The following is a 57,671-nucleotide window of genomic DNA, read 5'->3' as shown; positions in this document are numbered from 1 at the left end:
TCATAAAAATGAGAGCTAATGCTGAAATGAAGGGAATTATTATGAATATGAGCAATAGTAACGTTAGTGGCATATGAAATTCCTTTACAAAATTTCTCTCTGAAACTTATATTCTTTCTCAACAAGGCAGATGCGCAGGTGGAAGTTTTCATACCATTGCTCACGGCCTCTTTTTTTCGCTTCTTTATGTAAGGTGTTCTTTTTCCAATTTTCAATTGCTTCAAGTGACTCCCAATAAGAAATGGTAATTCCGAGTCCCGAATTACCACGTGCGCTTTCGACACCTAAAAATCCAGGTTGCTGCTTTGCAAGGTCCTCCATTTTTTCGGCAACGTTACTATAATCTGTCGTATCATTTGATAGATTTGAAGTGAATATAACTGCATAATAATGATTCGTTTTTTGTGGAGCATTTTCCATATAATTTCCCCCTTTAATAAGTATTTTAGCACGTAATAAAAAGAAAAGAAGCATGGGCTTCTTTTCTTTTTAGGTTGTAAATTTTAATCCAACACACTTGTGTTTCCTTCTGTTGATTATTACATTCCCTCATTGTTGTTTGTATATTTTTGTAAACTTGTTCTTCTTGCGGAAGAATCAGTATAAGGATCGGATAATGTTATTAATGTGTAAACGGTATATGTTGAGTAAATAGCCTTTGCTAGATTATACAGAGTGGATAAATGAAGGAAAGGTATAATGACAGAATGAAGAATGATTGAATTATCTGAAAAACAAAAATAACAAGACGACTATAAAAATCTCCCAATTATGTTAATATAGTATATGAATAGAGTGTTTTTTAAATTGAGTGTAAGGAGGTGGAGGCGTTGAGTCACAATAGGGTAAAAAATAAAAAAATAATAAAATTAATTGTAGTATGGATGAGTATATTTTTAATACTATCGCCATTGCATTTTTTTAGTATACCAGAGAATGTAAAAGCAGAGATTACTGAAGATGAAGGCTTTAATGAGCCAACCTATCAATCTATACATAAAGGTGATATGTATTCTACCGGTAATGTGAATTTAGGTATTAAAGCCACTGAAGATCAGAAGAAAACGGCATTGTATTCGGATATAACTTATACTTCGGGTACAGCACCTAATGGCTATACACGTGAACTAATTGATGTAGATGACGATCCAACGACTACAAATTCATCTAAAGCATATATCCCTGTTCCAGAAGGTGCTGAAGTTGAATGGGCAGGATTATATTGGAGTTCGACGCGTTATGAATTAACGCTCCCACAATATAGAGAATCAGTTAAGTTTACTACTCCGTCAGGAATAAGTTTTCCAGTATCACCAAGTTATACGTATTACGGAAGTGGTTTATTTTATGGTTTCGGTATTAATGGCACTTATTATTCTAACTATGCAGATGTTACAGAGCTTTTGAAGTCTTCTAATTCAAAAGGAGGGAGCTATACTGTAGCAAATATTCCTTACCCGAATACTAATCTTGCATATAGTTCTGGATATTATTCTTTTGCTGGATGGTACATGTTAGTAATCACGAAAGATAAGTCAAAAACAAGAAAAGCATTTACTGTTTATGATGGTGGATTGAAAAGGGCTAGTGGATCTGGTGAAAAAGAGTTTACTGTGAAAAACTTTCTTGCATCAAAAGCTGGAGATTTAGATCCGAAAGTGTCCATTTTTGCTGTACAAGGAGATAGATATTGGCAGGGTGATAAACTTTCTGTATATGTTGATAAAGCATGGAAAGAAATTACTGATAAATTGAACCCGACTGGTAATATATTTAATTCGACTATTTCTGAATATGAGGAGCATATGCGAGATAAGTATCCAGGTACTTTTGCTCCGGATTATAAAAATAATTTAGGAATCGATGCAGATTTAATTAGGCTACCAGCAGGATATATTAAACCAGAACAAAAAGAAATACGATTAAAAGCTGCTACATCCGGAGATGATTACGTATTAAATACACTGGCTTTCGCAGTAAATGCTACGGCACCTGAGCTTGTCATTAATAAGGAAGTATTAAATCCGAAAGAAAAGTACGAACCGGATGATGAGGTCATATATCGCTTACGTGTGAAAAATGTTGAGCCGAATTCAACTTCAGTTGATACAAAAATTGAAGATGTTTTAGACCGTCATTTACAGTTTATACCTGGATCAGTGAAGATTATTTCTGGCCCGAACGCGGGGGATCAAACAGATTTAGTGATGGATGATCAAGTTGATTATGATGTAAAGACAAGAAAATTAACAATAAGAATTGGTGAAGGTGCTAATGCCACGAAAGGCGGAATTTATACTGATAAAACGCCTGAAACAATTGTTGAATTTAAGGCGAAATTAAAAGGAAGAAAGATAGAAAGTGAAATTCCTAATACCGCTGTTGTTCAAGGAATTGATGAGTTAACAGGAAGTCGTATTGAAGCGAATGCTTCTAATAAAGTAGTCGTGAAAGTAAAACCAGAACGAAAACCTGATATAGATCAAAAAGGCAAATTGGAAGTAGAAAAATTAGCTAGGGATATAAATGGTGGAACTCTTAAAGTAGGAGAGAAACTAGAGTATACTGTTAAAGCTAAAAACAGTGTGCAAAATTCTATCTTACAATCTGTGAAAATTACAGATAAACTTCCTGAAGGTGTAGAATATGTTCCGAATACGATCAAGGTAGACGGAAAGGAACAAACGGATGTAGAAGATGATGATCAGGCACATATAAAAGATGGAACGATATTTGCTCATTTCGGTGACCTTAAAGGTGAAGAAGAAAAGGTTATTACGTTTGAAGTAGTTATAAAACAGGAAATGGCAAATAAGAAAATAAAAAATATAGCAGTAGTAGAGTCTATTAGTGTACCAGATTCAGAGAAACCAGAAGTAGAAACGTCAGTTGATCCGTTGTATGGACAACTAGATTCGAAGAAAGAAGTAACTGGTGGAGTAGATGGAAAAGTACACGTAGATGATGAGCTTGAGTATAAAATTAAACTTCAAAATAAAGTTGAAAATGGACTCATAAAAGATGTTCGCATTGTTGATAAGCTTCCTAGCGGAGTGGAGTATATAGCAGGTAGTTTGAAAATGAACGGTAATTTATTGACTGATGATGTGGATGAAGATGCAGGATCATATGAGGACAATACAGTTAAAGTAAACTTTGGTGATGTACTTGATACAGAAGAAAGAATTGTAACTTTCAAGGTGAAAGTTACAAAGGAATCGCTAAAAACAAAAGAAATAGAAAATATAGCGATTGTGGAAGGGAAAACACCAGATGATAAAGATTTACCACCAGAAAAGCCAACATTGCAAAGTGAGAATGAAGAGTTTACATGGCGTGTAAACTATAATTTTGGAAATGACGTAATAAATCTTGAAAAAATAGTATTACAAGATGATTTAGAAGATATTTTAAAAATAGTACAAGTAAGACTTGTAAATGCAGATGGTGAAGAGATACAAGTTATACCAGAAATCGATGAGCAGTCGAAAAAGGTGAAAATCGAATTGCCGAAGCGAGAAGGCAGTTACGAGTATCTAGTTGATCAAGCATATACGATGCACATCAAATCAAAGTTGGATGTAAGTAAAGGTATGGAAGCTTATACTGCAAAGGGTAGTATACGAAATAAAGCGGAGTTACTATTTGATCAAAAGAAAATTGTTTCGAATGAAGCATTTATCATACCACCATCTTTTGGGAAAATTGAGATTGAGAAAGTAGATGCGAAGGATGAAAATCTCAAATTAGAAGGTGCAGTATTTCAAATAATTGATAAAGAAGGAAAAGTAGTTTCTGAATTAACAACAGATAAAAATGGCATAGCGATTTCTAATCCAGTGTTAGTTGGGAAATATACGTTAAAAGAAGTACAAGCACCAAACGGGTACATGCTTTTGAAAGAGCCAATTGAAATTAATGTGACCAACGATGTATCTACACAAAAGATAAAAATAGAAAATAATAAAAATGAGTGGATTATCCCGGAAACGGGTGGTATAGGAACAATTATTTTTTATGTAATTGGTGGAATATTGATGTTCATTACATCTTTCTTCTTCTTTAGAAAAAGAAAGATTATGAAATAGATTAGTAGTTTGCAAAAAAGGTAGACACAATAGGGGAGTGGAATTTGATGAAAAAGATTTTCAGCACATTTTTAATATGTATTTTAGCTTTTTCAACACTATTTAATATGACGGTTAATGCGGAATCAAAAAGTATAGGTACTTTAACAATTCATAAATATGAGCAGGGTAAAGATGCGAAGCCTGGTGTAGAGGGTAATGGGAAAGAAGGACAAAGTATTCCAGAGGGAGCAAAGCCTTTAGAAGGTGTAACGTTTGAAATTAAACGTATAGCATCATTTGAACAAACTTCTGCTGGGAATGTAGTAAAAGAAAATATTAATAAAGTAACGGATAGTGCTATTACAAAAGTAACAAATGCTAAGGGAGAAGCAGTTTTTCAAAATCTTCCTTTAGGACGTTATGAAGTAAAAGCTGTTAAAGGTCCAGACCGTATTGAATTAGATCAGAGTACTTTTATTGTTGATATTCCAATGACAAGTGCAGATGGTAAAGATTTAAACTACGATGTTCATATTTATCCAAAGAATGAAACGAAACATGGTTCAGTAGAATTAATAAAAAAAGGTGAAGAGGACAGGGTGTTACCAGGTGCTGAATTCCATTTATTTAAGAAAAATGAAGACGGCACAAACACACAAGTAAAAACACCGCATCCACTAGTAACAGGATCAGATGGTAAAATTCGTGTAGATTCCTTAGAGTATGGAAACTATTATTTTATAGAAGAGAAGGCTCCAAAAGGTTATTTAACAAGTAAAGAAGAATATCCTTTTTCTATTAAAGAAACTGGTAAACTAGTTAAGTTAGAAAAAGATGTAAAGAACTATAAAGAACCTACAATTGAAAAAACGATTAATGATAGCTCAGAAAATGCGGGAATAAATCGTGAAACAGAGTATACGTATGACATTAAAACATTGCTTCCTGAGGATATTCAAACGTATAAAAATTATGTTGTTACCGATGTTTTAGATGACCGTTTAGAGGTTGTTGGGACACCGATTGTAAAGATTGATAATAAAAAGATTGATGAGAGTATTGTAAACGTAATTGTAGCTGGACAAAAGGTTATTGCTTCAATAGAAGATTTTTCGAAAGTAACAGGTAAAGAATTACATTTGCAAATTACTGCAAAGATTAAAGGCGATGTTCAATCTGGAGTGAAAATTCCGAACAAAGCAGTACTTGATTTTGTAAACAAAGACGATGTTTTATCAGAAAAAGATGGAAAACCATCTAATGAAGTAGTGGTTACACCAACAATGGGGAATATTAAAATTGAAAAAGTCGATGGTAAGGATAACAACCTGAAGTTAAAAGGTGCAAGGTTTGAATTACGAGATAGTAAAGGTAAAGTTGTAACAGTAAAAGAGAAAAAAATGGATGATAAGACTGATGCAGATGGTATTATTACATGGAATGAAATCCCGTACGGTGAATATCAAATTGTTGAAACAGAAGCACCGAAGTATATAGATGAAGACGGTGCAGTAGAACAATATCAAAAGTTAAGAGATCCGATTGATATTAAAATTGATAAAGATCATAAAGTAGTTGAGCTAAAAGTTGAGAACAATAAGAGCGGATGGATTATTCCAGCAACAGGTGGTATAGGAACAATTTTCTTCACAGTGGTTGGTCTGTTATTAATGGTGACAGCAGTGTTTATTTTCTTTAGAAAGAAACCTGTGAAGAATTCCTAATTGATATTTTTATAATAATTGAGTGTGGAAAAGAGGAAAGGCATATTGCTTTCCTCTTTTCCACATTTTATCTGTAGTGAAAGAGGATGTTATGAAACGAAATATTATTTTTGGAAGTATATTTTTGTTAGGCTTAAGTATATTTTTATATCCGATGGTAAGTAATTGGTTTGCAACGAGAACGCACTATTCGGAAGTAAGTATGTACGATGAAGCAGTAAGTAATTTACAAAAAGAAGAAATTGAACGTAAGGAAAAAGAAGCGCGGGAATATAATGAAAAAGTTCAAAGTACGATGCAAACATTTTCGGACCCATTTCGTGAAAATAGCGATGAGAACAAGAGTTCTTATGTAGATATGTTAAATATCGGTGATGTTATGGGATATGTAGAAATCCCTAAAATTGATGTGAATCTTCCGATTTATCAAGGAACGACTGAAGATGTGCTGAGCCGCGGGATTGGACAACTGAACGAATCTTCATTACCAGTAGGGGGGAAAAATACGCATACAGTTTTAACGGGGCATCGTGGCTTACCGTCAGCACTAATGTTTACTCATTTAGATAAAGTTGAAAAGAACGATATATTTTATATTCATTCATTAGATAAAGTACTTGCCTATAAGGTAGATCAAATAAAAGTTGTATTACCAAATGAAACAGAAGATTTATTAGTTGTACAAGGTCAAGATTATGCAACATTAATTACATGTACCCCTTATGGAGTGAACACGCACAGGTTACTAGTGAGAGGACACCGGGTTCCATATGATGCTGGAGAAAAAGAAATGATTACAAAACCTTTCATTTTAGAAGATTGGATGATTGTTTTTCCTATTGTTATCATTTGTATCGTCCTTCTAATGATTTATTTGAAAAAACGAAAATAGTATGTATTGAGTGGTGAGTATGTGAGAAGGGGATTTATAAGTTTAGTATTGTTCCTTGCAGGTTTATCTCTATTTCTATATCCATTGGTGGCTAATTATATAAACAATTATGTATATAAAACAAGAGTAATACGTTATGAAAAAATGGTTGATGATTTAAAAGTAGAAGATGTGAATGAGAAGTTTCGGAAGATGGAAACATATAATAATTCGTTAGGAAAAACTACTTTCAAAATGAGTGACCCATTTGTTAGGGATGCTGAAGTAAATAAGGAACCGTTAAATTTCATAAACAAAGATGAGATATTTGGCACGATTTCTATTCCAAAAATAAATGAGGAGTTGCCAATTTACTTAGGTGCAAGTCAAGAAAACTTAAGTAGAGGGGTAGGACAAATTGAAGGGACTTCTTTACCAATTGGTGGGAAAGATACACATACTGTATTGGCAGGACATCGTGGGTATCACGGAGCGACGATGTTTCGCCACCTTGATCGATTAAGTGATGGTGACATATTTTACGTAAATGTGCTTGGAAAGCAGCAAGTGTATAAAGTAATTGGCCGTGAGATTATTAATCCAAATCAAGTAGATAAATTAAATGTAATAAAAGGAAAAGACAAAGTTACATTGCTTACATGTGAACCATATACATCAAGTAAATATCGTTTGTTAATATATGGAGAGCGAGTAGAAACGGAGCGAAATGTAATTGAACGACAAAATAAAAGTATAGGAGACGTTAGAAGTCATGAAACAAGAGAATTATTCAAAAAACTGGCATTTGTCGCAGTGGGTCTCATTGTAATTTTCATTGGTTTGTATGGCTTATTAAAAAGGGGAAACTAGATATAAAAAAAAGAAAAATGCCACTTCAGAAGGTTGAAGTGGCATTGCTTATATTTCCTCTAAGCTATTAACTGGAACTGTTAATTCGCGTCTTGGATTTGTTACTTCATATATGCGGGCGGTTTCGTTGTTTTCGTCAACGTGTTGAATCATAACAGGCATGCCTTGAAAACTGACATTGGCTTCTTCTGATGACTCTGAAAGCTCTTTTGCGCGTTGTATATTCATTTATATTCCTCCCATTATTATTATCTTTGCTAAAAAGGAGGAATAATATACCATTTCGAGACATTCTTAAAGTTTTTGTATTATTTGTAATGTTTCTTTAATAAAAGAAGAAAAGATGGAATCCGGATAGCTATCTATCGCTTGAACTGCTTCTTTTGCTTCTTTCAGGGCAGATTTTTTATCTTGAAGTTCTATATAGCAAAGGGCACGATAAGATCCAGCTGTTAATAACCATGATTGATCAAGTGGATGGCTCATATAATCTGGTATGATAGCACGTTGTAATGTTTCCAAAGCTTCTTCGTAACGTTTTAAACCATACAAAGATTTTCCTTTTTCAAGATAATATAATCCATCGTCTTGAAAAATTGGTTCATCTTTTAGTTTTTCTCGAAATTGTTCTAAATGTTCTAATGCGATTGTATATTCATTCGTAATTGTATTGTAGTAATAAGCTTTTAATATATCTATATTTGCAGCGGATAAAGTATCTTCTGTAAAAATGGCAAATTGCTCAGATTTTTTTATGTAATATAAATATCTTTCTTTATCCGCCGTAATGATTTTTTGATAAGATAAAATACGATAAAAATCATCTGTTTTATAATACACTTGATGTTTTTTGGAAAAGGCAAGTGCATCTAAGATGACTCTTTCACATTTTTCATAATTGCCATATGCGAGTAAAATAATTGCTTCTTTTAAGTATAACTGTATATGTGTAATAAGATCCATTTCTAAATTCTTCGTTTTATATTCATCACGAATAATGGTAATCATCTGTAAACATTCTTTATATTTTTTACGTTTGAAGAGCATATAGTAAAACAGTAGTTTCGTTTCAGTGCTTTCTCGATATAAAGTATATTTTTCAAATATAGAAATAGCGGTTTCGACGTAATATTCAATATTATAATCGTTCATAATAGCTGCTCCAGTTATGAACTGTTTATATATACGAGCCGTATTTAAAGTAGAAGGTAGCTCTTTTTGAACGATAGGTAGTAAAGTATCATATACTTCATCGCATTTATTTGTCTTTATTAGTTCCTCCATTTTTTGAATGAGTTCTACAATTTCTCCATCATCTTCTTCTAATAAAAAACTCGTTTCACATTCAAGTTTTTCGGCAATATATTGTAATGTTTTCATAGAAGGTGTAGCTTTTCCATTTTCAATTTGACTAAGCATACTTTTTGTCAGTTCCGAACCTGCTAGTTCGGTTTGCGTAAGCTTTTTTTCTTTTCGTAACGCCTTAATTTTTTCGCCGAGAGTTGCCATAACATTGCTCCTTTATAATTGAAAAGTTAAATGTAATTTAACTTTTTGTTGTAAAAATTGGAAAGTTGATTATATAATAAGTTTAACACAATTTAACTTTTAAGGGGAGAGTGTCATAATGGAAGATGTAAGTATAGGTCAAAATGATTGGAAAATGAAGATTGCAACGAGGAATATTATTTTAATGATGATTGGAAAGATGACGTCCTTGCTAGGAGCAGGTATTTATACGTTCGCAATGGGGTTATACGTATTAAAGACAACTGGTTCAGGAATGGGGTTTGCAACTACGCTTATTTGCGGATCACTTCCAAGGATGATCTGTGGCCCGATTGCAGGTGCTGTAGCTGACCGTGTTAATCGAAAATGGCTTGTCATTGGCACTGATTTATTAAGTAGCTTAACGATGCTTATTATGTTTATTCTTACAATAATGCTTGGACCATCACTTCTTTTTATTTATGTATCAGCAGCATTATTATCAATTTGCGCAAGTTTTTATTCTGTTGCGTTTACTTCATCTATTCCTAATTTAGTTGATGAAGGGCGTATTCAAAAAGCGAGTGCTTTGAACCAGACGGCAGCTTCTTTATCAAATATTTTAGCGCCGATTATTGGCGGAGTTGTATTTGGTTTCTTTTCAATTAAGTCGTTCTTTCTGTTAAATAGCATTACATTCTTTTTAGCAGTTATTGTGCAATTATTTATCGTATTTGATTTATATAAAAAAGAAGTGGCTGAGAGTAAAGAGCATTTCTTGACGAGTATAAAAGAAGGTTTTTCATATATAAAACGACAGCATGAAATATATGGTTTAATGAAAATTGCGCTATGGGTAAACTTTTTTGCGTGTGGGCTAACCGTTACACTTCCATACATTATCGTCCAAACATTGCATTTATCTTCAAAGCAACTCGGTACTGTAGAGGGAATGCTAGCAGTCGGGATGCTAATTGGTGCGATTGCTTTATCAGTGCGTAAAGAAGTGAATAATCCGTTTCGTTCTATTTATATTGGGCTGTTTTTATTTGCGGGTTTGAGTTTATGTACAGTCTTCCCGTTGTTAGTTACCATTCCGAAAGTAGCAAGTTTTATTTACTATATGGTTTTTATGATGTTAACTGGTATGTCAATGATGATCGTAAATATCCCGATGCAAGTACATATGCAAAAGACGACAGATCCAAGCTATTTAGGGCGTGTATTCGGCCTACTTGAAACTATTGCTACTGCAATCGCGCCGCTCGGTATGATTGTATATGGATTATTATTAGATATGTTGCCAACTAGCATTGTTATGATGACATTAGGTGGAGGATTATTGTTAGTTGTATTAGTTGGAGTAAAGCAGCATATGGCGAAAAAACAAGTGGATGTATCGGCTTAAAAGAAAATTTTAACAATATAAAAATGACCAAATTAGTATTTTAGTTTTTGAAACTCCTTTTCATGTATGTTACAGTAAAGTGAGCAGGCAAAGAAAAGGAGAAAACATCATGAAAAAATTAAGTTTTGTTATGCTTTTTCTGTTAGTCGTAATGACTGGATGTAGTAATTATGACACGTATATTGAAACAGGTATGCAATCATTGAAAAATGAAAAATATAGTGATGCGATTATGTGGTTTGAAAAAGCGGAAAAAGAAAAATCAGGAAATGAAGCGAAGGCATATAAAGAAGTCGCTCAGTTACTAGATCACGGTGCGACAGCATTAAAAGACGGTAAGTATTCAGAAACGAAAGATATTGCAAATGAAGTATTACAAAAGAAAAAAGATGATGCACTTGAAAAGGCTGTGAAATCAAATGCAGAAAATATGCTTCAAAAAGCAAAAGACGTTGAAGAGAAAGTAAATGAAAGAGTAGCGAAACGAAAAAAAGTAAATGAAGAAGGAATCGATAAATTAATTAAAGCTGTCGATAGTATAGATGATGTAAAAGAAAAAGAGAAGAAAGTCTCAGAAACATTAGATAAGGTTGAAGAGGCGCAAGCAAAAATTGAGGAAAAGAAAAATAAATAGAGATATAGTTTAAAAGGCTGTCGTTATAAACGACAGCCTTTTAAACTATATCTGCTGATACGAACATATCATTATTTTGAAGATTTTTAGAGCGTAAACTATAAGCAACTATCTTCTTTTTATGTTGTTTGATAACATCAACATGCTCTTCATGACTATAAATATAAAATGTAAAATCCTTTTTACCACGTTTTGCATTGATAATTAAAGGAGTTCCCTCATTTTGTGGTGGTGCATAATAACGATCTAAAAATAGACCTTCGTTAAAATCAGTAATAATTTGAGATTTCTTATCGCCTTCTAAGCTATTTCCATTGATCGTTACAGTAACATTCTCTTCATCAAGTTGCGGATGTGTTTCATATCGGCTAATAATTGATTCAATAACGGAGTTTGGAAGACTAGAAACGATAATTTTAAATGCCCCAAATACAACTAACAGTACAATAAACCAAGTCGTCATATTGTATCATCCCCTTTACACTATTAAATAATATAACCCATATGGTAATAGTACATATGGTGAAGTTTTGTATATTTTGTGAAAAATTTTCCTTTTTCGAACGTTTTTTAACAAATGAAGATGTTTAAAGAATATAAGGTGATATTTGGTAGGATAAAAATATAAAGTTTTTTTATTTATTTGTTAGAAAAATCAATTTTGTTACAAAAAGTTGAAATCGAAGTATTTTAAAAGAAAAAGGTTTATAATAAAAACATAACTAATTACAAGGAAGTGTAACTATGAGTACTGTAGCTATCGTGTATGGTATTATTCTTTCCACAATTATTATTTTATTTTTCGTTGGGGTTTCACGTTATATTCATAAATGGAAAGAAGGCGTTGCGAAATTAAATCACATTGAAGAAGAACTCAGTGATTTAATGTTACATCATGGTAAGTAAAAAGTTTATTTTTTAACTAAATAATGTGAAAAAAATCACAAAACATGCTCTCATAATGAAAGCATGTTTTTTTGTTGTTTAAGAAAAGAAACGTTTTTGTATAAATACTCTAATTCTTACTTAAAAAGGGAAATTTATTTAGTATAATATATAATATGTTTATTTTAGGGGGAGTATTATGAGAGGGTTAAAAGTTGTTGGAATTATAGCTGGAATTACTATAGTAGGTTGTATAGCTTTCTTTTCAGTGAAGGAATATGTCAATTCAAAAGAAGATCCTAGTTATGTGCTAAATTATATAAAAGAACATAAGGATGATAAAACAGCTTCTTTAATCGTTAAAAGAAATGGTGAGATATTAACATCACTAAATGAAAATGAAAAATTACCACTAGCAAGTATGTCGAAAATCGTTATAGCAATTGAATATGCTAAGCAAGTGGCCGAAGGAAAGGTAAGAAAAGACGAGCAGATTTCATTGAAAGAATTAGAAAAATACTACGTGAAGAATACTGATGGTGGTGCACACCCTGTATGGCTAGATGATGTAAAAGCTAGAGGGTTAGTGAACAATGGGCAAACTTCTTTAGAGGAAGTAGTTAAAGGAATGATTCAATATAGTTCGAATGCGAACGCATCATATTTATTGGACAAGCTTGGAACAGCACGTGTGAATGAAAGTTTGAAAGAGTTAGGCTTAAATAGTCACGAGGAATTTTATCCGGCGTATACAGCGGCATTGTATATGAGGGGGTATGTTGAAAAAGAAATGCATATTCCTCAAAATAAAGCATTGGACAAGCTACGTAATATGTCTAATGATGAATATGTTAAGCATGTATGGCAAATACATGAATGGATGAAAGACGAGAAAGAATGGGGAAAACGGGAGATATCGTTAAAAGCCGATATGGACTCCCAACGTATTTGGTCAGATCGGTTAGTAGGTGCAAATGCGAAAGATTACATGAGTTTAATGGAAAAGATAAATAACAGAAACTATTTTACACAACAAATGCAAGGTGAGATTGAAAATATATTTAAAGGAACAGTAGGGGGTGGAATGTTTGAATATGCAGGACAGAAAGGTGGTTCTACGGCATTTGTATTAACAAATAGTTTCTATGGTACTGATAAAAAGGGGAATAAGATTGAGATTGTCTTTATGATGAACAATTTAAGGGAGAAAGAATTTGAAAAACTTCTAAGTAATATGGATTACTTTATTCGAGATATCGTCATAAGCGAAGAATTTAGAAATAAATTATAATGAAATAATTTTATTATGTAAACAAAAGAGCACTTTTTAAAAAGTGCTCTTTTCTATAAATGATACAGGATTTCCTAATTACTTCATTGAATATAGATTGAAAATAAGAAAGGAAGTTGAATAATGACTACAATATATTTCGTTCGCCATGCCCACTCTACATATACAAAAGAAGAAAGGGAACGTCCTTTATCTGAAAAGGGGTACTTGGATGCAGAGAATGTAACACATTTATTAAAAGATGAACATATTGATGTTGTGATTTCAAGTCCTTATAAAAGAGCGATTCAAACTGTGCAAGGAATTGCGAATACATATAATGTATCGATACAAATAGAAGAAGCTTTACGAGAAAGGTTATTAAGTAAAGGGCCAGTAACAGATTTTAATGATGCAATCCAGAAGGTGTGGAAAGATTGGAGTTTTGCATACGAAGGCGGGGAATCAAATGATGTAGCGCAAAGGCGTGCTGTATTATGTATGCAAAATATATTGGGAAAATATAAAGGGAAGAATATTGTAATAGGCACTCATGGGAATATTATGGTTTTACTTATGAATTATTTTGATTCGAAATATGATTTTCAGTTTTGGAAAACACTTCACATGCCCGATGTGTACAAATTAACTTTTAACAGTGATAGGCTAGTTTCTGCTGAAAGAATAGAGATTATTAGCCTTCACCAATCGGGCTTTTACGGGCAGTCCGACTCCCACCTAACTTCCTCGTATTCGCCGAAGTTTGAGGTTGGAGTTTCACTGTCCGCAAATAGCGGGAGAAATATTTTGTAAAAGTTTATCAAAAAAAGAGGAAAGAGAGAAGGTATTGTAGAAGTATGACTTTGTAACATAAAAAATATTGGTTAAAGGAGGCTGTTTACATGTTTGAGAAAGAGAAAGAAGGGCTTATTGAAGTTCACAACGTATATGAAATCGCACCAGCAGATGGAGCAATTATAGGTATGGCAACGGAAGAAGAAATGGAGATTGCTGCTGAACTAGAGTTACAGTACTATGCCCATTCTCGTTTATTAGAAGCAAATATTCAGTTAGACGGTTCCTCCTATAAAGAGTTACTTCAGGAGTTCCAGGAGTACGAAAGAAAATCAATGAATTTTTGGAGAGCAATACATAAACGTTTAGCTGTGCCATGGGCATGGGTACTACGTATTGATGTTGCGAATGGTCCTATATATGTAAGCAATGGGAGTTCGTATTATGAAGAAGTTGATGATGACGAAGAAGACTATGAATAGATAAGTAAGGAAGCAGCGTTAGTTGCTTCCTTTTTTTGTGTGTAAAGATTGAATGACTTGAATGATAATATCTGGTCGATCATTTTCTATTCCGTGACCAACATCTTCAGCCAAAATGTATTGGCTGTTTATTGAGAGATTTAATTGTTCACGAATAAGTTCTTGCCACATATCTTCAAGTTGTGTAGCTTCTTCTTTTGGCATACCGCCCTCAATCAATTGAGCAATAGAATATTGAGGATCTCTACCGATAACGATTAATGGTATTTCTAATGTTTTATGTTGTTTTTTTATTGAGCGAGCACAATATTTCCACTCGGACAGTTCAGAAGCTGTCGCTTTATATAATGAAGGAGATGTAGAAAAATTGATATGCTGTTTTGTTGTATTGACGAGCATAGGTTTTAGTTCAGTATAAAGCGCGTCTGCATCCATGTTGGAGTAAGTATGATATTTTTGTAGCCAAATATCGTCAGAATCAGTTTGATCAGAAACCGGTAAATGAAGCTCATCTAATCGGTGTAAGTTCATGGAAGTAGAATCAACTAAAATAAGTGCTTTAATTTGGTCCTCATGTAATATCGCAAAATGTTGTGCGCATAAACCTCCATAGGAATGACCGATTAAAATGATTGGCTCGTAAATAGCTAGTTCATGTAGTAACATATGTAGTTCTTTTACAACTTGCATTGTTGTACGTGGATTAGTTCCTAGCTCACTTTCTCCGTAACCTGGGCGATGATATGAAATGACTGTAAAGTTTTGTGAAAGCTTTTCTATAATAGGAAGCCAATCATAAAATGAGCATCCCATTCCTGTTTGAATGACTACAGTTTGTTTACTACTACCTCTCATATATACTTCTACATTTTGTCCAAATATCTCTACTGATCTATTAATAGTAATTCCCCCTAAGCTTGAAATACTTTTTGGCAAGTAAAGACGATACACCAGGCACATATGCCAAAGAGTATAGATGTACTAAGTGAAAAGGAGTTCTTTAAACCGATATAAACAATACATAATAGTAGTGCAGATGCAGGAAATCCATATAATACGCCTAAAGCGAATTGACTTAACTCTTGTTTACTCCCACCTTCGAAAGAAATCCAAAATAAACTAAGTAAACTAATAAGAGGAAGAGCTGCGATAAAGCCACCAAGTGTACTATAGTATTTAGCAAATTCGGTTACACCCCCAATAATGAGGGCGGAGACGATGACCTTAACGAGGAAATGCATATTTTGCCTCCTTAGCTAATAACGAAAAGGCTTTTGCTATTAGTTGTTGCTCTTCTTTTGATAACTGTGATTCTAATATTTGTATCTTTTCTTTATCTAGCAAAGTATGCTTTTCTAATGCTTCAATTCCTTCTGCCGTTAATGTAAGGTTCACAACTCTTTCATCTTGTTTATTTCTTTCTTTAATGATAAATCCTTTTTGAATAAGGCGTTTCACGTGTTCAGACGCTGTGTTATGAGATAAACCGAGTTCAGAAGCAACTTTTCCAATTGTTATGTCATTCTCACGAGAAATGATTTGTAAAATGCGAATTGCTTGGTGAGAAAGATTGTCTTCATACTCATATCGTAAGTGGTAGTAAATTGTCTCCCAATGTGGATTAATATCTTTCATATTATAAATCCCCCTAACTTTTATATCGTATTATAAGATATATTCGCTTGATAAGAATTAAAATCCTGTTATTTTCATAATAAATGTTGAAAAAGTTTATTTTTATTGAAATATAAGGTAATCTATGTGTAAAGGTATACATTTAGCAAGAGAGAGGATGATAGCTGTGAATACATTTAAATGGATTAGTCATGAAAAGATGTATGTAGATCAAATACATGTTGAAAAATGTGGTCCTCTTTCAGTCGGCGTATATGGAGGAAATCAAGAGAGTGATGCATATGAAAGAGGAGATGCAGTGCTAGCTTGGTGGGATCCGAAATTAGAATTTGAATTTGTTATGATTTTTGATACACATCATAAAACAAAAAATATACATTATATAATAGAAGCGATTTCAGAAAGAGAAGAACAACTAAAAGAATTATTTTCATATCCAATCCATTTAGCTTTTCATCATACACATATGTATTTATTAGCGTTATTTACAGATGAGCTATTTATCGAGAAATGTGACCAAGATGATGAGGAACTTGCATGTTTAATTTGTTTACGGAAAGGCGAGTTCTTATATTGGCTATCAGTTGGTGATTGCTTCGCGTATTTATTCCATTCGGAGCAAACGGAAAATGGAAAAGGTAGGCTAAATAAGCGTAAGAACTATGAATATATAGGAAGAAAAAATGTTTTTGCAGCGAATACCCCTTGTTTTACATCAGGGATAAGGGGATTAGAAAAAGGTCAGAATCACATTGTAATGGCAACAGATGGTATTTTAGAATGTGATAAACGAAAGTTTGATGATGATCAATCTTTAGTAGAAATATTACACGACGGAACTTGTTTACAGATTGAGCCTGTATTAACAAATGTACTTCAGTGGAGAGGTAGAGATTGTGCCACTATTATTGGATGGTCCATCGATACTGAAGATAGACAATGTGCCAATTAATAAATGAAAGGGAGTTCAAGGGTTTTTGTCCTTGAACTCTTTTTTGTTAAGCGATATGAATATGATACGTTTTTAACCATTCATTTACTTGTAGCATATACTCCATAGCACTTCTTGCTTCAAAATTGTTAACCACGTTATTACTTTGATCAGCAATTGCAAGTAATATGGAATGGTTAATAAGTGAGAAAACAGGATTGTTTTTATTGCTGCACATATCAAGTGTTAAATTACGGATTGTTTGTAAATAATGTGGATCTTGTGAAGTAGGATAAGCGCTTTTTCTTCTATTTCGCACATCATCAGGTAAAGCAGGTTTCAGTGCTCTACGTAAAATACCTTTTTCAATATTATCAATACTTTTTATGTTGAAAGGAACGTTCCATAAATATTCAACTAATCTAAAATCGCAAAATGGTACACGAACTTCAAACCCTACAGCCATACTCATACGGTCTTTACGGTCAAGTAAGAACGGGAGAAATCTCGTTAAAAATAAATAAAACATTTGGCGTTGTTTCGCGGATTTTTTACTTTCTCCTTCAAGAGTAGGTACTTCAAGAACAGCTTCATGGAATCGTTTATTAATATAATGCTCAGGATTACATTGAGTTGTTACGTCGCTTAATAATAGAGAAGATGTGTTTTTCCAGTTTGTTAACCACGGAAACTTATCTACATATAATAGTTCTTCTTGATGAAACCAAGGATATCCCCCGAATACTTCATCAGCAGATTCTCCAGATAAAGCTACGGTTGCATCTTTTTTCATTTCGCAAAATAGTAAATATAGTGAAGTTTCCATTTCGCCAGCACTTGGTAAATCTTTTGCACGGAGGGGAACGAATAAGTGATTTGCTAATTCTTCAGCATTCACGATAATATCATGATGCGATGTCCCTACATGTTCAGAAACACGTTTTACCCAAGGAGCGTCTAAATCAGTGCGAGCAAATGTCAGCTCGAAATCTTTTGCGCTATTTACAAAGTCAACGGAATACGTATGAAGTGTTTTATTTTCCGCTGCAAATTCTTTCCCCGCTAGTGCAGTAATACCGCTAGAATCTAATCCGCCTGATAACATACAAACAAGAGGAACATCGGCAATTAATTGTCTTTTTACTGTATCTTGTAAGATAGATAAAATATGTGAAGATGTGTCTTCGATAGATTCTTTATGGACCTTACTTTCTAAATTCCAATACTTCTTAACTACCTTTTTATCACGTGTAAAAGATATAAAATGTCCAGCACGTACTTCTTGAATATGTTTAAAGACGCCACATCCTGGAGTTCGAAATAATCCTAATCCAAATATTTCATTTATGCCATCCGCATCAATTTCAGCAGGAACAGAGGGGTGAGCTAATAATGCTTTTATTTCAGAGCCGAAAATAATACTGTCATTTCTTTCTGTATAAAAAAGTGGTTTTACCCCTAAATGATCTCGTGCTAAAAACAATTGTTGCTTCTGATCATCCCATATTGCGAAAGCGAAAATTCCATTTAAACGTTGCACGCAGTCTTCTTTCCATTCTAAATAAGCGTGTAGTAACACTTCTGTATCCGAGTGAGTTTCAAAGGCATGCCCACATTTTTGAAGTTGTTCTCTCAGTTCACGAAAATTATAAATTTCTCCATTATAAGTAAGAGCATACGTATAATCACCAGCACGGAATGTCTTCGGCTGTGTCCCGCCTTCTGGGTCAATAACAATTAAACGCCGGTGTGCAAAAGCCGCGTGAGGTGAAAACCAAAATCCTTCAGCATCCGGACCGCGATGCTGAATACTATTTGCCATCTTTTCTAAAATAACATGTTCATTGGAAAGATCCTTTTTCCAATCTATCCAGCCTGTAATTCCACACATACACATCTCATCTCCTAATTTTAAATAGTAGATTAACGAAATAAAATGTACACCAAGTTAAAGAATGGTTATGTAAATAGTGTACTACATTAATTAAATTGTAGACTTGAGAAAATTTTCTTCAAATTCAAAGTTATATGAGACAATAGGTAAGGAAAAGTATTCCATTACATACAAAAAATAATAAAAAAGATGAGAGAAAACTTTTTTCTGGACGTTATATAGAGTGTAAAAGCTTTTACAAAAAAATAAGGGGAATCGCTACATGAAATCAAATGAGAAAAATTTTATAAAAAGATTACAGCGACAAAAAGAAGATGCGCTAGAATTTGTTGTCGATACATACTTACCACTCATAAAGGGGATTACGCATAAAGTTCTTCTTCCAGTTCAAAATGATGGACTGATAGAGGAATGTGTAAATGATATATTTCTTTCCATTTGGAATAACGCAAATAAGTTTCATGGAGAGCCGAGTGATTTTAAAAAATGGATTGCAGCGATTGCAAAGTTTAAAGCAATTGATTATTACCGGAAAGCAACTAAAAAAGTAGAAATCATTTCAGATGAGTTTCATATAAGTACGGAAAAATCGGCAGAAGACGAATTAATTGTTATGGAAGATAGGGAAGAATTATTGAAGCTTATTAATCAATTAGAACCGTTAGATCAAAAAGTGTTCATTATGAAATATCTACTCGGTATGAAGACAGAAGAAATAGGTGACAAGTTAGGATTAACTCGAGCGGCGATAGATAATCGTGTGTATCGCGGGAAAAAGAAGCTACAACAAAATGCTACGAATATTAGTTTTGGAGGTAGTGTAATATGAAAGATATTTATGAATTATTAAATGATATTGATATAGATGAAAAAGAACTTGAGGAAATTGAGGCTTCTGAAATTGAAAAAGAAAAAGTGAAGTGTAATTTAAAACAATCTATACGTACGAAGAAAAAGGTGAAAACTTGGAAAAAAGGTGTCGCTGCTGCATCTATTTTAGTTGGATTATCAGTTGCGACACTGGGTATCGGATTTCCTACATATGCTGGGGGATTGCCAATTGTAGGTGACATATTCCGATTTTTAGATAATGGTAGAACAGGGTTATATCAAAATTATAAAGAGTTTTCGACTGAATTGAATATGACGAGAGAGAGTAATGGGGTTAAGGTTACAATTAATGATGTAATTTCTGATGGCAGAACATTATCTATAACGTATTCACTGGAAAGTGAGCAAGACTTAGGGGATGATCCTATCATATTAGGCGGATTGGATATAATGGACGCTCATGGTAGTTCAGGAAGTGGTAAAATGACTAAAGTTACTGAAAAAAAGTATGTAGGTATGGTAACAACGACACACCATGATAGTAATAAAAAGGACAAAGTAAACTTTAGATGGAATATAGAGAGAATAGAGATGCCGGATAGGAAAAAATCAATACAAGGTAATTGGAATTTCGCGTTAACTGTAAAATCAGTGGATAGTAAAGAGAGAACAATTGGTGGGAGTTCGGAAAAAGAAGGTATAAAAGCAAATATGGAAAAGGTCGCAATATCGCCGGTTTCATTTATTCTTTATTACAATCAAGAAGTTTCTAAGGGTGCGAGGAAAGAATGGGATAGTGTAGATGTTGAATTGACGGTTAAGGATGATTTAGGGAATGATTATTCGGGTGAAGGAAATGGGGGAAGTGGCAACGATCCTTACAATATTCGTTGGAGTGCTACCTTCCAAAAATTGAACGAAAATGCTACAAAACTTATTGTCACACCTCACGTGCACTTGCAAGTTCATACACCTGAAAATCATGGTGGAGTGGAGTATGTGAATGGGAAAGAGAAGAAAATAGAAGTGCCGAAAAAAGAAGCGAAGAGTAAAGATATTGTGTTAGATGATATTGTCATTGATTTAAAGAAATAAAAGAAAGACTGCCTGAAACCATTAGGCAGTCTTTTTTTCGTTAAGAACTAGTAACGAGTAACGCATGCGGATGCTGCGTTTTATATTCACCTTTCCAAGGAATATGTAGTTGTTCCCACGATTCGCCGCTATCATTGGATTGAAACATGCCATTGTTATTTAAAGTGTAAAATGTGTGAGGTTCTGCCGGATTTGTCGCAAACATCGAAATGACTGTACCAATTGCAGAAGGTAGTCCTTGCTGTACTTGCTCGAAAGGAGTATCTTTCGTTTTTCGATAAATATAAGATTCATAAGGAATACGGTGATGAGCGAGATCAGCACTCGGTGCGGCAGAAACGAGAATTGTATTACAATCAGCTGGATCGATAGCCATGCTGTATAAATAATAATGTTCAAGTCCTTCACTACATGAGATCCAGCTGTTTCCACTGTTATAACTTTCAAGATAGGCACGATCAGGTCCGCCCATAAACCCATCACCACATGATGCATAAAGGCGATTTGGGGCTTCAGGGTGCATGAGTAATTGATGAGCATCGATAGGGGCACCGAATTTTTTATCAATCCATGTATGCCCTTTATCGTTACTTTGAATAACAGCACCAGCTTCGATTGAAACGTGGATTGTATTTGGATTGTTTGGATCAATTGTAATCCAGCGTACGTGATGGGTAAAAGGTCTAGGCGGGAAAGCCCACGTATAAGAAGATAATAATGATTTCATATTTTTAAGTTCAGTCCACGTTTCACCACCATTTTCTGAACGGAATAAAGCACTAGGTTCTGTTCCTACATAAACGACGCCATATCCGTTAACTTGTTCATTAGGGCTTATCGTAATGGAAGTGATCGAAGAGTGTAAAATCCCATCTTCTTTCGGGAAATCAAAGTAACGATATGAATCTCCAATTGGTTTCCACGAATCTCCGCCATCGTCACTTAGCCATAAACCTCGTCCAAATGTGCCGCAATATACACGATTCTTTTGGAATGGATCAACTGCGATACAAGTAGGTTGCATATTTTGTAAGTGATATGCGGTTTCATAGTTACCATATCGTTCTTTTACAACAATAAGTTCACGTTCCATACAGAGAAATAGTCGTTTCAATTCAATAACCCCCTTCAAATTTCTTTCATTAGTAAACAATATGAAGCTGAAAAAGAAGTAGTCTTATTTTTTGTTGAGAAAAAGGACTTGTTTGAAAAAAAGCGAAGTGTGTATACAGAGGAAGCGGGATAAAGTGAAACTTTAATCAGTGGGGTATTGTTCATCTTCTACAGATTAGTAGCATTCACTATCGGGCGTTAATGGGGGATAAAGATAGGGAATGTGTTTCATACTAACATACAGAAATTGCACTTAAAGGAGCATTTGTATGGGACACTCACATGATCACGGTCATTCAAAAAATAAAAAAGCGTTATTAATTGCCTTCTTATTAACAACAAGCTTTATGATTGCTGAAGTTATTGGGGGATTTGTAACAAATAGCTTAGCACTATTATCTGACGCGGGGCATATGTTAAGTGATGCAGTATCTCTCGCTTTAAGCTTACTTGCCTTCAAGCTTGGAGAGAAAACGGCAACGGCTGCAAAAACATACGGGTATAAGCGTGTCGAAATGTTAGCGGCATTATGTAACGGTGTCGTTCTTATTGTTATTTCGATATATATTTTTATTGAAGCAATTCGTCGTTTTAAAGAGCCAGTGGAGATTGCTAGTAATGGGATGCTCATTATTGCTGTACTTGGTTTGCTTATTAATATTGTATCAGCTTGGATATTAATGAGAGGCGGAGATGTGAAAGGGAATTTGAATTTAAGAAGTGCTTTCTTACACGTACTAGGCGATTTATTAGGTTCAGTCGGAGCAATTATTGCTGCGTTGCTTATTAAATTTTTTGATTGGAATGCCGCAGATGCGGTTGCTAGTATTCTTGTGTCTATTTTAGTCATTATAAGTGGATGGCGTGTAACACGTGATACAGTTCATATACTAATGGAAGGCGCACCACAGCATATAGATGCTGAAGAGGTGAAAAATACATTATTAAATATTACTATTGTAAAAGAAGTTCATGATTTACATATATGGTCTGTAACATCAGATTTTCAAGTATTAACTTGCCATCTTATTATTAAAGGTAATGAAACGCAAAGTGTATTGAAAGAAGCAACGGATGTATTAAAGGAAAAATTTCATGTAGAACATGTCACCATTCAAGTTGAAATAGAAGGTGAATTTAACCATAGTGAGACAACTTGCAAAGTATGAAAGAAAAAGGATTATAAAAAGTGTCATAACATTTTTCGCACAGCATACATATATATAATGTGGCCACAAATACTTTGTAAGGTAAATATTTCATAAGATTACTTTACTTATTAAGAATCATCTTTTATAATCAAAAGTGGTAATTGATAAAGATTATCATTTTCAATGATCGTAGAAAGGAGTTTTTTAAAAGATGAGTAGTCAACTCCGTTTTGCTGTTGAAAATCGTAAGAGGCATTTAATTGATGAGTTAATTGGAGCAGGTGTGTTTAAGATTCGCGAACGACAATTATACGAGCTGTCTTTAGAGGAATTGGAAAAAGAGTATGAAGATAGGGAAGATTACGCAGATATTCAGGCATAGCATATAGATTATGAAAGAAGGCGCTGGTTACACTTTTGTGTAACCAGCTTTATTATTTTATAGAAATTATTTTTTGTATTTCTTTCATGGGACGGAGCTAGTTTTGAGACATTATTTGTTCCATTCGTTTTTCATTTTGCTTTTGGAGTGCTTACTTTCCAATAATTGAGTGACGACCAGCCATCGTCTCATAAATGATAGATATGTCTTCTACTTTAATAGGAGCAATTTTCGTTTTTTGCCAGGTACCATTTCCACTAGACTAGAAAGCTCTAAAATTTGTAAAGCCTCTCTAACTGGCGTTCTGCTTACTCCAAGTGCTTCTGCCAATTCCCTATCATTAATTTTTTCATCAGGCTGTAATACACCTTCTATAATCCAATCTTGTATAAGTATTATTTGATATTTGATAACACCTAAAAGTGTGTTTATGGTCAGGTTTCCACATATTAATAAGATATGGGGGACAAATGGGCTCATGCGAGATAGGTATCTGTGAATACAATGCCTAGAAAGAGGTATGAGGAAAACGCTTTTCAAAATGTTTATGGGGGTAAACGATGAAAAAAATGAGATGGATGATTCTATTGGTAATGATGATGGCGAATAAAAAAGAAAAGATCGTGCTCACGAAATAACAAGCAATCTTTCAGTTGAGATATTCGTTATTTCAATGATATGAGATGAACGGTGATAGGGTTTCAAGAAATTTTGTTTGTATCATTTTGATAGAACCTATTCACTTGAAAAAGTTGGTTGAACGTAGTTTTGGTTTATGTGATTAGTGTATATAGAGGAGGAAAAGAATGAAACGTTATATAGGGATTTCACTTCTAACGATTGCGACGGTTTTTGGAATGGCAGCTTGTGGAAGTCAAGAAAAAGAGAAAGTCATGAAAGAATCGAAGCAGGAAGAAACGAAAAAAACAGATGGAGTAAAAGAACAAAGTGAGAAAGTAAAAGAAGTGAAACCAAACGTTACATATGCAAAAGCTCCATTAGAAATCCAAAAACAAGAACAACTTTTATATGAAAATGAAAGTGGAGCGATTCGGTATTTAGGGTATGCAAAAGATAAAGCAACAGGGTATACACTATTAGCATTACGATATGAAGGGGAAATGGCTCATTTAGATGAGGATAATATGGCAGTTACTGTTATTGCCGAAGATAGTACAAGTGATGTATTTGTAGATAGAATGAAAATAGAAACACGTGTTACTGAAGAAGGAGAAGTGCATTTATATAAACTGGATAAGGATTTTAGTGGTAAAAAGCTTGTTCGTATGGATGCGGTATTCGAAAGAAAAGCAGATGGTCGTTATGAGGAAAAAGATAAAAAAACAATCCAATTAAAACCATCAAGTGGAACATTGGACATTCCAGGTATTGAAGCAATTGATACACCATCATATAGTGGTCTATCCATGAAAAAAGAAGGGAAAGACATGGATGTGGAAGTAAAAGCAATTGAATTGTCGCCAAATTATAAAGAGATAAAAATTGCAGGTATTTTAGATTTGAAAAAAGATATACAAGACCGCCCTGAAATTTCTTTCTATCAGCCTGTTACACGTTATGTAAGTTCAACAAAGGTAGGGATTAAATCTGAAACAAGTTCTTTATTTGCGGGAACAAAAATCCCATTTGAATCTACAATTAGTTTGAAAGAGACAATGGGTAAAAAAGATGGTGTCATTTATTTCTCTGTTGAAAGCACACTGTATGCCTTTAATTTAGCAACAGGAAAAGAATTGGATGAAGTATCATTGACTGGATTCCCCGCGATAGAAACAAATCGGAGTAATAAATCCCCTTCTATTTATGGATTTAAAGATGTGAGTGGAAAATCGCATTATGATGCTGTGAAAGTAGTTGGTGCCGATTTTGATTTAGGAAGTGATACAAATAGATATGGAATTTATCAATATCAAATTGCGAGTGATTTCAAAACTGTAACATTCAATATGGGGGCTGGAGAGGGACAAAGTGTTCATACAGGTGATTATATTGTTCGTGTATATGGGGACGATTATAAAGTGGATAAGGTAACGAAACAAATTGTAGGAACACCAATTTTCGAAAAGAAAATCAACAAAAATAGTCCGATGGAACCAGTTGCAGTAGATGTAGAAGGAATAAAAGTTCTTACCATTCATTATGATACGAATGTAAAAAGGCCCCAAGGGGAAAGTTCCTATATTCCAATGATTATTTCTGATGTGACCTTGAAAAAATAAAGTTCATCGGATTGAATATTCCTATGTAACAAACTATGTAAATGAAAAAATGTTGAAATTATATGGAATTGGAATGTGATTTCCAAAAGGTTATAGTGATAAGTTTGCAGAAATACTTAAAAATAAAGAAGAAATACAAAATATGTATAGATAATAGTGGAGTACGCATCATGGTAATGATGTGTGCTTTTTTTATGGGGAAATATAGCACTTCTTATAAGGGGAGGATCATAATAAAAAGTTTTGTTAAGACAAATATTAAAAAAGTTATTATTAGGAGATTTTTACTTGCTACAAATAGCGTGATAAATAAAATACAACATTTTTTATATTTTTCATTGCGAAAAGCGCAATCTACTTTTACAATAGAAAGGGTTGTGAATATATTATACTGGAAAAATAAATCGAAATAATATGAAAATTTTGTTTTGTCTTCGCTAATTGTATACTACATACACGTAAGACTACATACATCATGTTATCGACTTGTAAGGAGAGAAAAAAATGAAAAGTGTAAGATTACCCTCGATGCTAGAAATCATCATTCTTTTATTCCTATTTCTTGCTGTCGTCTTTTCCTTCCAAACGTTTTTTAATCTCCCAATTCAATTAGCGCTATTTATTTCATGGTTTTTAGTTATTGCGCTTGGATTAAGGTTAGGATTTCGTTATCAAGAATTGCAAGATGCAATTACGAAAGGGATTTCTAATGGATTAGAAGCAATTCTTATTTTAGTTGCAGTTGGAGCTTTAATTGGAACATGGATTGCTGGTGGGGTTGTACCTACATTAATTTATTATGGATTAGAATTCATTCACCCTAGCATATTCTTATTGGCAACTTTAATTATTTGTTCAATAACTTCTATCGCGACAGGAACATCATGGGGAACAGTTGGAACAGCTGGTATTGCTATGATGGCGATTGGGGAAGGGCTTGGATTACCACTTCCGCTTGTTGCAGGTGCAGTTCTTTCAGGAGCGTATTTTGGAGACAAATTATCACCACTTTCTGATAGCACAGTTCTTGCAGCTTCTATGGCAAAAGTAGATGTTATTGCTCACGTTCGAGCTATGCTCGTATTAGACGTTCCAGCTTTTATTATTACCAGCATTATGTTTACTGTTGCTGGATGGATGTATGGCGGGGATAATGTAGATTTAAATAGAGTAGAGTTTTTAAAAGAAGCTTTATTAAAGCAATTTGATATTAAAATATGGATGCTTGTTCCGGCTGTAATCGTTATTGTGCTATTGGCGCTGAAGAAACCTTCTATGCCAACAATTGCTATGGGAGCTTTAATTGGTGCAATTTGGGCAACTCTTTTCCAAGGGATGCACTTTGGAGAGGCAATTGGAACAGCATATAACGGATTCTCAATTCAATCTGGTGTCGAGTTTGTTGATAAGTTATTAAACCGTGGTGGAATTAACGGTATGCTTAGTTCAGTAGCCGTTATTATTTTCGGCTTAGGTTTTGGTGGACTACTTGAAAAGCTAGGTGTTCTAAAAGTAATCGTATCAAAATTTGAGAAGAAATTAAATTCTGCAGGTAATGTAACATTGTCTACATTAATCGTGGCATTCTTAGCTAATATATTTGGTTGTGCGATGTATGTATCACTTATTTTAACACCGAAAATTATGGAAGATAGCTATGATAAATTAAAAATAGACCGCCGTGTATTAGCGCGTAACTCAGAAGTAGGTGGAACGTTAACTTCTGGTATGGTTCCGTGGTCGGATAATGGTATTTTTATGGCTGGTATTTTAGGTGTAGCAACGTTCTCATACGTTCCGTTTATGTGGTTAAGCTTCGTTTCATTAATTTTGGCGGTTATTTACGGATATACAGGGAAATTTATTTGGTATGTAGATGACGTTGAAAAAGGGAAGCAAGCATCATAAAAAAATACCTTCTGCCACCGCAGAAGGTATTTTTTTTATACATACGAGTGAGAATTCTTATCATTTGTATGGAAGTCTGTTAAAATGAGAAATGTAGGTATTTTATTTTCAAGGGGATGAAAAAATGGAGTACAGAATTGAAAGAGATACATTAGGAGAAATGAAAGTTCCAGCTGATAAATTATGGGCAGCACAAACACAGCGTAGTAAGGAAAATTTTCCGATTGGAACAGAGCATATGCCGCTTGAAATTGTAAAAGCATTTGCGATTTTAAAGAAGAGTGCAGCGATTAGCAATCAAAAATTAGGGAAGTTATCAGAAGAAAAAGCACAAGCAATTGCGGAAGCTGCTGATGAAGTTATCGCAGAAAAATGGAATGAACATTTTCCACTTGTCGTATGGCAAACAGGTAGTGGTACACAATCGAATATGAATGTAAATGAAGTAATTGCAAACCGCGGTAATCAAATTTTGAAAGAAAAGGGATCTGACGTACATATTCATCCGAATGATGATGTGAACATGTCTCAAAGTTCAAATGATACGTTCCCAACAGCACTTCATGTAGCGTGTGTAATTGCGGTAGAAAATCATGTATTACCAGCTATTACGAAATTAAAAGAAACATTAGCAGAAAAAGTAACTGCATTTGAACATATTATTAAAATCGGTCGTACGCATTTACAAGATGCAACCCCTTTAACGTTAGGGCAAGAAATTAGCGGATGGCACCGTATGCTTGAAAAAACAGAGCGTATGATTGCAGATAGCAATACATATATGAAAGAATTAGCAATTGGTGGTACTGCGGTTGGAACTGGAATTAATGCGCACCCTAAATTTGGTGAGATGGTAGCAGAAGAAATTAGTCTGTTTACAGGTAAACAATTTGTTTCTGCACCAAATAAATTCCATGCGTTAACGAGCCATGATGAAGTTGTATTTGCACACGGAGCATTAAAAGCATTAGCTGCTGATTTAATGAAGATAGCTAACGATGTGCGCTGGCTTGCAAGTGGTCCACGAAGTGGTCTTGGGGAAATTATTATTCCTGCAAATGAACCAGGAAGCTCTATTATGCCAGGGAAAGTAAATCCAACGCAAAGCGAAGCGCTAACAATGGTTGTAGCACAAGTTATGGGGAATGACACAACAATTGGATTTGCTGCGAGCCAAGGTAATTTTGAGCTAAACGTATTCAAACCCGTTATTGCTTACAACTTCCTGCAATCTGCTCACTTATTAGCTGATGCAACAGTTTCATTTAATGATAAATGTGCAGTTGGTATTGAAGCAGATGAAGAAGTAATTAATGAAAATGTAAATCGTTCATTAATGCTTGTAACAGCACTAAACCCACATATCGGGTATGAAAATGCCGCGAAAATTGCGAAGCATGCCCATAAAGATGGATTAACTTTAAAAGAAGCAGCACTGCAATCGGGATTACTAACAGAAGAGCAATTTGATGAAATTGTAGACCCGAAAAAAATGATCGCTCCGAAAGAATAATAGAAGAGGCCAAGGTTCTTAATTTAGAATCTTGGCTTTTTTATCCCGCATTAACGGGCAGTAAAACCTCCACCTCAAAATTCGGCTGGAGCAAAGAAGTTAGGTGGGAGATCAACTGCCCGTAAACGCCCGATTGGTTCAACTAATAATCAGTGGGGGATGAACAAAACCCCCACTGATTAAAGTTTCACTTTATCGCATATTAATTTTTAATTCCTTGTGGAAAAGTAAATACGCATAAAGGGTCATATTTTTTACTAATTTTTCTTAATTTGTTCGCGTGTGTTCCGTAATAAGCGTCCATATAATCTTTCAAATCGCTGTATGGGAAATTGACGAATGAGCCTTCTGTTATGGATTCTATATAGTCAAATCGTTTTTCTAACCATTGGGAGTTATCCTTTTTAAAGATTGGATCTTCCCATATAGATTGAATGCCGATAATATAATGTGCATCACGGTAATAAAAAGCGGTCGCATCTTGATCTACATCCTGAACTTTTCCTCCAAGTGGATAGAGGCTTAAAGCTGCAAAAATACTGCCGGAAGCTCTATCTTCAATAAGACTAATAATTTTTTCGATTTCTTCCTCGTTATATTGTTTATGAACGAACCGGCCTGTAGATTTAAATTGTTCATACGGTGGATATGAAGATTGTACAATGTCCATTGCTTCAAGAAAGCTGATATATTGTAAATTCACCTTCACCCCGTTTATATTGACTAAATCTTGTAAAATGAATGCTGCATCTTCAGGGGTACCATAATATAAACCTCGTCCATATATTGCAAGTCCTTCCGCAGCAGAGTTGTATATGCTCGCACCAATTGTCATTTTACTATTTAAATTTACTAGCCAGCTTTGCCATGTGTGAAGAAATTCCTTTTGGATGTCTACTGAAGCGTTAGGCCAATATAGTTCAACGAAAGTAACTTTATCAACTATTGGAGGGAGCTTAAAAGTTAACGAAACAACGATGCCAAAATTTCCGCCACCTGCCCCGCGACAAGCCCAAAATAAGTCTTTATGGTAAGTTTCATTAGCTGTAATTACTTTACCTTTATAGTCGATTAATTCTAACTCTATTAAATTGTCACAACCAAGGCCGAAATACCTACTAGAATAGCCCCAACCTCCGCCTAAAGTGTATCCACTTACTCCAACAGTTGGACAAGTTCCGCCTGGAAATGGATAACCTTTTGAAGAGATAAGGTCATAGATTTGTTTATTTTGAACACCACCTTGAATGACTAATGTATTTTTATGTTCATTAAGCTGCATACAGTTCATTTTACTTATATCAATTACGAGGACGTTGTTTCCGGCAGAATATCCTTCATAATGGTGTCCACCAGAACGAATGCGAATAGAAATTTCATTTTTTCTCGCCCAAATAATCGCATTACTAACATCCCATTTCGTAAAACAATAAATGATAGCTAAAGGAAACTTTTGAATAGCTCGATTCCATTCTTGTCTAGCTTCTTCATACTCACAATCATATCTTGTAATAATTTCACCTGTTAATCCTTCATAACTTAACTCATACATAATAAGCACCTTTCATTCATTTTGTGTAGAAATTTACTTTTTTAGAAATAGTGTATGTTCGTATCGTTTGTTTGTGATGGAGGGGTAGTATCTTTATGTAATAAAAAATAGACTAACTATTGGGTAGTTAGCCTGAGGGGAGAATAAATATGTAAACGGCGGTTTTGCTTGGGGAGGATATTCAATTCTTATATAGTTATCCTAATAGAAAAGAACTGTCTCAAACAAAACTATTCATTTGAGGTGCTATTGATTATTTTCACATTTGGCCAGTTTTCTTTTAAGAGTGAAATGAATTTCTCCTCTTCTTGTGGTACGAAAGATGTTACTGAGTCGAATAAATTATAATGAATTTCTATTTGCTGTCTTGTCCAATTTTCTGAACGAAGCTTTTTACCAGAGTATTTAATGTGGCGTATATCTTCAAATGGAATTTCAGTACGGAGTATGAAACCATGTTTAACAACAAGGGCAGATTCCGTTATTTTGTAATGAGAAAAATAGAAAGAAGAGAGATTCACGATATTTAAGAGCATCATGAGAGTGAAAAAAATGGAATTCTCATTTTGAAAGAATAGGGAAATGAAAAAAACAACTAAAAACAATGAGATTAAAAGGATATGAAATGGATTTTTTTTCGCTTTAAATTTCAAGTGAATCACCTCGGTATACCAGTTATTAAAATAATTAAATCACAATATTGTAATGAAACGTAAAAATATGCAACATTACATATTTTTACGTTTCATTATTCGTGTAAACTTTTTTTGATGGGGTAAATTTAAATGAAGTTTTACAAAAGTGGAGTTGCATACAATGATTTGCAGAAAAAGCATTAAAGTAATAGTCATAATTTGTTCTATGATGATGATTAGTGGTTGTTCAAATAGATTCGTTGAGGATGGAAATCGAAAACATGTATTTGTACAAGCAAGTAAAGTTTTAGTAGAGGTTGTTTATAAAATATATAAAAGGTAAAAGGTGTTTCCATATACGGAAACACCTTTTTGGTAGTTAAAATTGAATGCTGGAAGGGTCTTGAATAGTAGTCATGTTTTGTTTCACATCCCATAATAATTAGTTTGTTAAAATACATTCGTTTTTCGGTGTGATAAGTCCTATTTATCATAGTTAGATAAACATTTTTATAAAAGTTTGTAAAATAGGTAAACGAAACATTGAAACGTTTACTTTTTATATGTTAAGATGATGAAGTGATAATAAACGTTATTGTAATTTGTTTGTTTTTAAATAAACATTTTGAAGGAGTGTTTAGTATGAGTGATATATCAGAGAAGTTTTGGGATGCGTCGGTAGAGGAATTGAAGAAAGGGTATGTATTTGACGAGGTAGCAGAGGAGTATATTTGTTTAGCTTGTGGAGAAACGTTTATTAAAGGGGTTATTTATCAAGAAAATCAAGTTTTGTATGAAGCAGAGAAGTTTGTACAGTTGCATATTCAAAATGAGCATACGTCTATGTTTGAATATTTATTAAATCTTGATAAGAAGTTTACAGGTTTAACTGATTTGCAAAAGAAAATGGTTCAGTTTTTCCATATGGGACTTAACGATAAAGAGATTGTAAAAGAAATGGACGGCGGGAGCACGTCGACGATTCGCAATCATCGATTTACATTGCGCGAGAAAATGAAGCAAGCGAAAGTATTTTTAGCGTTAATGGAATTGTCAGAAGAAAAATCAAAAGTTCAAACTAAATTTGTACCGATTCATAGAACAGCTACGATGGTGGATGATAGATACAATATTACAGAGGAAGAAAATGCTGAAGTTTTAACAGTGCATTTTACAGAAGGTTTGGATGGACCGCTTTCTAAATTTCCGAAAAAGCAAAAGCGTAAATTGATTATATTACGTCATTTAGTGAAGAAATTCGATAGTAATAAAAAGTATACTGAAAAAGAAGTGAATACAGTTTTAGAAAATATATATCCGGATTTTGTAACTTTGAGAAGATATTTAATCGAATATGGTTTTTTAGATAGAACAGCTGATGGAAGCCAATATTGGGTGAAGTTATAAGAATGAAGAGAAGAAAATGAATAGATGCACATAATAAAAACAACTATACAAAGAGATAGAGGATTACAGATACGAAAAATATGTTAAAGTTCTATGATGGATTTGAAAATAGTGAGTGGAAGAGGCAATTACTTTAACGAGCAAACAGTATAGAAATGGTTGGAGTAATTACAACTATTTGAGCACGGATTTAACTGTGCAGATTTTAAATAAAAGGAGAAATGAAATTTGAAACCACCTACAGATAACAATAAAGAAGGTGTAGAGTCACAGAAGTCAGAAACAGAACATAAGCCGATATGGAAATCGATGTCCATGTTTTTAGTGCCGTTACTTTTAAGTAATGTATTACAATCAGTTGGACAGTTATTTGGAATGGTAGTAGTAGGAAGATGGCTTGGCGTAAATGATCTAGCAGCTATATCGGCATTTTTCCCGTTGTTTTTCCTACTCGTTTCATTTGTAATTGGAATTGGTTCTGGTAGTTCAATTTTAATTGGTCAGGCATTTGGTGCTAAAAATGAGGAGCGCTTAAAAGCTATCGTTGGTACGACGCTTACGTTTACTTTTATTATCGGAGTCGTGTTGGCGATAATAGGTAGTATTTTTGCGATGGATATTATGCGTCTTATGGGAACGCCAGAAAATATTATTGAAATAAGTGTGCATTACGCAAGAATTTTATTTATATCTATGCCAGTGTTATTCTTATATTTTGCATATACAACATTTATGAGAGGTACAGGAGATTCAAAAACGCCATTTTACTTTTTAATCGTAAGTACAGCGCTAAATATGATTTTATTACCAATTCTTATTTTTGGCTGGTTAGGAGCTCCGAAATTAGATGTTTACGGAGCAGCCTATGCTTCAGTTATATCTACAGTTATTACGTTTATTGTCATGCTATTGTATTTAAAGAAGAAAAATCATCCACTGCAATTAGACGCTACAGTCAGAAAATATCTTCGTATGGACTGGGAGTTATTAAAGTTATTATTACGACTTGGTATTCCAGCGAGTATTAATATGATATTAGTTTCATTATCAGAAATTGCGGTAATCGCATTTGTGAATCGCTATGGATCAGATGCAACAGCGGCGTATGGTGTTGTGAACCAAGTTGCAAGTTATGTACAAATGCCAGCAGTTAGCCTCGGCATTACCGTATCAATTTTTGCAGCGCAATCAATTGGTGCAAACCAATTTGATCGATTACAGAAAGTTGTTAAGGCCGGAATTATCATGAATTATATCATTGGTGGTGTATTAATATCGCTTATTTACTTATTCTCAAGAGATATTTTAGCACTATTTTTGACAAGTCAAACTACAATTGAAATTGCTCATAGCTTAGTTATGATTACTTTATGGAGTTACTTAATTTTCGGTCATGCACAAATTATTAGTGCGACAATGCGAGCAAGTGGTACAGTACTTTGGCCAACTGTGATTGGTGTTGTATCAATCTGGCTTGTTGAAGTACCTGTAGCGTATTATCTTTCTTATCATACGAGCCTTGGTATAGAAGGAATATGGGTTGGATATCCAGCGGCATTCATCGTCAGCTTAATATTACAGTATGCATATTATAAGCTTTCATGGCAGAAGAAACGAATTACAAGATTAGTGAGTTAAAAGATAAAAATGTCCCTAAGCCTATATACTTAGGGACATTTTTTGTTAATGAATGCTTATAAATAACTTTTTAAAGTTATGTCAAAATGTTGTCTAATGAGTTTTCCATTATCCATATAAAACTCCCAAGCTGTATCTGGCTCACCGATAATTTCAAATGAACCTTCTGTAATATATAAAGCGCAATTATCTTCTAATGCAATGCCTTCTATATTACCTTGGTGAGTTTGTAAAAATGTGTGGAAGGCATTCATTCTATTTAATTGATTGTAATGGGGGCAAAATCTTTTGTTAACAATACTCCAGCCACTGCTTTCTATATAACCAGAACCTTCATAATCTGAACGAATGCTAGATGTGAACCAGCACATCGCACCGGCACTATATCCTGCAATAAGTGTTCCACGTTTTAAAGCAAATAGTAACTTTTCATCTAGTTTATGTTCTTTCCATTGTTCAAGCATATGAACGTAATTCCCACCGCCAAGATAAATTAAATCGGCAGAATGAATCATCTCATCTATTTCATATTTAGTAGGTGTTTCGGTTATAAAGCGTAAAATTTGAACCTCACAATGTAATCGCTTTTCAAACGTTTCTAAAAATAACTTTATATATCCTTCATCATCACGACTAGCTGTTGGAATGAATAATACTTTTGGGTATTGTTTATTTGTTAATTCTATAAGTCGTTCATTAATATGCAAGTGATTTGGATCTTGTAAATCACCGCCACCAATGACAGCTAATTTCATAGTAAAGCACCACCTAATAATATTTGTTATGTAAAAATTCGATAGCGGTGAGTTACATTCCTTCTGTGATTTAATGAATAAGGGTAAATAAAGTGAACAATATATTGAAATAGCATAAGGAGTCGATAGCTGTGATAGAAAGGAATTAGAAGCAGTTTATCCCGCTATTTGCGGGCAGTAAGACTCCTGCCTCAAAATTCGGCTGGAGCAAAGCAGTTAGGTGGAAGCCCTGCTGCCCGTAAACGCCCGATTGGTGTGGGCTAATAATCAGTGGGGGATGAACAAAACCCCCACTGATTAAAGTTTCATTTTATTGATATATAATACTGGATAATATTGTTTCAAAGTATGGAAACAATATGTTTAAATGAATATAACGACGTACTAATTAATATTGAAAGAGTGTTTATATTTAAAAAGTACGGGGAATACCAGAGGTTTTACAAAAGTAGTTTTTACTTTTAATGGGAAATTACTTCATAATATGGTAAAATTATATTAATATATTTATTAGCGTAGAATGAAAAGAGGGAGCGTGAAAGAGTGGATTTTCGATTTGAGTTTGCAGCGAAGGTGAAAGAATATTTAGATGATGAAAAAGATGAAAAAATAATAAAAGATGGACACAGAGATATAATTTTTAAATATTTATATCCGTTAGAGAGTGAAATTGGCATTTTTAAAAACCCTAACTTTACTTTTTTTGCATCAGGAAGACGTTCACATATAGTATTAGAAAATATTGAATTTAAAACAGAAGTAAACGTAGAAAGTAATATAATTGAAATTACAAAAATAGTGGATAATGTGGTAATTCCATTAGATACTGTCGTAGCAAAAGATCGGGAATTATTTGCACTCGGGCGTAATGAGAAATTTAGTGCGCAAATATTAGAATATTATCTCTATGATACATTTGGAGAGAAGTTAGGCTTACAATGAATCGAACGCGGTACAGATAACTAATTAGTGGAGATGAGGATCCATTTAAGTATCAGTTAATATCATTCATGTTTGACCTTCTATATATTTTATACTACAATCTGTAGTGTGAAAGGGGCCATACGATGTTTACTCAAAACTACAAGTTAAATGAGCAAGGGTTAAATCACTTTTTCGGACCGCTTGAAGCGAAAATAATGGAAATTATTTGGGCTACTGAGGGTATTACCATTAAAGATGTGCAACAGAAATTAAGTGAAGAATCCCTGGTGAATTTTAATACTGTAATGACAGTTATGAACAGATTAGTAGAGAAAGCACATTTAGAAAAGCATATCGTGAAAAGAAGTGGTATGTATCGTACTACACAAACGAAAGAAGCATTTTTATCTAATCAAACGAAGAAAATGACACAGGAATTAATGGGTGAATTTGGAGATCTTGTTGTGAACCATATGATAGATGAGTTAGAACAAGCTGATCCATCTTTAATAAAAAAATTAGAAGAGAAATTAAGTCAGCTAAAAAAAGAGGACAGATAAAATGAAGTGGCAAATGCGTAAAATCATTTTGTTAGCAGTGACTATTAGTGTTCTTTTTTTTAGTATGTTAGTATACTACGTCACATACCCATTTCTTTTTCAAAATAAAGCATTTTTTCTTTCACAGTTTTGTTTATTTGAATTGCAAAAACATATGAGGGAATTATCAACACTCCGCATTATGATAGCCGGATTACTGTTGTTTACTGTAATCATTATAAGTAAAAGAATTTGGAAGCAGTTTTTTTATAGTAAAAAATTGAAAAGAGATCTCGTGTCTATTACTAGAAAAGGAAAGCAAGTGTACGTATTATCAACGTTACAGATTACGGCATTTACAATTGGATTATTTCGACCGAAAATTGTCATTTCAGAAGGAATATTTCAGGCGTTTTCAGAGGGAGAAATTGATGCGATTGTATTACATGAGGAATATCATCAAAAAAATCGAGATCCATTAAAGTTATTTTTCTTTACATTGTTAGCTGAAGGAATGATGTACATTCCTATATTAAAAGGAATGCTGCAGCGTTATCATGTGTATCAGGAGCTATCAGCTGATAAATATGCGATGCAAAAAATGAAATCTTCATTTGAGCTAGGTAGTGCATTATTAAAGTTAATTAAAATAAAGACGATGGAAAATCAATGTATTACAGCTTCGTTTGCGAAAACTGCAATTAATTTACGAATTGAGCAAGTGTTGAATGAGAAAGTTATTAAGTTGAATATACCATTACATACGAATTCAGTATATGTAACGTTAGGGCTATTTTGTATGTCGATTGTACTTATTGTTGGAGAGTGCATATAGCCTCTTTTTTTTAATAGTTAACACTACGATTTGTAGTGTGTTTAGGAGGAATAAAATGAATGCGGCGGATTTAACAATTTGGCTAGTAGTAGGGGCTGGGATACTTTCATTTATATCACCATGTTCTTTACCGCTATATCCATCTTATTTATCATATATTACAGGCGTTTCTATTCAAGATTTAAAAGAAAATCGTGGAATTATGCAAAAGTCAGCGATTATACATACAGTATTTTTTATGATCGGTTTCTCGGTTATTTTTTATGCGTTAGGTTTATCAGTAAGCTGGATTGGGATCACTTTTTCATCTAATCAAAGGCTAATTCAGCAAATTGGTGGGATATTTATTATTTTGATGGGGCTATTTATGACTGGAGTGATTCAGCCTAAGTGGCTTATGGCAGAGAAAAAAGTACAATATAGAAGTAAATCGACAGGATATATTCGCTCAGTTTTGGTCGGCATGACATATGCAGCAGGATGGACACCGTGTGTTGGACCGATATTTTCTGCAGTGCTTATGCTCGGTGCGACCAATCCTGAAAGTGCGCTTCTGTATATTACAGCGTACACCCTTGGATTTGCAGTTCCGTTTTTCGTGATGGCATTTTTTATTGGAAAGATAAAATGGATTGTTACATATGCCAATGTCATGATGAAAATTGGCGGTGGAATGATGATACTAACAGGGGTTTTATTATATACAAATCAAATGACGAAAATTACAGCATTCTTTATTCGTATATTTGGTGGATTTACAGGATTTTAGAAATGAGGAGGAAGAAAAATGAAGAAACTAATTGCTATTATACTGGCCGGGGCACTAATTTGGGCAGGGGTTAATTTTTATAATACAAAGAAAGAAGAAAAAGAAAGAAAAGCGAAACAAGCGGAGTTACAAGAGAAAGAAGTATTGCCACAAGTGGGATTTAAAGCACCAAACATAACATTAAAAGGATTGGACGGGAAGCTGTATTCGTTAAATGATGCAAAGGGAAAACCATATGTTATTAATTTTTGGGCATCATGGTGTGGCCCATGTGAAATGGAGGCTCCTGACCTAGTTCGTTTGTATGATAAATATAAAAAGGATGTTGAAATCTTTGCGGTAAATGCAACAATCGGGGATCCAGTACAAGAAGCGAGCGCATTCGCAGATCGCCATGGATTTAAATTTCCTGTTCTATTAGATATGGACGGAGTAGCTGGAATAGATTATAAAGTATTTTCTTTACCAACGACATTTTTTGTTAATAAAGATGGAATTATTGTAGATCAGGCACGAGGTGTATTACCTCCAGATCAATTAGAAGAGAAGTTTAAGAAAATAATTGAGAATTAAGAGGGGATTTCATAGTGATGGAGTGGATGGTGAGGCTACAACCAGTTTCTCTTATAATAGGAAGTCTATTTGGATTTACTCTGATGAAACTAAGGATGAAAAAGCAAAATATTCAATATGAAAAAATGATGGATGCAGTAACGAATGGTTTTCTTATCATTGTATTAGTATGGAAATTCGCACCGGCAATTTTAAATCCAGTATGGGCCATTGGGGCGCCGGTGCAAGCATTATTAGCTGTAGGAAGTATTCAACATATTATAGTAGGTTTTATTATGGCTAGTATATACATTGTTTGGAAAAGTAAAAAAGAGCAATTTTCTCTTCGAATTTTACTTGATACATTACCCTTTGGATTGTGTGTAAGTATTATCTTTTATTTTCTATTCCATCAAGAAGTAGGTATACAAACGACACTCCCATGGGGGATGAAAATATATGAATCAAAATTTTCATATCATCCTATTTTCGTGTATGAGATTATACTCGCACTCTGTATAATTGGCTCGTTATGGATTAAAAATGAAAGATTAGGAAATGGAAAGAATATAAGTGTTTTTCTAATTTGCGAAGGAATTGCTCATATCATTATTTCGCTTATTAGTGAACAAAATTCAGTTCTATTTGGTCTTTCAATACAGCAAATACTCAGTTTTTTTGTTATTAGTTTAGGGATTTTGTTAGTACCAAAAAAATAAAAATAACCATGTACGGAGAGCATCCATGCATGGTTATTTTTTTATCATCACATGAATTAAAAAATTGGCGGAGTAACAGAGAATAAAACAATCGCATTTTTCTCGAATTGATTTACCCATTTATGTTTTAAATAAGCTGGTATTTTTACGCTATCACCAGTTTCTAATGTGTATTCTTCTTCATTTAAGTGCAATGTGATTTTCCCGTCTAATACAAATGCTAATTCTTCTCCTTTATGTTCTAGAACATTTTCTGATGAAGCAGTATTCGGTGGGATAGTCATAATTGCTGTTGCTAAATTTCCTGTGAAATCAGGTGACAACAATTCATATGATAAATTATCGATAATCATTTTTTTTCTTTTATTAGAGCGCACTATTAGATCGTCTGTATTATTTTCCTCAAGTAAAAAACTAAATGTTGGAACGTCAAGAGCTTTTGCGAGTACCTTTAATGTTTGAATGGAAGGGTTAGCAGAACCACGTTCAATTTGACTAAGCATTGATGGTGTGATTTCGGCCATCTTTGCTAGTTCTTTACTAGTTAATCCTTTTTCTTTTCTTTGTTTTTCAATTTTTTTACCGATATCTATATTTTCCATAATAAATGCTCCTTAATTATTATTAAATTATATTTAAATAAATTAAATTAAAATTAACTAAAACTGAATTTCATGTTAAACTATATTAAAATTAATTTAATTATAATTTATTATATGGCTAGCTACAAGAATATGAGGAGGAAGAGAAATGAAGGGGATAGAGGCATTAAAAGAGCGATACCCATTATTAAACAACCTTATTGCCACGGAAGAAGTATTTTGGATGAATCCGAATACAGAAAAGTATGAAACGGCTATAAAGGGTTCGCCGCTAAATGAAGAAAATGTAAAAGATGCGGAAGAGAGATTAAAGCGCTTCGCACCATATATTGCGAAAGTTTTTCCGGAAACACAAGAAACGGGCGGCATTATAGAATCTCCTTTAGTGAAAATACCTTCTATGAAACAGTCTTTAGAGAAAAATTACGGGCAGCCAATATTGGGAGAACTATTATTAAAATGTGATAGTCATCTTCCAATATCAGGTTCAATAAAAGCTAGGGGCGGCATTTATGAAGTGTTGAAACATGCTGAACAATTGGCACTTCAGCATGGAATGTTAACGGAGGAAGACGATTACTCCATTTTAGATAGCGATACATGTAGAGAGTTTTTTGCAACATATTCTATTGCAGTAGGTTCGACAGGAAACTTAGGACTGAGCATTGGGATTATGAGTGCAAAACTAGGATTTAATGTAACTGTTCATATGTCAGCAGATGCGAAACAATGGAAAAAAGATTTACTAAGAAGTAAAGGTGTAAATGTTATTGAATATGAAGCGGATTATAGTAAAGCAGTAGAAGAAGGAAGACTGCAAGCAGATGCAGATCCTAGCTGCTATTTTGTTGATGATGAAAACTCACATGATTTATTTTTAGGATACGCAGTAGCAGCGTCGCGTTTACAAAAACAATTAGAAGAGTTAGAGATTGCAGTAGATGAAGAACACCCTTTATTCGTTTATCTTCCGTGCGGAGTCGGCGGGGGACCTGGCGGAGTAGCATTCGGCTTAAAGTTATTGTATAAAGACAATGTGCATTGTTTCTTTGCTGAGCCTACGCACTCTCCGTGTATGCTACTCGGCTTAATGACTGGACTTCATGATAAAATTGCCGTTCAAGATATCGGGATTGATAATGTAACAGATGCGGATGGACTTGCGGTAGGAAGACCCTCTGGATTTGTCGGTAAAACGATGGAACCATTTTTGAGTGGAAATTACACAGTAAGTGATGAAGAGTTATATAGATTATTAAAAGAACTGGCTGATACTGAAAATGTTTATTTAGAGCCTTCTGCGTTAGCAGGTATGGTAGGGCCATTGAATGTATGTAAAGCTGAAAATGAGTATTTACAAAAATATAGGTTAACAGAAAAGGTGAAGAATGGTACTCATATTGTGTGGGGAACTGGCGGTAGTATGGTTCCAGAAGACGTGATGAGTGGTTATTATAAAAAAGGTTCGGAATTAACGAAAGCAGAGTAAGGAAGAATGAGGCGATTTAAAGCCTCATTTTTTCATGTACATAAAAATCTTTGTTATTTTCACATTAGTTCTTTATAGTATAGTTATAAAGGATTATTCATATCGATTAAATATAATAAAAAAGCGTTATTTTACATAATAAGAGGATGTGTGTATACGATGTCATTACAGACAAAATATATAGCGGGTATTTCGCTTGGGGTTATGGGCGTAGGTTTTGCGGCTTCGATCCCTTTTCAAGGAACGGTAGCTGGAGAGATTATTCAAGGGGGATTTGAAGCGGGGTTAGTTGGTGGACTTGCGGATTGGTTTGCGGTTACAGCTTTATTCCGTCATCCGTTGGGAATCCCAATTCCGCATACAGCATTATTACCTAAAAATCGTAAGCGGGTAACAAAGGGGCTCGTTTCTACGTTAGAAAATGAATGGCTGACGAAAGAAAGTATTACAAGTAAAGTAAAAGAAATGCAGCTAGCACAAATGGTACTGGAAATTGCTGAGAAAGAGTTACAGTCTGACGCTGTGAAAAAAGGAATTGTAACAATTGCTGAGAAAGCGATTCTTCAAATAGATACGGAAAAATTAGCAGTTATTATTGAAAAAGAATTAAAAACGTATTTGCATACAATTAATACAAGTAACATATTACAAGTGCTTGTTGATCAATTAGTTGTGCAAGAATATGATGAAAAAACACTTGATTACATATTAGTAAAGGTGAAAGATTGGACAGCTCAAGATGAAGCACGTTATCAGCTAGGAAGCTTAGGTATGAAGGCGATGGAAAACATAAAAGTAGATGGATTCCTGCAGTTTACTTTGAAATCATTTATGAATATTGTAGATGAAGATAAAATTGGAGGCATTTTGCAAAAGTTTATTATTAGCAATATTAACAGCTTGCAAGATGCTGATAATAGCACAAGACAACTTATATTAGCGAAGATTCGTCAAGAAATTATAAATGTAAAAGAAAATGAATCTTTATTACAGGAATTAGAGAATTGGAAAGAAAAATGGATTACCAATTGGGATGCTACTGACAAAATAAAAGAGATGCTTGAGCAAGTACAACAAAGGGCAGTTACCTTTGTCAAGAATGAAGAATTTGCCGATAAATATGTTGTTCCATTCTTACAAACACAAATGAATAAAATAAAAGAAGATGAACTGACTGTTCAAAAAATAGAAGATTGGTTACAAAAACAAGTTGTTACTATTGTTGAAAAAAATCATTCGAAAATTGGAAAGCTTGTGCAAGAAAACCTTGATAAGTTAGATGACAAAACATTAATCGAAATGATTGAAAATAATGTTGGTAAAGATTTGCAGTGGATTCGTGTGAACGGGGCTGTTTGTGGTTTTATGATTGGATTAGTTTTAGAAGGAATAAAAGCGATTATATGAGAGAAACCTTCCACAATTGTGGAAGGTTTCTTATTTTTCGATAATACTCATATTTATATTATAAGCTTTCTCGATATTTAATTTGTACGTCCCATTTCCTGTTTTTATCGAGTTTTTATACCAATGTTCTTGCGCATTTAATTCTGGATTTTCTTCTGAAGAATTATTTTCTTTTTTCGTTAAATCTTCTACTTGTTCCCAAGGTGTGTTTCCGTGAGTTTCTTTTTTGTTTGTTATGGCGATTAAAGATACATCACTTTCTTTTGCTAAATGAACAGATACATTTGAACTTTCTTGTACAAACCAATTATTTTGTAATTGACCTGGATAAAGAGATAGTTCGTTATTTGAAGCGCGAATCTCTACATTTTTATTTTGCGGAAGAACGAGCGTTTGTTTCACCTGTGGTGCGGAGTTAAATAAGGTATGCTGAACCGGTAATGATTTTAAAGTTATATACATCGTTTCTCCAGCTGTTTGAACTGAAAGGAAATCCTCTTGTTTTAAATTGAGTTTTTCATTTGCTTTCGTCGTCATTTCATATGTTCCAAGAAGGTGAATTTGATTTGTATTATTTCCCTCTATTGTTAGAGGGTGATGCCCCGCATCCACTACGATTTTTTTGATAGATTCAGGTATATCAAGTTGTCCGTCTGGAATATTACTCGTTTGCCTAGTTGTGTTAATAGAATGACGAACTTCTTCTAGTAATCCAGTAGATAATAAACAGTAAAAAGCAATTCCAACGCTTCCTAAAACTCCGATAAAGAAAATACTAAAAATATCATATTTAATAAATGAATGTTCCTTCTTAGAAAATAGAAGGTATAGTAAAATTTCAGCGCCAAGTATAATAAGTAAAACAGGCCACCATGCTGTTAATGTATCCAATACTTGAGTGCCTTTAATGACTGAAAATAGTAAGAAACAACCTAATGTAATAATGGAAAGCCCCATTGAGAATGTTCCAACGCGCCATGTTCTCATTCGTTTGTACCACCTTTTCTTTCTTTATTTCCAAGTAACAATTTAAAGCCGCCGCCAATTAAAAGGAGGGAAACGATAGATGTTTGGAAATAGCGATAATATAGTTCGCTAAGATGAATATTAAATATAGTTACAAAATAATCATTCAAAATAGGAAGGACTGTTTGATCTAATAAATAATAACCACCGAGTGTAATTAAACCAATACCGATCCATCTTTGATGATTGATAAAATAGTCAATGATAGGTTCGTCATTTACACGTTCTTTTCCGGATTTTGCAGTTTGCTGTAACGCATCAAAAAAGCTATAGAACCAAATGATTGGTACTAAAAATAAAAACGCAGAAAGTCTTAATAAGTCGAGCAAATAAATAGATAGTAAAAAGGCTGCCATAAGCTGAAGACCACGGCGCTGTAAGCCTAAATACATATGTCCTGCTCCAGGAAACATTGCTAAAATGGAAGCGAATGTTTTATTTTTCTTTCCTTGTTCTCGGTGCTCTTCAAACTCTTCGAAAATAGTACGGTCATCTAGTTGCTCTCCGCGTTCTTTTTTCTGTAGTTGTTGAACAACATCAAAGAAGTTATAAATCCATAAAACAGGTAGCGTAATAAGGAAGATAAGGAAACTTTCTTGAGATGTTAAGAGTGCAACGAATATAATCATACTTCCTATTCCTGTACAAGCTACTAAAAATGTAAGTCCTCGCTGCATAAGTCCTAATTGGAAATGTCCAAGTCCAGGAATGATGGATAGGAGAATGATATAAAATCGTTCGCTCTCTTTAGAGGACTCTGTAAATTCTCCGGCTGCTTGTTTTTTCGATTGATTAATAATAGTGATAACTAAATCTAATAAATTGATTACCCATAACACGACTAGTAAAAATAGAGAAAGAAAAGCAATATCACGCGCTCCTAATGCTATTGTACAAAATGCTGCAAAGATAAATAGAAATAAAGCCCCTCCGCTATATAAAATAAATCGTCCAAATTTCTTTAAATATAAATGTCCAAGCCCAGGAATTAGCCCTAATACAAGTGCTAAAAAGGGATTTTTATTCATGCTTTGAACCTCCGTCCTTTTTTGATGTGTCTACCGATTTGTTTACAATTTGTTGTGAGATAGAAGACTCGTTATGTTTTGAGGATTTCTCGAAATTTGATGTCGCTGTGAAAATATACTGGAATAAACCACTTACCATAAAAATAATTGTAGCCGCAGTCGCAATTATGTAGTGAATAATCGTGCGCTTTAGTGAGTTTGTTTTTATATTTTCATTAGGCTGTAACGTTTCAAAATTAATTTGCGTCATAACTTCGTTCGTAAATGAATCATCATTTATCATTGGAAGGTTTTCATGTTGTTCATCAATACTTTCCATATAAAGTGCTAAACAATGATCACATTCATAAAGATGTTCTTCCATAGATTCACGTTCATTGTTTGATATAACATCTAATGTATAATTGCGCCAATCTTCTTTTGAATAATGCATCATAGAAACTCTTCCTCCTTCCAATGTTTTTTAATCCATTTTCTTGCCCGATACAGTTTCATTTCGACCGTTTTCACTTCGATGTTTTCCTGAAAAGCAATTTCTTGATAACTTTTTTCTTCTAAGTAATGTGCGAGAACGACGTCACGATAATTGTCGGGAAGTTCTCTCAGTTTTTGAGCAATGAGCAATTTTTGCTCTTTCGTCAATAATAAAGCCTCAATATTATGAGAGGATCTTATATTTTCCGCAGTTTCTTTACATAAGGAGAGTTCTTCGTTTTCTCTAGCTTTTTTTCTCTTATAATCAATAGCGTGATTGGTGGCAATACGTGCCATCCACGTTTTTAATCCGCGAAATTGATAATTTGGGAGAGAGGCGTGAATTTTTACGAATACTTCTTGTGTAACATCTTTAGCATCTTCTTCATGTCTTAAAATGGAAAAGATAACTTGAAAAATATAATGACGATATGTTTGTACAAGGATACGAAAAGCATGTTCGCTTCCTTGCTGTGCTTTTGCAACTAATTGTTTTTCCTCAATCGGTCTCTCCCTCCTTTTTGACGCATTCTATTATATAGACGTAAGAAATGATAAGTCACCCTACACATGTTATAAAAAAGAATAATATATTTTTAGCAGGAGGGCTATATGAAAAAGGTGTGAAAAAATGGTAAAGAGAAGTATATAATGAGCAAAGAGGAAATGCTACATGGAGAAAGGATGTGAATGTTAGTAGGATAAGGTCCATACTAACAAACATGAAAATTAAAATATTAATAGCCGATGATAATTCTTTTATTAGAGAAGGTATGAAAATTATTTTAAATACATATGAAGAGTTTGAAGTATTAGATACCGTAAATGATGGAAAAGAAGCTGTAGCGTATTGTAAAAAGCATGAAGTTGATATTGCGCTTTTAGATGTTCGTATGCCAAACATGAACGGGGTAGAGGCGACGAAGTTAATTTGTGAAGAGACAAAAACGAAGCCTCTCATTTTAACGACATTTGATGATGATGAATATATTTTGGACGCAGTAAAAAACGGAGCGAAAGGTTATTTATTAAAAAATAATGATCCGGAGCGTATTCGTGATGCAATAAAAGGCGTATATAACGGCCAAACTGTCATGCAAGATGTAGTGCTTGATAAAATTAAGTCTAATTTAATGGAAAGTAAAGAGGAAGAATCTAAAATTGATAAGAGTCTTTTTACAGAAAGAGAGCTTAGTATTATCGCACTAATTGCGAAAGGGTTCTCAAATAAAGAAATTTCGAAGCAACTTTTCATATCTGAAGGAACGATAGCAAATTATATTACATCAGTTTTAGGGAAAACTGGACTAGAACATCGCACGCAAATTGCGATTTATTACTTAACAGGGAAAGTAGATTAATGTTATGGAATTTTGGTTAACTGTAAGTAAATTAATTGTATTTATATATATTGTGTTTAGTTACATTCACTCAAATGTTGCAAACTTACCATGGTTTATATTTACGCTACTTATATATCTTTCTGTAAACGTAATGATCTCTATATTAAAAAACGATACGTATAAAAGGGTTTTAATTTGCGTGTCAATTGGTGTAGTAATTTTATTTACATGGAAGGTGCATCCATTTTTTATTTTGTTTTTACCTTTGAACTTATACGAAATTACATCAAATTATATAGAGAGGAAATGGCAGCTCTTTTTCATTATGATGCTTCCTATTACTTTTACAAATGAAAGTATTCAAATGACATATGGATTAATTGTTGCATTTTCTTTTCTCATTTTAACTATGGCAAATCGCTACATCGCTCGTGTATTAAAGCTTGAATCACAAAATGATAAGATGCGAAAAGATATGCAGCGACTGACGAAAAGCTTACATGAAAATAAAGAGTACATAAGGCAATCGGAGTACACATTTAAGTTAGAAGAGAGAAATCGGTTATCACAAGAAATTCATGATAAAATTGGTCACTCGATGACGGGTGCACTTATTCAAATGGAAGCAGCGAAGAGACTGATGGAAATAGATAAAGTAAAATCTGCGGAGTTATTACAAAATGCAATTCATATTTCGAAAGATGGAATTGAAAGCATTCGGATTACATTAAAAAATATGAAGCCACCAACAGAGCAAATTGGCATTCACCGCATGAAATTATTCATAGAGGAATTTGCCGGTAAGCATGATGTGAACATTCCTTTCGTATATAAAGGTAACTTAGATATGATCTCTCCAATTCAGTGGAAGATTATCGGTGAAAATGTTACGGAGGCACTAACAAATACGATGAAATACGCTGATGCGACAGTCATTTCAATAGATATTCATGTACTTAATAAGATGATCAAAGTACAAGTGAAGGATAATGGAAAAGGTGCAGCTCTTGTTAAAAAAGGCCTCGGCATTATGGGGATGGAGGAGAGAACAGCGTCTGTAAACGGGAAAATTATTGTAGATGGTACAAGTGGTTTTTCAGTAACAATGTTGTTGCCGATATAGTAAGGCAGGATGAGGATGAATCATCTCATATGAAAAAAGTGAATATTCTCATGTGAAAAGAATGAACTTCTGCACTGAGCAGGTTCATTCTTTTTGTTTATAATAAAGTGAAACTTCAATCAGTGGGGGTTTTGTTCATCCCACACTGATTGTTAGTTGAACCAATCGGGCATTTACGGGCAGCCCGACTCCCGCCTAACTTCTTCGCTTCAGCTGAATTTTGAGGTGGGAGTCTTACTGACCGCAAATAGCGGGATAACAGCAGAGAAACCGAAATAGGGGTGAAATGATGAATACATTGGAAATTAAAAATTTAACGAAAAAATTTGGTGACTTCATCGCGGTAGATAATATGTCTTTATCTATTAAAGAAGGAGAAATATTTGGATTTTTAGGATCGAACGGTGCTGGTAAGAGTACAACGATAAATATGATTGCTGGATTGTTAAGAAGTAATGAAGGTGAAATCAGCATACTAGGAAAAAATATAAAGAAACATAATCGATTTGCGAAGATGAACATCGGTATTGTTCCGCAAGATATTGCGATTTATGAAGAGCTAACTGCCTATGAAAATGTGAAATTCTTTGCCGGATTGTACGGATTAAGAGGCGCTGAACTAAAAGCGAGAGTAGAGGAAGCACTTCAATTTGTGGGGCTTAGCGATAAGCATAAAAGTTATCCGAAAAACTTTTCTGGCGGAATGAAAAGAAGATTGAATATAGCTTGTGCAATTGCCCATAGACCAAAGCTAATTATTATGGATGAGCCGACAGTTGGAATTGATCCGCAGTCAAGAAACTATATTCTCCAGTCTGTCCGGAAATTAAATGAAATGGGAAGCACAATCATTTATACGAGTCACTACATGGAAGAAGTAGAAGAGATTTGTACGAAAATAGCAATTGTAGATCACGGTAAAGTGATTGCAGAAGGAACGAAAGAACAGTTAAAAGCGATTATTACAGATACGAAAGATATTTGGATTGAAGTGAAGTCAGTAGAAAATTTAGACGTAGAAAAATTAAAAGAGATAAACGGTGTGAAAGCTGTTCAAATTGAAGAGAGCGTAATTAAAGTGAATTCTGATGCAGGATTAAATAATTTAAATAAAATTATTCAACACTTTATTAATCATGACATTGAAATTCGTTCGTTAGAGGAGCAGGCTCCGAACTTAGAAACTGTATTCCTTACGTTGACTGGAAGAAACTTACGAGATAAATAAAAGGTAAATGAAGAAAAGGTAAAGGGAGGTTCATCAATTGAACATCTTTAATATTGCAGTGATGCACATTAAAAGAGATTTCAGGGACGTAAGAACTTTAGTTTTTATGTTAGCATTTCCGATTGTGCTTATGCTTGTGTTAGGAACAGCGTTAAGTAACGCATTTAATAGCGATAGTCAATCGATTAAGGATATACAAGTGCTATATAAAGATGAAGCGAGTAGCACATTTTCTCAATCATTTGAAGCATTTACGAAAGAAGTCGATAAATCAGGTATTCACTTTAAGAAAATTTCCGTAGGTATAGATGGGAAAGAAGAAGTGAAGCAAAATAAATATGCTGCCTATGTAGAATTAAATAAAGATGGTGCGAAATTTTATGGAAGTGACAGAAGTAGTATTGAAGGAAGTATTGTTGAAGGAATGCTTACGACATTTGTTGATAAGTACAATGTAGCGGCCGAAGTTGCAAAAGTAGATCCAAGTAAGGTTAACGCAGTTATTTCAAACGGAAATCATAATGATTATATTAAAGAAACATCTTTACAAGCTGCTAAAAAACCAGGTTCTATGGATTACTATGCGGTTGTAATGACAACGATGATAGCACTGTATGCTGCGATGGGAGCGAGTTTTTTAATTCGAGGAGAACGAATACGTAAAACAGGAGATCGTCTCATTGCGGCACCTATAAGTAAAGCTGAAATTTTCATTGGGAAAGTGCTAGGTAGTCTTGTAGCGAATGCACTTTGTTTACTACTTGTCGTTTTATTTAGTAAATTTGTTTTTCAAGCGAATTGGGGCGACCATCTTGGAATCATATTTATTATTTTACTAACAGAAGTCTTTCTAGCAATTAGCTTCGGTTTAGGGATTGGATATATTACAAAAACAGGTGAATCATCTAGAGCAATTATTATGGTAGTTGTGCAATTAGCTTCTATTTTTGGGGGTGCATATTTCATAGTGGAAGAAAATGTCGTAACGAATTTATCACCATTAACGTGGGCGAATACAGCCATTATGAAAATTATTTATGCAAATGACATAGGGGCGGCGCTTCCGGTAATATCTTTAAACCTAGGAATTTCAGCACTCTTTTTATTAATTGCGATTATTGCATTACGTAGACGGGAGGGGCTATAGTATGAAAGACATTTTATGGCTCATACAAAAAACGTTATCTGTACTTCTGAAAAATAAAAAAGGTTTATTAATTATTATTAGCTTGCCGATAATAGGAACACTCATCTCCTTTTCGATATACGGAAATGTAGGGCAAGGAACGTTAAATATCGGGGTTATAAATAAAGAAAATCAGCCAATAGCAAATGATACAGTAAAATTTTTAGAAGGATTAAATCATGTAAATGTAAGTAAAGTTAAGGAGTCTGAAGTAGAAGATAAACTTACTTCAAAAAAACTTGATGGTGTTATTACATTAGATTCTGGTTTTTCCGAAAGTGTTCGAGAAGGGAAACCGAGTCATATTGAGATTTCATCGATTAAAGGCGATCAAGTAACGGGGTTTATAAAATCATATTTATATAACTATGTTGATAATATTGCCGCAATTAGTAAAGTGGCAGGGACGGATCAAAGTACGTTTGATAATATGTATGCAGGGTATCAAAAAAGTTCATTTAAAGTAAAGGCTGAGACACTTGAAGATACTTCGAAAAATAAGGATATGACAAATCAAACTATGGGTTACCTGATCATGTTTATGCTATTTTCAGCAGTGAACTTATCAGGATTTATCTTAAAAGAAAAAGAGAATAGAACGTACTTTAGATTATTATCAACGCCGATAGATGGGAAGAAATTTATATTATCTAATGTTGCAGTAAATATGATGATATTAACAGTACAAATTGTCATTGCAGTATTATTTATGACGAATGTTTTTCACACAAATATAAATATGCCTTTCATAGTGATGATTGGTGTACTCATGCTATTTGCTTTAATAGCAATTGGTTTGTCATTAGTCATTGTGTCTTTTTCGAAAAGTTCAACTGCTTCAAATGCAATGCAAAATATAGTTATCGTACCAACATGTTTGCTTGCTGGATGTTATTTTCCATATGATATTATGCCGAAAGCGGTACAAAAGGTAGCTGATTTTCTTCCGCAGCGTTGGTTACTAGACACAATTTCAAAATTACAGCAAGGAATTCCGTTTTCTGAGTTGTATTTAAACATTTTAATTTTATTCGCTTTCGCGATAGCATTCTTCTTAATTGCTATTTATAAGTTTGGAAGAAATAATGATGCGAGGAATTTTGTTTAATGAGAAAAGGTGTGGCGTAATGCCACGCCTTTTTTGTTCGTAATTTAGAGTATCTTTTGTAATATAGGAATGCTTTTGTAGAGCACTTCATTATGTGAAGCACACACAACATATTTATTGCCAACTAAAAGAAAAACGCTATGCACAACAGCGTTACCATCACCATGTTTTGTTAGTATATCACCGACGACGTTTCCATCTGCCCATTCCAGTTTTGAATGTGAAGGGACGACTTGTAAATATTGAATTGTTTCCACTCCATCTCCTGCAATGAGTGTAGTTTCAATATTTCTTTTCTCTATAACAAATCTATTTTCATTTAATATATCGAGGAAGGGGTTTTTCGTTTGCATCTTACTATAAGGAAGAAATGTAATAGAAGAGCCGGATCTTATAAATAAATAATTTCCGTAATCTTTACAAGGAATAACATCTTGTAATCCTGGAAAGTAAAGGTGGATCGCTTCGACTGGATTCATTTTATACAAGGTACTTAAGTAGTGTACGTACTGTTCCATATAGGAATGAACGATATTTATTTTAGAAGAGGCATGAACAGGGAGACTACCTCCAGTCCAATAACTATAATTGGGAGGAGATCCAGCGCTTGGTGTACAGAGTATAATAAGCTGCTCCACATCATTTTCACATTCTTCACTTTGAACGTAAGAACGTGCAAGAAGTCCGCCCAAACTATGACAAACTAAATTTAGTTTATCGCAACCTGTAAATTCTTTAACATAAGCAATCGTTTTTAATAAGTATTTTTGAGTAGAAAAAGCAATACGCTGACGCCAGTCATAAAAACAGATAAACAAGTTTTGATTTCGTTCATAGCCTATACTTTCTAACATCATAATGAATGGTTCATAAATAAAAGCAGAAAGGCCAAAGTCCCAATTACCGGTACCAGGAATAATAATATTACTCATTGAACCGAAAAGACCTGGGATAAAAATAATAGGAGTTTTTCTTATTTTCATATTCTGCTCTCCTTTAACTTTGTAACATCCAAAAAGTAGGAAATGCATTTTGAATGAAAATTTATTTTAATGAAACACTACGAAATAGTAAGTAATATGAGTGGAAGGAAATCAAAATGATTAAAAAAATATTGCGAGTCACTTCTATTATTATTGCTATTTTCGTTGTTATTTTAATTTGGATGCATATTGACGTTACGCTCGGAAGGAAAATGGAAGCCGGGAAAAATATGCCGACAGAGTATGCGCCTCATTATAGTGACTTTCAATTATATGTAGAAGGGAAGTCGTTTTATAAACAGTTATTTACTGATATAAGTGAAGCGAAGCAATCTATTTACACTTATTTTTATATTTTATCGGATGATAAAAGTAGCCATACTTTTTTAAACTTATTAAAGGAGAAGGCGAAAGAAGGAGTAAACGTATATTTATCGGTTGATTTAATTAATGATTTATCATTTGAAAGAAAGATGAAAAATGAATTGCGGGAAAGTGGTGTTCATTTTACATATAGTAGAAAACCTGAATTGCCATTTGGATTTTATTCACTTCACCATCGTAATCATCGTCGTATTACGACAATTGATGGGGAGATTGGCTATACGGGTGGCTTTAATATGGGGGATGAGTACTTAGGGAAAGATAAGCGATTTGGATATTGGCGTGACTATCATGTGCGGCTTAGAGGAGAAGGAGCAAAAGATTTAGAAGAGCAATTCGCTTTAGATTGGAAACGAGATACGAAAGAACATATAAAAAGAAGTACGAATAAAGCGAGTAAAGGGAATACATTACATACGATGGTTAGCTACAATGGACATCACGTCGCTGAAAAATATATAAAGTTAATAAAACAAGCGAAACATTCAATTGTAATTACAACACCTTATTTTATAGCGAAAAATAAAGAATTAATGAATGCTTTAATTGGAGCGCAAAAACGTGGTGTTACAGTAAAAATACTATGGTCATATAAACCAGATATTCCTCTTATTAAAGAGGCAGCGTATCCTTATATTCGTCAAGCTGTTAATAACGGGATTACGGTATATGGTTATAAAAAAGGTATGTTTCATGGAAAGTTAATGCTGATTGATAATGAACTAACTGTTATCGGTACTACAAACTTTACTGCACGTAGCTTCTATATTAATGATGAGATGAATTTGTATATTCATGGTGGACCTATCGTATCAGAAGTGAATGAGGCGTTAACACAAGATTTTCATGACTCGAAAGAAATGACGAAAGAGTTTTTTGAGAAGTTATCTTTTGGGGAGCGTTGTAAGGAGAAATTTGCGGGATTGGTTGATTTTTATTTGTGATGATTTAACTGGAATACTGGAAATGTAGAATATAGTAAATAGAAAGCTGTATTGTTTATTCAAAAAGTTGAGAAGTAAGAAAGAACCTTCAAAAACAGAAGGTTCGTTGTTATTTTATAATTTATTATTGGTAGTTAAAAAATAGTCTGGTCTGGCGGGTGCCCCTCCGTCTTCATTTGCGCTTCGGTAAAAAATTCAATATGTAGTTAAAATAAAGTTAAGCTAATGTCTCTATTTTGATTAAGGGTTCTAAGTGAGTTCTAGTTGAATGCTTAAAAAACTGTAGTTTTATAACTGGAATTTTCGATAAATCAAAATAATTAACGTGATATAATTTTATTAATAATTTTGAAACTAGAAGGGGTTTAAATGATGGGGAACTTTCAAAGTAATTTTCAAACGGCTACACAAATTGCTACACAAATGAAAAATCCATCGGATACAATTCAAAGTGCGACAAATCGTTCTATAACAAAGGCGAGCCGTACTACACTATCTGTAAATGCCCAGGCGCAAGAAGCGAATCAACAGATGCTAGATCTGACTAGACAATTTTGTGGGGCCTTTCAACAAGCAATTGATAATATTCATTTAGCAGCTAAGGATTTTGAAAGAATGGATAATGAACTACAAAATACATTTCGCTAATGTGACAACCTACGGTAAAGGGAGAAGGGTAGGAAGAATAAGATGAGTCAAGACATTGAAAAGCAAGTAGACCAATTAAATCAAGAATTACGGATAGTATTCGAGAAACAAGGTCGAAATCAAGCTGCGATTCAAATCCAGAGACAAACAGAAATGGACTTTCATGAATTGAGAAGTCGAAATAATCGTTTATTTAATAGAGTTTTAGAAACATGGCATGGTGATAAAGAAGTTTCTAATTTTTTTATGAATAAGCTTCAAGAGTCGCAGCATATTGAGCGGAAATTAACATTTGAATTGGAAAACCAAAAAGAAACATTACTTAAAGAAAGACGCAATCTTATTGATTTAGAAACCGACCTTACCTATCGGCAACAGCGATTAAAAAGGGAGGATAAAGCATGAGTTTAAATATGTATGTAGGGGAAGTACAAAATCAGACCCAAAGCATGAATGCTGTATGTGTCGCTACTATCCAAGCTATGGAGCAAGCAATCCAATCAATTGATACCTTTGCAACTGATACGGTTTTGCAAGGAAAAACATATAGTAGTGCAAAAATATTTTTTGTCCAAACTTTTCGTCCTTTAGCACAAGGTATCATTTATTTATGTGAAGAATTAATTCGTCAAAATGATGCGTTTCCAAGTGATTTTCAATCACAAGTTGCTTCCACAGATGTCATCGAACAAGAAATAAGAGAGCAAATTCAAGAAATTAATCGAATGGTCTCAAGTATAGAAGCAATTAGTATTGCTACAGTATTGCCTGGAATAGATGCCATGGTTATTGTTTTAGTGGAGATGAGAAAAAAACTGCAAGAAAAATTAGAGCATCTATATGAATTTAACTACACGTCCAGTAATAACTACAACACAGCCCTTCAACTAGTGGCTAGCATTACTGCCGGCCTTGCCGAAGTCCAAGGCGGGAAAGGATTTAGTCCTGTAAGTGGTACGTTTAGTACACAAGGATTAAATATGGATTGGACCGCTTCGATTCAAGAAATTGCTGATGAAAGAAAACGTCAAGTTGATAATCTTTTAAAGGAAGGATCAATGGAAGAGGGAGCGGTGTGCAAGAAACCTCCCGAAAAATCTACATCCGAAAAAATTATAGATGGTATTTTGGAAGGTACGGGTCAAGCTGTTGAAGATACAATAGATGGTGTTGTGGCACTTGGTAAATGGGAAACATGGGAGAACATGGGCTACGCTGTTACTCATTTAGATGAAACCTTACCTGCTATGTGGAACACATTGTCAGATTCATTTATTAATGATGTAATAAATGGAGACGCTGAAAGTCGTGCTAAGTGGGGAAGTTATGCTTTTACACAAATTGGACTTGGACTTATTGGTGATAAGGGGATAAGTAAAGTCACTACATTAGCAAAAGGTGCAAAATTCTCTACAGGAATGTCTTCTTTCGCAAATAAATTGCCACTGACGGATCGGTTGGCATTTGCAGGTGCAAGTGGATTTGGAAGCAATCAAATAAAAATATTTGAAGTTTTACGCAAAGCTCGTGAAACATTTATGTTTTCAAAAACTGGTGGAAGAAGTAAAGTTAAAGATGTACAAGAAGTAATACAAGATTATGCAGATAAGGTTCTGGATAAAGTTGAAATAAAAAACGAATATCCTGATTCTTATACCGCATCTAAGGTACTGCGTGAAGAACTTAAAGCTGCAGGTATTGAGCCACCACCATATCCAAATGCAGCACATCATATTACTGCTTGGAATGACAAAAGGGCAATTGAAGCACAGGAATTACTTGAAGAGTTTGGGATACATCATAATTCAGCTGCTAATGGTGTGTTTTTACCTTATAAAGTAAATGACTATGTGACTACGGAAGTGTTACACGTAGGAAATCATAGTACCGAATATATGAAAGAAGTAACCAAGATATTAAAGGAAATCAAAGAATATGGTGGTACTCAGGAAGATGTTGCCGCAGCGTTACATGATATTAGAATACGTCTATTAGAAGGTAGTTTAAAATTAAATAATCCAAAATGATTTACACGCATATTTCTAATATTAAAGGAGAAAAACTATGAAGATATGGGAATTAAGAAGTTCTTCTGATAACTATGAGTCTTTTCAATTATTAAAGTATAAAGAAGATAAAAAGTTTTTTGAAGGGAAATTTAACTCTACAATAAAACTAATAGATTCATGGAGAAAGTTACCTATTGAATGTTTAGAAGGAGGAAAGGCCAGTGATTTTCCACACTTCTGGGGAGAAATTGGTGCCCTAATGGTTAGTGAAAAAGCAAAAGCATTATTAGAACCTTCAATAGGCGATAATGTTGAATTCTTACCACTTTTACGCGATTCAACTAGTGAGGTATATTACTTGGTCCATGTGTTGAATGTACTAGATGCAATTGATAGTGATAAAGCAATTTTAAAAAAACTGATTACAGGTTTAATAATAGGATGCGAAAAATTCGCATTTGATAGTAATACTGTTCAAAATGAGATGATTTTTAAGGTTTATATAAATGGGAAAATTCATCCCACGGCTGTTTTTATTTCAGATGAATTGAAGGTTCTTATTGAACAAAGTGATTTAAAAGGTTTTGAATTTATTGAAATATGGGATTCAGAAGAGCTTTCGTAAAGAAATTTAATAAAATCACATCAGATTAATGATGTTAATTAATACCTAAGAGAGTAATAAATAAAATAGAAGAAGCTTATGTATTTGCATAAGCTTTTTCTTATGGTTATGTATAAAAAGGCATACTAATCAATATTAAACATATATTTTGAGGTTGCAAAGTAAGTGGTGAGTGTGCTCCAGGGCATAAAAATATAGCTGCTGATAATCGAATACAATCACATCATCCTATACAAAATGAATGGGCTATTAAGGGTGGGTTTGATTATACCGAAAAGAAAGCACAAACAATACTTTTACCATCAAGTTCTGGTTTACCTCATGCGAAAATTTCCGCTATGCAAAGAAAGCGAAGAAGGCTTGAAGGATATGATACTGAAATAAATTATGAATTTAATGTAAGCTATAGAGAAATGATTGAGGCAGGAGTTGATCAGAAAACTGCAAGAAAAGTATTGGTAGATACTTGTAAATATTTTGATAGTTTGGGGGGGTGTTAAAAAAGTGATAAATTCACCTAATGTTTCTGGTTTAATAAAAAATAAGCCA

General features: G+C 33.8%; 59 protein-coding genes and 4 pseudogenes (2 of these 63 cut by a window edge). 43 read left to right on the top strand and 20 right to left on the bottom strand.

Annotation, left to right across the window (positions count from 1 at the left end; all coding sequences use genetic code 11):
- Together JTF23_RS00805 and JTF23_RS00800 are read right to left on the bottom strand one after the other, a co-directional pair.
- Positions 1-73, bottom strand: the start of a protein-coding gene (locus tag JTF23_RS00805) for a hypothetical protein (RefSeq protein ID WP_131231719.1). Its footprint begins 251 nt before the window's first position; only the first 73 of its 324 coding nucleotides appear in the window; the start codon lies at positions 71-73; its stop codon lies off the left edge, out of view.
- Positions 74-84: 11 nt separating this feature from the next.
- Entirely contained in the window at positions 85-420 is a 336-nt protein-coding gene (locus JTF23_RS00800) for an antibiotic biosynthesis monooxygenase family protein (protein ID WP_204207898.1), read from the bottom strand.
- A gap of 464 nt (positions 421-884) precedes the next feature.
- Between JTF23_RS00800 and JTF23_RS00795 the strand changes: the two genes are divergently transcribed.
- The 4 genes from JTF23_RS00795 to JTF23_RS00780 all read left to right on the top strand — a co-directional run bounded on the left by JTF23_RS00795 (position 885) and on the right by JTF23_RS00780 (position 7,535).
- Positions 885-4,088, top strand: coding sequence for an isopeptide-forming domain-containing fimbrial protein (locus JTF23_RS00795; RefSeq protein ID WP_204207990.1), 3,204 nt, complete (start codon positions 885-887; stop codon positions 4,086-4,088).
- 47 nt (positions 4,089-4,135) lie between these two features.
- Positions 4,136-5,794, top strand: coding sequence for a SpaH/EbpB family LPXTG-anchored major pilin (locus JTF23_RS00790; RefSeq protein ID WP_204207989.1), 1,659 nt, complete (start codon positions 4,136-4,138; stop codon positions 5,792-5,794).
- Between the two features lie 91 nt (positions 5,795-5,885).
- Complete coding sequence (locus JTF23_RS00785; protein ID WP_204207897.1) at positions 5,886-6,686, top strand: class C sortase; 801 nt, start codon at positions 5,886-5,888, stop codon at positions 6,684-6,686.
- A 21-nt stretch (positions 6,687-6,707) separates the two neighbouring features.
- Complete coding sequence (locus JTF23_RS00780; protein ID WP_204207896.1) at positions 6,708-7,535, top strand: class C sortase; 828 nt, start codon at positions 6,708-6,710, stop codon at positions 7,533-7,535.
- A gap of 48 nt (positions 7,536-7,583) precedes the next feature.
- On the opposite strand, the gene JTF23_RS00775 is transcribed toward JTF23_RS00780, so the two are convergent.
- Together JTF23_RS00775 and JTF23_RS00770 are read right to left on the bottom strand one after the other, a co-directional pair.
- Positions 7,584-7,763, bottom strand: a complete 180-nt coding sequence (locus JTF23_RS00775; protein ID WP_002064678.1) for an H-type small acid-soluble spore protein — start codon at positions 7,761-7,763, stop codon at positions 7,584-7,586.
- Positions 7,764-7,829: 66 nt separating this feature from the next.
- Positions 7,830-9,044, bottom strand: coding sequence for a helix-turn-helix domain-containing protein (locus JTF23_RS00770; RefSeq protein WP_204207895.1), 1,215 nt, complete (start codon positions 9,042-9,044; stop codon positions 7,830-7,832).
- Between the two features lie 118 nt (positions 9,045-9,162).
- Between JTF23_RS00770 and JTF23_RS00765 the strand changes: the two genes are divergently transcribed.
- On the top strand, positions 9,163-10,431 hold the full coding sequence (locus JTF23_RS00765; RefSeq protein ID WP_204207894.1) for an MFS transporter: 1,269 nt from the start codon (positions 9,163-9,165) through the stop codon (positions 10,429-10,431).
- Between the two features lie 109 nt (positions 10,432-10,540).
- Complete coding sequence (locus JTF23_RS00760) at positions 10,541-11,065, top strand: COG3014 family protein (protein WP_204207893.1); 525 nt, start codon at positions 10,541-10,543, stop codon at positions 11,063-11,065.
- Positions 11,066-11,105: 40 nt separating this feature from the next.
- Here JTF23_RS00760 and JTF23_RS00755 read toward each other — a convergent pair whose 3' ends face one another.
- Positions 11,106-11,528 (bottom strand): YfmQ family protein, encoded by a 423-nt coding sequence (locus JTF23_RS00755; RefSeq protein ID WP_204207892.1) that lies wholly within the window; start codon positions 11,526-11,528, stop codon positions 11,106-11,108.
- Between the two features lie 41 nt (positions 11,529-11,569).
- Here JTF23_RS00755 and JTF23_RS28305 point away from each other — a divergent pair.
- From JTF23_RS28305 to JTF23_RS00735, 5 genes and pseudogenes are all read left to right on the top strand, one after another.
- A pseudogene (locus tag JTF23_RS28305) lies at positions 11,570-11,759 on the top strand (hypothetical protein).
- 50 nt (positions 11,760-11,809) lie between these two features.
- A complete protein-coding gene (locus tag JTF23_RS00750) occupies positions 11,810-11,971 on the top strand; it encodes a hypothetical protein (protein ID WP_002158451.1) in 162 nt (53 codons plus the stop codon).
- 178 nt (positions 11,972-12,149) lie between these two features.
- Positions 12,150-13,241 carry a serine hydrolase gene (locus tag JTF23_RS00745; RefSeq protein WP_204207891.1) on the top strand — a complete coding sequence of 364 codons (1,092 nt, stop codon included), beginning with the start codon at positions 12,150-12,152 and terminating at the stop codon, positions 13,239-13,241.
- Between the two features lie 123 nt (positions 13,242-13,364).
- A pseudogene (locus JTF23_RS00740) lies at positions 13,365-13,910 on the top strand (histidine phosphatase family protein); the annotation flags it as partial.
- 212 nt (positions 13,911-14,122) lie between these two features.
- The gene (locus tag JTF23_RS00735; RefSeq protein WP_000461761.1) at positions 14,123-14,497 is read left to right on the top strand and encodes a hypothetical protein; all 375 of its coding nucleotides are present in this window, start codon (positions 14,123-14,125) and stop codon (positions 14,495-14,497) included.
- Between the two features lie 18 nt (positions 14,498-14,515).
- Here the strand turns inward: JTF23_RS00735 and JTF23_RS00730 are convergent, their stop codons facing one another.
- Genes JTF23_RS00730 through JTF23_RS00720 form a run of 3 tightly spaced genes read right to left on the bottom strand, consistent with a single transcriptional unit; the run spans position 14,516 to position 16,132 of the window.
- On the bottom strand, positions 14,516-15,457 hold the full coding sequence (locus JTF23_RS00730) for an alpha/beta fold hydrolase (RefSeq protein WP_204207889.1): 942 nt from the start codon (positions 15,455-15,457) through the stop codon (positions 14,516-14,518).
- Entirely contained in the window at positions 15,409-15,738 is a 330-nt protein-coding gene (locus JTF23_RS00725) for a DUF3147 family protein (RefSeq protein WP_204207888.1), read from the bottom strand. The genes JTF23_RS00730 and JTF23_RS00725 overlap by 49 nt, the downstream gene beginning before the upstream one ends.
- Positions 15,722-16,132 (bottom strand): MarR family winged helix-turn-helix transcriptional regulator, encoded by a 411-nt coding sequence (locus JTF23_RS00720; protein WP_204207887.1) that lies wholly within the window; start codon positions 16,130-16,132, stop codon positions 15,722-15,724. Before JTF23_RS00720 ends, JTF23_RS00725 begins: the two co-directional genes overlap by 17 nt.
- Positions 16,133-16,256: 124 nt before the next feature.
- Between JTF23_RS00720 and JTF23_RS00715 the strand changes: the two genes are divergently transcribed.
- Positions 16,257-17,084, top strand: a complete 828-nt coding sequence (locus JTF23_RS00715) for a PP2C family serine/threonine-protein phosphatase (protein ID WP_204207886.1) — start codon at positions 16,257-16,259, stop codon at positions 17,082-17,084.
- Between the two features lie 46 nt (positions 17,085-17,130).
- Here JTF23_RS00715 and asnB read toward each other — a convergent pair whose 3' ends face one another.
- On the bottom strand, positions 17,131-18,954 hold the full coding sequence (gene asnB / locus JTF23_RS00710) for an asparagine synthase (glutamine-hydrolyzing) (protein WP_204207885.1): 1,824 nt from the start codon (positions 18,952-18,954) through the stop codon (positions 17,131-17,133).
- A gap of 265 nt (positions 18,955-19,219) precedes the next feature.
- On the opposite strand from asnB, the gene JTF23_RS00705 reads away from it, so the two are divergent.
- Together JTF23_RS00705 and JTF23_RS00700 are read left to right on the top strand one after the other, a co-directional pair.
- Positions 19,220-19,786, top strand: coding sequence for a sigma-70 family RNA polymerase sigma factor (locus JTF23_RS00705; protein WP_002200990.1), 567 nt, complete (start codon positions 19,220-19,222; stop codon positions 19,784-19,786).
- Entirely contained in the window at positions 19,783-20,883 is a 1,101-nt protein-coding gene (locus JTF23_RS00700; protein ID WP_204207884.1) for a DUF4179 domain-containing protein, read from the top strand. Before JTF23_RS00705 ends, JTF23_RS00700 begins: the two co-directional genes overlap by 4 nt.
- A gap of 40 nt (positions 20,884-20,923) precedes the next feature.
- On the opposite strand, the gene JTF23_RS00695 is transcribed toward JTF23_RS00700, so the two are convergent.
- The gene (locus JTF23_RS00695) at positions 20,924-21,997 is read right to left on the bottom strand and encodes a WD40/YVTN/BNR-like repeat-containing protein (protein ID WP_204207883.1); all 1,074 of its coding nucleotides are present in this window, start codon (positions 21,995-21,997) and stop codon (positions 20,924-20,926) included.
- Between the two features lie 268 nt (positions 21,998-22,265).
- Between JTF23_RS00695 and JTF23_RS00690 the strand changes: the two genes are divergently transcribed.
- Both JTF23_RS00690 and fbpA read left to right on the top strand, forming a co-directional pair.
- Positions 22,266-23,165 carry a cation diffusion facilitator family transporter gene (locus tag JTF23_RS00690; protein WP_204207882.1) on the top strand — a complete coding sequence of 300 codons (900 nt, stop codon included), beginning with the start codon at positions 22,266-22,268 and terminating at the stop codon, positions 23,163-23,165.
- Positions 23,166-23,358: 193 nt separating this feature from the next.
- Positions 23,359-23,529, top strand: coding sequence for a Fur-regulated basic protein FbpA (fbpA, locus tag JTF23_RS00685; RefSeq protein WP_204207881.1), 171 nt, complete (start codon positions 23,359-23,361; stop codon positions 23,527-23,529).
- Between the two features lie 154 nt (positions 23,530-23,683).
- Here fbpA and JTF23_RS00680 read toward each other — a convergent pair.
- Positions 23,684-23,919: pseudogene (locus JTF23_RS00680) on the bottom strand (GntR family transcriptional regulator); the annotation flags it as partial.
- Positions 23,920-24,335: 416 nt separating this feature from the next.
- Between JTF23_RS00680 and JTF23_RS00675 the strand changes: the two are divergent.
- The 4 genes and pseudogenes from JTF23_RS00675 (at position 24,336) to fumC (ending at position 29,190) form a co-directional block, all read left to right on the top strand.
- Positions 24,336-25,769, top strand: coding sequence for an NPCBM/NEW2 domain-containing protein (locus JTF23_RS00675; protein WP_204207880.1), 1,434 nt, complete (start codon positions 24,336-24,338; stop codon positions 25,767-25,769).
- A 79-nt stretch (positions 25,770-25,848) separates the two neighbouring features.
- Positions 25,849-25,923, top strand: a pseudogene (locus JTF23_RS00670) (class I SAM-dependent methyltransferase); the annotation flags it as partial.
- 350 nt (positions 25,924-26,273) lie between these two features.
- Positions 26,274-27,677: a Na+/H+ antiporter NhaC gene (gene nhaC, locus JTF23_RS00665; RefSeq protein WP_204207879.1), complete on the top strand. Its 1,404-nt coding sequence runs from the start codon at positions 26,274-26,276 to the stop codon at positions 27,675-27,677.
- A 124-nt stretch (positions 27,678-27,801) separates the two neighbouring features.
- Positions 27,802-29,190 (top strand): class II fumarate hydratase, encoded by a 1,389-nt coding sequence (gene fumC, locus JTF23_RS00660; protein ID WP_002202490.1) that lies wholly within the window; start codon positions 27,802-27,804, stop codon positions 29,188-29,190.
- A 202-nt stretch (positions 29,191-29,392) separates the two neighbouring features.
- On the opposite strand, the gene JTF23_RS00655 is transcribed toward fumC, so the two are convergent.
- Positions 29,393-30,742: an FAD-binding oxidoreductase gene (locus JTF23_RS00655; protein ID WP_204207878.1), complete on the bottom strand. Its 1,350-nt coding sequence runs from the start codon at positions 30,740-30,742 to the stop codon at positions 29,393-29,395.
- A 230-nt stretch (positions 30,743-30,972) separates the two neighbouring features.
- Positions 30,973-31,395, bottom strand: a complete 423-nt coding sequence (locus tag JTF23_RS00650; RefSeq protein WP_204207877.1) for a PH domain-containing protein — start codon at positions 31,393-31,395, stop codon at positions 30,973-30,975.
- Between the two features lie 163 nt (positions 31,396-31,558).
- On the opposite strand from JTF23_RS00650, the gene JTF23_RS00645 reads away from it, so the two are divergent.
- The 3 genes from JTF23_RS00645 to JTF23_RS00635 all read left to right on the top strand — a co-directional run bounded on the left by JTF23_RS00645 (position 31,559) and on the right by JTF23_RS00635 (position 34,422).
- Complete coding sequence (locus JTF23_RS00645) at positions 31,559-31,720, top strand: hypothetical protein (protein WP_204207876.1); 162 nt, start codon at positions 31,559-31,561, stop codon at positions 31,718-31,720.
- Between the two features lie 299 nt (positions 31,721-32,019).
- On the top strand, positions 32,020-32,784 hold the full coding sequence (locus tag JTF23_RS00640) for a DUF2087 domain-containing protein (RefSeq protein ID WP_204207875.1): 765 nt from the start codon (positions 32,020-32,022) through the stop codon (positions 32,782-32,784).
- A gap of 228 nt (positions 32,785-33,012) precedes the next feature.
- Entirely contained in the window at positions 33,013-34,422 is a 1,410-nt protein-coding gene (locus JTF23_RS00635; protein ID WP_204207874.1) for an MATE family efflux transporter, read from the top strand.
- Between the two features lie 56 nt (positions 34,423-34,478).
- On the opposite strand, the gene JTF23_RS00630 is transcribed toward JTF23_RS00635, so the two are convergent.
- Positions 34,479-35,177: a peptidase E gene (locus tag JTF23_RS00630; RefSeq protein WP_078173092.1), complete on the bottom strand. Its 699-nt coding sequence runs from the start codon at positions 35,175-35,177 to the stop codon at positions 34,479-34,481.
- A gap of 543 nt (positions 35,178-35,720) precedes the next feature.
- On the opposite strand from JTF23_RS00630, the gene JTF23_RS00625 reads away from it, so the two are divergent.
- From JTF23_RS00625 to JTF23_RS00600, 6 genes are all read left to right on the top strand, one after another.
- Complete coding sequence (locus tag JTF23_RS00625) at positions 35,721-36,119, top strand: DUF3942 family protein (protein WP_204207873.1); 399 nt, start codon at positions 35,721-35,723, stop codon at positions 36,117-36,119.
- Positions 36,120-36,244: 125 nt separating this feature from the next.
- Positions 36,245-36,661 carry a BlaI/MecI/CopY family transcriptional regulator gene (locus JTF23_RS00620; protein WP_002158426.1) on the top strand — a complete coding sequence of 139 codons (417 nt, stop codon included), beginning with the start codon at positions 36,245-36,247 and terminating at the stop codon, positions 36,659-36,661.
- Position 36,662: 1 nt separating this feature from the next.
- Positions 36,663-37,475, top strand: a complete 813-nt coding sequence (locus tag JTF23_RS00615) for a M56 family metallopeptidase (protein WP_204207872.1) — start codon at positions 36,663-36,665, stop codon at positions 37,473-37,475.
- Between the two features lie 55 nt (positions 37,476-37,530).
- Positions 37,531-38,244 carry a cytochrome c biogenesis CcdA family protein gene (ccdA, locus tag JTF23_RS00610; protein ID WP_204207871.1) on the top strand — a complete coding sequence of 238 codons (714 nt, stop codon included), beginning with the start codon at positions 37,531-37,533 and terminating at the stop codon, positions 38,242-38,244.
- An 18-nt stretch (positions 38,245-38,262) separates the two neighbouring features.
- Positions 38,263-38,817, top strand: coding sequence for a TlpA family protein disulfide reductase (locus JTF23_RS00605; RefSeq protein ID WP_088078266.1), 555 nt, complete (start codon positions 38,263-38,265; stop codon positions 38,815-38,817).
- Positions 38,818-38,831: 14 nt separating this feature from the next.
- Positions 38,832-39,515: a prolipoprotein diacylglyceryl transferase family protein gene (locus JTF23_RS00600; protein WP_131231641.1), complete on the top strand. Its 684-nt coding sequence runs from the start codon at positions 38,832-38,834 to the stop codon at positions 39,513-39,515.
- A gap of 56 nt (positions 39,516-39,571) precedes the next feature.
- Here JTF23_RS00600 and JTF23_RS00595 read toward each other — a convergent pair whose 3' ends face one another.
- Positions 39,572-40,117, bottom strand: coding sequence for a helix-turn-helix domain-containing protein (locus JTF23_RS00595; protein WP_088078268.1), 546 nt, complete (start codon positions 40,115-40,117; stop codon positions 39,572-39,574).
- Positions 40,118-40,265: 148 nt separating this feature from the next.
- On the opposite strand from JTF23_RS00595, the gene JTF23_RS00590 reads away from it, so the two are divergent.
- Together JTF23_RS00590 and JTF23_RS00585 are read left to right on the top strand one after the other, a co-directional pair.
- The gene (locus JTF23_RS00590; protein ID WP_204207870.1) at positions 40,266-41,606 is read left to right on the top strand and encodes a D-serine ammonia-lyase; all 1,341 of its coding nucleotides are present in this window, start codon (positions 40,266-40,268) and stop codon (positions 41,604-41,606) included.
- A 159-nt stretch (positions 41,607-41,765) separates the two neighbouring features.
- Entirely contained in the window at positions 41,766-43,013 is a 1,248-nt protein-coding gene (locus tag JTF23_RS00585; protein WP_002158418.1) for a DUF445 domain-containing protein, read from the top strand.
- 30 nt (positions 43,014-43,043) lie between these two features.
- Here JTF23_RS00585 and exsE read toward each other — a convergent pair whose 3' ends face one another.
- From exsE to JTF23_RS00565, 4 genes are read right to left on the bottom strand one after another with little or no spacing between them, the layout of a single operon-like run.
- Positions 43,044-44,000, bottom strand: coding sequence for an exosporium protein ExsE (gene exsE / locus JTF23_RS00580; protein WP_204207869.1), 957 nt, complete (start codon positions 43,998-44,000; stop codon positions 43,044-43,046).
- Positions 43,997-45,067, bottom strand: a complete 1,071-nt coding sequence (locus JTF23_RS00575; RefSeq protein ID WP_204207868.1) for a hypothetical protein — start codon at positions 45,065-45,067, stop codon at positions 43,997-43,999. Before JTF23_RS00575 ends, exsE begins: the two co-directional genes overlap by 4 nt.
- Positions 45,060-45,503, bottom strand: a complete 444-nt coding sequence (locus JTF23_RS00570) for a hypothetical protein (RefSeq protein WP_002126705.1) — start codon at positions 45,501-45,503, stop codon at positions 45,060-45,062. The genes JTF23_RS00575 and JTF23_RS00570 overlap by 8 nt, the downstream gene beginning before the upstream one ends.
- The gene (locus JTF23_RS00565) at positions 45,500-45,940 is read right to left on the bottom strand and encodes an RNA polymerase sigma factor (protein WP_229183425.1); all 441 of its coding nucleotides are present in this window, start codon (positions 45,938-45,940) and stop codon (positions 45,500-45,502) included. The genes JTF23_RS00570 and JTF23_RS00565 overlap by 4 nt, the downstream gene beginning before the upstream one ends.
- A gap of 323 nt (positions 45,941-46,263) precedes the next feature.
- Between JTF23_RS00565 and JTF23_RS00560 the strand changes: the two genes are divergently transcribed.
- The 5 genes from JTF23_RS00560 (at position 46,264) to JTF23_RS00540 (ending at position 51,529) form a co-directional block, all read left to right on the top strand.
- Positions 46,264-46,902, top strand: coding sequence for a response regulator transcription factor (locus tag JTF23_RS00560; protein ID WP_002064723.1), 639 nt, complete (start codon positions 46,264-46,266; stop codon positions 46,900-46,902).
- 4 nt (positions 46,903-46,906) lie between these two features.
- Entirely contained in the window at positions 46,907-48,007 is a 1,101-nt protein-coding gene (locus JTF23_RS00555; protein ID WP_002158412.1) for a sensor histidine kinase, read from the top strand.
- Between the two features lie 289 nt (positions 48,008-48,296).
- Positions 48,297-49,235: an ABC transporter ATP-binding protein gene (locus tag JTF23_RS00550; protein ID WP_002158411.1), complete on the top strand. Its 939-nt coding sequence runs from the start codon at positions 48,297-48,299 to the stop codon at positions 49,233-49,235.
- 37 nt (positions 49,236-49,272) lie between these two features.
- On the top strand, positions 49,273-50,382 hold the full coding sequence (locus JTF23_RS00545) for an ABC transporter permease (protein WP_016104465.1): 1,110 nt from the start codon (positions 49,273-49,275) through the stop codon (positions 50,380-50,382).
- Between the two features lies 1 nt (position 50,383).
- Entirely contained in the window at positions 50,384-51,529 is a 1,146-nt protein-coding gene (locus JTF23_RS00540; RefSeq protein ID WP_016104466.1) for an ABC transporter permease, read from the top strand.
- Between the two features lie 44 nt (positions 51,530-51,573).
- Here the strand turns inward: JTF23_RS00540 and JTF23_RS00535 are convergent, their stop codons facing one another.
- A complete protein-coding gene (locus tag JTF23_RS00535; RefSeq protein WP_204207867.1) occupies positions 51,574-52,512 on the bottom strand; it encodes an esterase/lipase family protein in 939 nt (312 codons plus the stop codon).
- A 116-nt stretch (positions 52,513-52,628) separates the two neighbouring features.
- Here JTF23_RS00535 and JTF23_RS00530 point away from each other — a divergent pair, with 116 nt between their 5' ends.
- The 7 genes from JTF23_RS00530 to JTF23_RS00500 form a co-directional block, all read left to right on the top strand.
- Complete coding sequence (locus tag JTF23_RS00530; protein ID WP_204207866.1) at positions 52,629-53,840, top strand: phospholipase D-like domain-containing protein; 1,212 nt, start codon at positions 52,629-52,631, stop codon at positions 53,838-53,840.
- Between the two features lie 369 nt (positions 53,841-54,209).
- Complete coding sequence (locus JTF23_RS00525) at positions 54,210-54,488, top strand: TIGR04197 family type VII secretion effector (RefSeq protein WP_199715003.1); 279 nt, start codon at positions 54,210-54,212, stop codon at positions 54,486-54,488.
- A gap of 42 nt (positions 54,489-54,530) precedes the next feature.
- Positions 54,531-54,893 (top strand): DUF3958 family protein, encoded by a 363-nt coding sequence (locus JTF23_RS00520; RefSeq protein ID WP_199715004.1) that lies wholly within the window; start codon positions 54,531-54,533, stop codon positions 54,891-54,893.
- On the top strand, positions 54,890-56,515 hold the full coding sequence (locus JTF23_RS00515; RefSeq protein ID WP_204207865.1) for an AHH domain-containing protein: 1,626 nt from the start codon (positions 54,890-54,892) through the stop codon (positions 56,513-56,515). The genes JTF23_RS00520 and JTF23_RS00515 overlap by 4 nt, the downstream gene beginning before the upstream one ends.
- A gap of 37 nt (positions 56,516-56,552) precedes the next feature.
- The gene (locus tag JTF23_RS00510; protein WP_204207864.1) at positions 56,553-57,122 is read left to right on the top strand and encodes an imm11 family protein; all 570 of its coding nucleotides are present in this window, start codon (positions 56,553-56,555) and stop codon (positions 57,120-57,122) included.
- A 194-nt stretch (positions 57,123-57,316) separates the two neighbouring features.
- The gene (locus JTF23_RS00505; RefSeq protein ID WP_307839132.1) at positions 57,317-57,622 is read left to right on the top strand and encodes a hypothetical protein; all 306 of its coding nucleotides are present in this window, start codon (positions 57,317-57,319) and stop codon (positions 57,620-57,622) included.
- Between the two features lie 4 nt (positions 57,623-57,626).
- Positions 57,627-57,671 carry the start of an SMI1/KNR4 family protein gene (locus JTF23_RS00500; protein WP_204207863.1) on the top strand. 609 nt of this gene lie beyond the right edge of the window, so the window shows 45 of its 654 coding nt (coding positions 1-45); it begins with the start codon at positions 57,627-57,629; the stop codon falls past the right edge of the window.

It is taken from the genome of Bacillus sp. RIT 809 (genome assembly GCF_016892495.1).
Taxonomy (GTDB): Bacteria; Bacillota; Bacilli; order Bacillales; family Bacillaceae_G; genus Bacillus_A; species Bacillus_A cereus_U.
The sequence above is the reverse complement of the archived record's forward strand: the minus strand, read 5'-3'. Positions and strand labels throughout refer to the sequence as shown.

What these genes read in the sequence shown, in the direction of transcription:
- JTF23_RS00715 (WP_204207886.1), top strand. Translation starts at nt 16,257, where the DNA reads ATGTGTAAAGGTATACATTTAGCAAGAGAGAGGATGATAGCTGTGAAT.
- JTF23_RS00800 (WP_204207898.1), bottom strand. Translation starts at nt 420, where the DNA reads ATGGAAAATGCTCCACAAAAAACGAATCATTATTATGCAGTTATATTC.
- JTF23_RS00570 (WP_002126705.1), bottom strand. Translation starts at nt 45,503, where the DNA reads ATGATGCATTATTCAAAAGAAGATTGGCGCAATTATACATTAGATGTT.
- JTF23_RS00550 (WP_002158411.1), top strand. Translation starts at nt 48,297, where the DNA reads ATGAATACATTGGAAATTAAAAATTTAACGAAAAAATTTGGTGACTTC.
- JTF23_RS00615 (WP_204207872.1), top strand. Translation starts at nt 36,663, where the DNA reads ATGAAGTGGCAAATGCGTAAAATCATTTTGTTAGCAGTGACTATTAGT.
- JTF23_RS00785 (WP_204207897.1), top strand. Translation starts at nt 5,886, where the DNA reads ATGAAACGAAATATTATTTTTGGAAGTATATTTTTGTTAGGCTTAAGT.
- nhaC (WP_204207879.1), top strand. Translation starts at nt 26,274, where the DNA reads ATGAAAAGTGTAAGATTACCCTCGATGCTAGAAATCATCATTCTTTTA.
- JTF23_RS00655 (WP_204207878.1), bottom strand. Translation starts at nt 30,742, where the DNA reads ATGTATGAGTTAAGTTATGAAGGATTAACAGGTGAAATTATTACAAGA.
- JTF23_RS00770 (WP_204207895.1), bottom strand. Translation starts at nt 9,044, where the DNA reads ATGGCAACTCTCGGCGAAAAAATTAAGGCGTTACGAAAAGAAAAAAAG.
- JTF23_RS00515 (WP_204207865.1), top strand. Translation starts at nt 54,890, where the DNA reads ATGAGTTTAAATATGTATGTAGGGGAAGTACAAAATCAGACCCAAAGC.
- JTF23_RS00755 (WP_204207892.1), bottom strand. Translation starts at nt 11,528, where the DNA reads ATGACGACTTGGTTTATTGTACTGTTAGTTGTATTTGGGGCATTTAAA.
- JTF23_RS00520 (WP_199715004.1), top strand. Translation starts at nt 54,531, where the DNA reads ATGAGTCAAGACATTGAAAAGCAAGTAGACCAATTAAATCAAGAATTA.
- fbpA (WP_204207881.1), top strand. Translation starts at nt 23,359, where the DNA reads ATGAGTAGTCAACTCCGTTTTGCTGTTGAAAATCGTAAGAGGCATTTA.
- JTF23_RS00765 (WP_204207894.1), top strand. Translation starts at nt 9,163, where the DNA reads ATGGAAGATGTAAGTATAGGTCAAAATGATTGGAAAATGAAGATTGCA.
- JTF23_RS00705 (WP_002200990.1), top strand. Translation starts at nt 19,220, where the DNA reads ATGAAATCAAATGAGAAAAATTTTATAAAAAGATTACAGCGACAAAAA.
- JTF23_RS00640 (WP_204207875.1), top strand. Translation starts at nt 32,020, where the DNA reads ATGAGTGATATATCAGAGAAGTTTTGGGATGCGTCGGTAGAGGAATTG.
- JTF23_RS00760 (WP_204207893.1), top strand. Translation starts at nt 10,541, where the DNA reads ATGAAAAAATTAAGTTTTGTTATGCTTTTTCTGTTAGTCGTAATGACT.
- JTF23_RS00555 (WP_002158412.1), top strand. Translation starts at nt 46,907, where the DNA reads ATGGAATTTTGGTTAACTGTAAGTAAATTAATTGTATTTATATATATT.
- JTF23_RS00525 (WP_199715003.1), top strand. Translation starts at nt 54,210, where the DNA reads ATGATGGGGAACTTTCAAAGTAATTTTCAAACGGCTACACAAATTGCT.
- JTF23_RS00620 (WP_002158426.1), top strand. Translation starts at nt 36,245, where the DNA reads ATGTTTACTCAAAACTACAAGTTAAATGAGCAAGGGTTAAATCACTTT.
- JTF23_RS00645 (WP_204207876.1), top strand. Translation starts at nt 31,559, where the DNA reads ATGATTTGCAGAAAAAGCATTAAAGTAATAGTCATAATTTGTTCTATG.
- JTF23_RS00560 (WP_002064723.1), top strand. Translation starts at nt 46,264, where the DNA reads ATGAAAATTAAAATATTAATAGCCGATGATAATTCTTTTATTAGAGAA.
- JTF23_RS00700 (WP_204207884.1), top strand. Translation starts at nt 19,783, where the DNA reads ATGAAAGATATTTATGAATTATTAAATGATATTGATATAGATGAAAAA.
- JTF23_RS00595 (WP_088078268.1), bottom strand. Translation starts at nt 40,117, where the DNA reads ATGGAAAATATAGATATCGGTAAAAAAATTGAAAAACAAAGAAAAGAA.
- JTF23_RS00540 (WP_016104466.1), top strand. Translation starts at nt 50,384, where the DNA reads ATGAAAGACATTTTATGGCTCATACAAAAAACGTTATCTGTACTTCTG.
- JTF23_RS00730 (WP_204207889.1), bottom strand. Translation starts at nt 15,457, where the DNA reads ATGTGCCTGGTGTATCGTCTTTACTTGCCAAAAAGTATTTCAAGCTTA.
- JTF23_RS00530 (WP_204207866.1), top strand. Translation starts at nt 52,629, where the DNA reads ATGATTAAAAAAATATTGCGAGTCACTTCTATTATTATTGCTATTTTC.
- exsE (WP_204207869.1), bottom strand. Translation starts at nt 44,000, where the DNA reads ATGAGAACATGGCGCGTTGGAACATTCTCAATGGGGCTTTCCATTATT.
- JTF23_RS00585 (WP_002158418.1), top strand. Translation starts at nt 41,766, where the DNA reads ATGTCATTACAGACAAAATATATAGCGGGTATTTCGCTTGGGGTTATG.
- JTF23_RS00790 (WP_204207989.1), top strand. Translation starts at nt 4,136, where the DNA reads ATGAAAAAGATTTTCAGCACATTTTTAATATGTATTTTAGCTTTTTCA.
- JTF23_RS00735 (WP_000461761.1), top strand. Translation starts at nt 14,123, where the DNA reads ATGTTTGAGAAAGAGAAAGAAGGGCTTATTGAAGTTCACAACGTATAT.
- fumC (WP_002202490.1), top strand. Translation starts at nt 27,802, where the DNA reads ATGGAGTACAGAATTGAAAGAGATACATTAGGAGAAATGAAAGTTCCA.
- JTF23_RS00725 (WP_204207888.1), bottom strand. Translation starts at nt 15,738, where the DNA reads ATGCATTTCCTCGTTAAGGTCATCGTCTCCGCCCTCATTATTGGGGGT.
- JTF23_RS00750 (WP_002158451.1), top strand. Translation starts at nt 11,810, where the DNA reads ATGAGTACTGTAGCTATCGTGTATGGTATTATTCTTTCCACAATTATT.
- JTF23_RS00575 (WP_204207868.1), bottom strand. Translation starts at nt 45,067, where the DNA reads ATGAATAAAAATCCCTTTTTAGCACTTGTATTAGGGCTAATTCCTGGG.
- JTF23_RS00630 (WP_078173092.1), bottom strand. Translation starts at nt 35,177, where the DNA reads ATGAAATTAGCTGTCATTGGTGGCGGTGATTTACAAGATCCAAATCAC.
- JTF23_RS00675 (WP_204207880.1), top strand. Translation starts at nt 24,336, where the DNA reads ATGAAACGTTATATAGGGATTTCACTTCTAACGATTGCGACGGTTTTT.
- ccdA (WP_204207871.1), top strand. Translation starts at nt 37,531, where the DNA reads ATGAATGCGGCGGATTTAACAATTTGGCTAGTAGTAGGGGCTGGGATA.
- JTF23_RS00510 (WP_204207864.1), top strand. Translation starts at nt 56,553, where the DNA reads ATGAAGATATGGGAATTAAGAAGTTCTTCTGATAACTATGAGTCTTTT.
- JTF23_RS00745 (WP_204207891.1), top strand. Translation starts at nt 12,150, where the DNA reads ATGAGAGGGTTAAAAGTTGTTGGAATTATAGCTGGAATTACTATAGTA.
- asnB (WP_204207885.1), bottom strand. Translation starts at nt 18,954, where the DNA reads ATGTGTGGAATTACAGGCTGGATAGATTGGAAAAAGGATCTTTCCAAT.
- JTF23_RS00590 (WP_204207870.1), top strand. Translation starts at nt 40,266, where the DNA reads ATGAAGGGGATAGAGGCATTAAAAGAGCGATACCCATTATTAAACAAC.
- JTF23_RS00535 (WP_204207867.1), bottom strand. Translation starts at nt 52,512, where the DNA reads ATGAAAATAAGAAAAACTCCTATTATTTTTATCCCAGGTCTTTTCGGT.
- JTF23_RS00795 (WP_204207990.1), top strand. Translation starts at nt 885, where the DNA reads ATGAGTATATTTTTAATACTATCGCCATTGCATTTTTTTAGTATACCA.
- JTF23_RS00605 (WP_088078266.1), top strand. Translation starts at nt 38,263, where the DNA reads ATGAAGAAACTAATTGCTATTATACTGGCCGGGGCACTAATTTGGGCA.
- JTF23_RS00720 (WP_204207887.1), bottom strand. Translation starts at nt 16,132, where the DNA reads ATGAAAGATATTAATCCACATTGGGAGACAATTTACTACCACTTACGA.
- JTF23_RS00690 (WP_204207882.1), top strand. Translation starts at nt 22,266, where the DNA reads ATGGGACACTCACATGATCACGGTCATTCAAAAAATAAAAAAGCGTTA.
- JTF23_RS00775 (WP_002064678.1), bottom strand. Translation starts at nt 7,763, where the DNA reads ATGAATATACAACGCGCAAAAGAGCTTTCAGAGTCATCAGAAGAAGCC.